Source organism: Streptomyces sp. H51, assembly GCF_035656535.1.
Classification (GTDB): Bacteria; Actinomycetota; Actinomycetes; order Streptomycetales; family Streptomycetaceae; genus Streptomyces.
Map to the genome: position 1 here is coordinate 56,665 of NZ_JAYMHD010000053.1, position 57,671 is coordinate 114,335.

A 57,671-nucleotide genomic window follows, 5' to 3' on the forward strand; every position below is an offset into this window, starting at 1 on the left:
CTTCGCCCAGTCCCACGGGTGGGGAAGGGCGCACACGTACCAGACCAGCGGCGGGTTCTCCGCCGGCAGGGTGACACTCTGTCGGGGCGCCCGCGAGTTGACCGGGTGGCGGTCGGAGGTGCCGAAGCATTCCAGACAGTGGCGGTCGAGGTTCACGTTGCGAATCCCGGCCAGCCACATGATCAGGTATGGCGCGGCGCTTTCGAGACCGACCCGAACGGGCGGTTGCGGAATTACTTGAATCCCCCCTCTTGGTGAACGCTAGGGACTTTCCCTTTCCTTCACCAATTTTACCAAATTTTCCACAAGTCGCTTATGGCGGCCGTGCCGGAATTCGTTCGGGTAAGGCATATTGAATTCCTCGTCCAGGGCTTTCTCGTAATCGAGGTCGGAAAGCCTGAGCGGGTTCCGGCACACGGCCCGGAGCGTGGCGTTGGACCGGCCGGCGACTTTCACCTCTCCGAAGTACGCCTCAAGCAGTTCCTGCAGCGTCTCGGGGGTGTGGTACCGGATGCGCATCCACTTGCCCTGCATGAACCGCATGTCCACGTTCTCCTTGTCGAGGAAGGACAGGCGGGTGGAGTCGTGCCGGCTGGTGGAGTGCTGCTTCTTCTCGAAGTTCAGCTCGGCGAGCAGGTTGCGGGTGCCGATGCACACCGTGCCGTCGGCGCGGCACAGCGCATTCACGGTGGTGAGCACCCAGTGCTGGTAATCCAGCGAGGTGGTGGCGTTGATGACGGAGTCGAGGACCACCATGTCGTACAGGCCGTGCTCGGCGACCCGCTTTTCGATGGTGCGGATCATGCTGACGACGCCCTGGATGTCGACGGCGTATTTGCCGGGCGTGGTGCGGTACGGCTCGTAGTCGTCGATCAGGAGGCCCTCGTCGGCGCGCAGCTTCTTGGCGTAGTCGCCGTGCCCGGCGCCGAAGTCGACCACCCGCAAGTGGGGTGCCTTGCGCAGGCGGGGCAGGGCCAGCTTCTCCCACGTCTCGCTCTTGTAGGCGAGCTTCCCCTGCTTCTTCAGCGAGCTGTACTGGCGCAGCCGCTTGGGCTGCACGATGTGCTGGTTGTAGACCGGGGCCTGGTCCTCGAGGCCGGACCAGTCGTAGACGCCGTACTCGCCGGTGAGGTCGGCGACGAGCTCGGCGGCGTCCAGGCTCGCGCAGGTCCAGGCGAGGACGTCAAAATGGTTCGCGGCCGCCACCACCGCGTACTCGGCGTTGAGGGCGATCTGCCCCTGGTCGTCGATGACGACGCTGCCCCACGCGCCGTGCCCGCCGGTCATGTAGGAGATGGCCTGCTGGAACGGCTTGTTGCGGGAGTTGGCGACGTTGATGGTCTCCCACGGGATCCAGCACCACTGCCCGATCGGGCCGGGCTGGGCGTACACGATGCTCGCCTCGGTCTCGACCCGGTTGTGCAGGAGGTTGAACTGGATCTCGTCGGTGAGGCGGACCTTCGTGCCCAGCATCACGGCCGGCGTGTGCGTGATGCCGAGCGCCTTCATCGCCTTGGTTCTCTGGTGGCCTGCGACCAGGGTGCCGTCCGCATTTAGGATGACCGGCTTGACGATGCCGTGGTGCCCGATGGACTTCTGCAGCCGCGCGAAAGCCTCGTCACTCAGCAGACGCGGGTTGTAGTCGGCGGGCTGCAGGTCGGCGAGCGGGTACGCCTCGTAGAACGTGGTCTTGGGAGCGATGGTCCTCATGCGTCCTCGTCCTCCGAGTCCTCGTTGTCCTCGTAGCCGTCGTCGTCGGCCTCGACCTCGTCGGCGTCGTCGCCGGCGACCGCGTCCGTGTCCGGCCCGGCCTTCACCTCGACGTCGGGGGCCTCGGCGGTCTCGGTGTGGGCCTCCTGCAGCAGGTGCCAGCCGAATCCGAGGTCACCGCGGTTCTCGGTGGTGTACCGCTCGTAGATCTGGTTGAGGGTTTCCACCTCGGCGGCAGTGATCTGCACGCGCATGTTGGACCACTGCAGGTAGCCCCACTGCAGGTACTCCAACTTGGCCATGGCGCCGGTGCCCTGCCCGTCCGAGGGCAGGTCGATCGTCGCCGGCAGCGCCCGGTGGTCGAGCAGCTTGTCCAGGGAGTCCTGGTCGTAGCCGGTGCCCTCCAGGTTGGGCAGCTCCTCCAGGATGTCGGCCAGCAGCTCGCTGTCGTAGCCAGCCAGGTCGGAGGTGCGGTTGTCGACGACAACGATGCGGGCCGCGTCCTCGTCGCCGACGTCGATGAACGTCGCGGCGATCTGCTCCCAGCCGAGCTGCTTGGCGGCGGCCCAGGTGTGGTTGCCGGCCAGGATCTCGTTGGGGCGGCCGGTGTGGGAACCGCGGTTGACGACGATGGCCTTGTACTGGCCGTTGACGCGCAGCGATTCGGCAATGGCCTCGACGTCGCCGCTGCGTGGGTTGCGGTAGTACTCGGTCAGGTCGTCGATCGGGACGGCCAGCGGCAGCAGCGACTCGGGAATGCGGGCGGGCGCAGCACTCACAGCAGGAGCCCTTCGTGTAGGAGCGTTCCCCCGCGCCCTACGCCCGCCCAGAGTAGAGGATCAGGCGCTCAGCAGCTCCAACTGCGCCTGCGGCTCGACGTCGGCGGCCGGCTTGCGGGCCGCGCGAAGCAGGTCTCGTGCCCGGGTCTCGCCCTTGCCGATGTCGACGGCCCACTGCGGTGCTGTCAGCTTGGGCCGGTCCCGAAGCGCGTCGCGGGTGAGGGTGATGCGCTCCTCCTCAGTGCTGCACGCCTCGTACAGCACCGGCCAGGCCCTGCTGGTGTCCGGCTGCAGCGGGGCCCGCTGGCGCTGCTGGCGCTGCGGCGCGCCGTTGCCACCCGACTTCTCCTGCTGCTCGTCGTCGCCGGACTGCTGCTCGTCGCCGTCAGGCTGCTGTTCGTCGTCGGCCCGGTGCTGTTCGGGCTCCGGTTGCTCCTGCTCGTCATCGTCGGCCTGCTGCTCGGTGCTGCCTTCCGCTGCCCTGGGTGCTGGTGCTGCCTGCGGCTGGGGTGATGGTGCTGCTTCGGGTGCTGGCGCTGCCTCCGTCTCGGGTGCTGGTGCCGGTTCGGCGTCGGCCTGCAGCAGCAGTGCCCGCAGCTCCTGCATGCCCATCTCCAGGGCGACCATCTGCGCGAGCGGCGCGACGGTGGCGACCGCCCACCCGCCGGCCGTACGGGGGGCGTTGGAGACGTTGAAGGCCCAGCTCACCAGGGTGAAGCCGACCGTGACGGCCCAGTACGGCCTGGTGGGGCGGTGGGCGGCCAAGGCGCGGACCACGCCGATGGAGCCCAGGACGATCCCGCCGTCGACCAGGACGGGGAACATCCACGCGCTGTTCTCGGGGACCGCGTTGTCGACCGCGACGCGGTGCAGGGCCTCGTACGACAGGCGGAAGCCCACGGATTCGAACGCGGCGACCGCGGCGAGGAAGACGGCGGTGACCAGCACTCTGGTCATCCTGGTGCGGCTGGGTGGTGCCAGCACGGTACGGTACGGGTCAGGCACGGGAGGCTCGCTCTCCTGCTGCTCAGGCCCCCGCTGGTGTGTCCTCACCGTCGGGGGCCGTCTCGTTGTCGGGTTGTGCTGCCTACCGTAGCGGTGCTGTTCGAGTGCTGCAGGAGCAACAGCGGTGCCATCGGCTGCTGTTGGTGATGGCGGCGGTGCTGCTGCTGGTCGCACGTCAGGTGCTAATGCCGTTGCCCATGCCCAGCACTGCTGTGTGGGTGCGGATGCGCAGGTACATCTGGGCGATGGTGTGCCCGTCCCAGCGCGCGCGGACATCGCCGGCGGGGACCCTCCGCACATGGTCGAACAGCGGCAGGTCGGCGGGCGGGATGGGCCAGGTGAACTGCCAGCCCCCAGCGCGCAGGAACAGCCGGTGCCAACCGTCGCCGGCGTCGGGTGCGGGGGCGAGGACACTGGGGTGGAGTGCCGCCAGCCACGCGGCGAGGTGATTGCGTTCGCGGCGCGCGGCGGTCAGGGCCTCGGCGGGCTCGTCGGCGAGACGCCGCGCCAACGGCGCTGCTGCGTGGAGGACTTCGCACGGGGTGTCGGCCCGTAGCTCGTCCAGCGGGAAGACGGTCATGGGGAGTTCCTGTCGGCGGCGGGCAGTGCGGCGCAGGCCAGGCGCAGGCTGTGCGGGGCGCTGGTGGGCTGGCCGTCTTGGAGGGCCAGGTCTGCCTGGCTGGCGATCAGGTGCTCGACGCCGGCGCGCAGCCGCATGGCCTCCTCGGGGGTGAGCTGGCGGCGTTCGGCGCGACCGATCAGGTTGCGTACCTGGTCGGCGGTCGGCCGTTCCTTGCCGGGACGGGCGGCGGTCACCGACCGCGCGTCCTGTCCGCTGCGGCCCAGCGGCGCATTAGGGTGCGGCGCTGATGGGGTGTGAGCTGGACGGCCCGGGTGTACACGGACACGACGCGGGCGGCGGGCACGCACCAGGTGGGCCAGGGGTCCTCGGCGGAGAGCTCCAACTCGCCGACCGGCTCGACGGTGTAGAGGTCGCCGTACCAGTAGCGGGAGGCGTAGAACCGCGCGTACTCGCGGTCGGTGGTGATGTAGACGCGGTCGGGGCGGCCGGTGGACGGGTCGACGGCCTGGCCGTCGCCCATCGTGGCGGTCTGGCCTTGGGCGCCGGCCCGGCAGACCGTGCAGCCGGCGACGACGTACGGGGGATGCGAGGTGAGGAGGTCCCCAGGCTTCAGCCCGGGGACACCACCGTGGAAGTAGCGCACGCCGCTTGCCTAGGCGTCGTTGCAGCCGCAGATGCCCTGGTCTGTGCACCAGCCGTCGCACGAGTAGCACCAGGTCATGCCCGGGGCGGGTGGGGTGCGCTTGCTGATGTCGGCCGGGATGGGGCGGACGCTCGGAGCGCCTACCGCCTCCGACAGATCGGCGAAGTGCCGTGCCGCGTCGGGATCAGGCTTGGGCGTGTAGATGGCCGGCATGGCGGGTCGTCTCCGGGGTGGGGGTGAGGGCGGGCACGGGCGCGTACGTTCGGCCAGGACCTTGGACAGCGGTCCGTACCGTTCCCTCATCAGCCGTTCGAACAGGGCGGGGTCTGCAGCGTGTTCGCTGCGATAGGTGTCGGTCATGTGGGTCCTCCTGAGCACGCGGGGACCCGCCTGGCTGGGTGGCCTGGGCGGGTCCGTTCGCGGCTGCGTGGTGCGGCGTCCCCTTGTGGCGCCGCATGGGCGGTGCCGGCGTCTGGCGGGTAGGGCGCGGGGGGGTTGCCACCCGCCAGACACCGTTGGGGGATGCCGCGTGCCACGGCAGTGCTGAGAGGCCGGTCCCGCGACTGCAGCCGTTCCCCTTCAGCGAGCAGAACATAACACGTTCGAGTGTTGTGGCACATCTAGCGGAGGCAGTTTCTGCAGGTGACTTGGCGGTCGCTGCGGCACTCCAGGCGGTCGGCCGCCGGGGCCGGATAGGCGGCGCAGGCCGTGATGAACGTGTGGCAGCCGGTGAAGCGGGCTGCGTGCACGGTGCCGTCGGGCTCGACCGCGCGGCGCGGGTAGTCGGTGAGCCGACCGGTGTCGGACTGGTCGCCGAACAGATGGGCGCCGAAGCCGAAGCCGTCGAGGGTGTCGGTACCGCAGGCGTCGGTCTCGCTGGTGAGGAACAGTGCGTCCTGGCTGGGCTTAACCGGGCGGCCGAACTCGGCGGGTGTCATGCGCTTCCAGTCGCGGCCGGTGGTGTCGCTCACGAGTGGTTCCTTTCGGTGGTGGGAACGGGGCCCGGTCCGCCCCGGGCGAGGCGGGCCGGTTCGGGTCAGGACTTGACGGAGGCGACGCGCTTGGCCGGTGCCTTCGGCTTGGGCGTGGCCGCCTTCGCCGGGGCCTTCGACCTGGGCACGGACGCGGCCTTCTTCGCCGGGGGCTGCGGCTTCGGGATGGTGGGCCGGGCCGCGGCGGTCTTGGCGGGCGGCTTGGGCTGGGCCTTCTTGGCCTTGTCGGCGAGGCTCTGGTGTTCGGCGTCGGGGTTCAGTCGGGCGATCTCGCGGGCGTCGGCGTGGGCCTTGGCCTGCCGCATGTTGAAGCGGGCCTTGGCGACGGCGTCGGCAACGCGGTCCATCTGCTCCAGCCGCTTGGTGACTTCCCCCTCGAGGGCCAGGGCCAGCTTCATCGGGTCGGCTTTGGCCAGCTCCTCCAGCAGGCCGAGCGTGCGCTCGATGCGGTCGATGTTGCTGCGGGTCTTGGTGCGCTCGCGCTGCCGCTCCTCGCGCTCCTCGGGGGACAGCTCCTCCACGATCATGGCGACGACCTGGTTCTGCTGCTGCTTGAGCGCGTACGCGAAGTGGACGAGCTCGTTGTCGCCGGCGAAGGCGCCGCCCGCCCACTTCTTGAGGACGGCGGCCTGGTTGCCGGGGGTGAGCGCGGCGATCTGGACGGCGGCCTGGGTGCCGATCGCCCCGGAGTTGACGTGCTGCTGCACTTCCTCGGTCAGGTTCAGCAGCGCCAGGCGGAGCATCACGTACTGTGCGGACTTGCCGAACTCCTTGGCCACGTCCTTGGCTTCGGCGCCTTCCTGCTCGTCGAGGATGCGGCGGAACGCCTTGGCCTCCTCGATCGGGGTCATGTCGGCGCGGTTGATGTTCTCGGCCACCGACCGCTTGAACCGCTCCATCTCGGTGAGGTCGTCGTCGGTGACGATGACCTTGATGTCGGACAGCTCGGCGAGCTGGTGTGCGCGCCAGCGGCGCTCGCCGGCGACGATCTCGTACTTGTCGCCGGCGCGGCGGACCTCGATCGGCTGCATGAGGCCGAACCTCTTAATGGAGTCGGCCAGCTCCTGCAGGGCGTTGGGCTCGAAGAACTCGCGCGGCTGGCGTTCGTTGCGATGGATCCGGTCGATGGGGAGGGTGGTGATCGTCATGGCTCGCTCCAAGAGGCCGTATCGGGGCGGTCCGGTTCCCGCCCGCTTCCTCTTATTCTAGCGGCAATGGTGATCTTGGGCTACATTTTTTGGGGCAATTTTCGCAGGTCAGGGCACGCGAAAGGGCGGGCATCTTAAAGATGCCCGCCCTCGCGGTTGGTGTCAGCTCGCCTGTAGCACCACAGGATCGCCAGACGGCTGCTCCTGCTCGACCACCACGGCCAGCGCGCGCAACGCCTGCTCAGCCTCATCGACGCTCAGCAAGCGCCGGCCAGACTGCTCGGCCTCTATCGCACGTTTCCGTATCCGGGCCGGATCGATCGCCACTGCACTATTCCTCCCGTTCGGCGGGATGTCCCGCCTTCGATCTCAGGCGCATCCACCAACCCCGCAGCTTCCCCCTCATGTACGGACCGGCCCCCACCGTCCGCGCACGAGCAACTACCAGGTGGTGTCGAGTGGCGTGATCGGGGCACCTCCGCCGTCAGCAATGCCGTCCTCGACGACCTGCCACGTGGTGTCTGCCGCCCTGACTTGTTGCGGCGCCGCGTGATGCGACTCCGAGCCGAGAACGACGGGGAAGCACGTCAGCCAAGGTGCGGCGAGGCGATTGTTCGCGCCAAGTGCCCGACAGGCACACTCTGTTAGGGGCGAGAAGCATATTCAAGCGGCATCTACACCACAGTTTCACCAGGCCTACAAATCAGGGGTTGGGAAAGTGCCACAAGTTCCGGACCTGCCGGATCTGTCCGACGACATGCTCATCACCTACCAGCGAGTGCTGGACGGAAAGCCACTCTCACCGGACACTCCGGGCCTGGCCCAACTGCTCGCCATGGGCCTGGTAGTGAGTAGCCCGCCCGCAGGCAGCGACACCTACACCCCGATAGAACCGAGACATCCCGCACTGGGGATGGTCGAGCGAGTTCACACCCAACTGCAGCTTCTGACCGCATACATGGGGGCGCTGCCGGCATTCCTGGCCACCCTCCAAGACCAGTTCCAGTCAGCCCGACTGACGATCGAGGCGATCCAGCACCTCAAGGGCCGCGATGTGGTCAACGAGTACATCGCCCGCGAGCACGCCAGCGCCCGCACCGAGATCATCTCCGCCCAACCCGGCCACCGCACACCGGAAGACCTGGCGTACTCCTACGAGCGCGACCTCGGCGCCCTCCAGCAGGGGCTGACCATGCGGACGCTGTACCACAGCTCGGTGCGCCGCGTCGCCACGGTCGGCGACTGGGCGAAGGCCATGACCGCCGCCGGCGCTGAGATCCGTACGCTCAACGGCCGCTTCCCGCGGTGCATCATCTTCGACCGCCGGGTGGCCTTCGTCCCCGTCTACAGTGACACGGGCGAACCACCCGCCGACGAGGCCATCATGATCTCCTACCCGCTCGTTGTGGCAAAGACTGCCCACACCTTCGGACTGTTCTGGGAGCGCGCCGAGCCCTGGTTCAGCGGGTACCGCGGCGAGGACGACGGCCTGTCGACCACGCCTCTGCAGCGGGCCATCCTGCGTGAGTTGTGCCTGGGCCGGACGCAGGTGCAGGCCTCGAAGAATCTCGGCGTCAGCCCGGCATGGATCAACGAGCAGCTCGGCCAACTCCGCAAGAGGGTCAGCGTGCAGACCCTGAACGAACTGATCTACTGGTGGGCCAAGTCACCCGACCACGACGTGCAGGACTAAGAGGCCTGCGAGGCAGATTCAGTGCGCCAGCGCAACGTGACCCGGTCGTCCACGACCCGAACCCCGCGTGCCCGCGCGGGGTGGATGACGACCTGCTCCACCAAGAGAACCACCAAACTTCGCCTGGAGCGGTGCGGAGCGTGCTCCCACCAGCGGGCCAGATCCTCAACCCCGCCGATGGGCACGTCCACGATCTGCTCCAGGAACCGCAGCCGGGCACGCTCCTTCTTCAGGCTGTCCCTGATGCGCCGGTCGGCAGCATCGAAGGCCGCCCGCGACAGTTGGCGCCCCTCGTATGGCTCCGCCAACTCCGCTCGGGACGCCTCCAGCTCGGTGATCCGGACTCGCACCTGTTCGGCCTCGGTGGTCAAACGTGCGCGGGCCTGCTCCAGCGCCTCTTGCGCTCCGGGCCGCGCTAGCTCACCAAGGACGTGCTCACCGACGTAATCCTCGAGCAACGACGCGGTGATGCGGACCTTTCCGCACCCACCCCGGCCCTCGAAGCTCGTGGGGCAGCGATAGGACGGCGTGCGCGCGCTGGTGCGGCCACCGGTCATCTGCTGTCCGCACTGGCCGCACACGCTCAGGCCGCCCGCCAGCAGGTACTCGTAGTCGTCCTCGCGGCGCTGACCGCTGCGGACGCTGCCTAGCCGACTGGGGCGGCTCTCCTGCAGCCACCGGAACTCCTCCGGGGTGATGAGTGCTTCCCGGCCCGTCTCACGCAGCTCACCAGTGTCGGGGTCCCGCTCCAAGCCGGCGATCGCCGGATTGTCGAGCAGCCGGCCGAGGGTCATGGAGGTCCACTCCCCGCCCAGCGTGCCGCGGTGCCCCTCGGAGTTCATCCAGGCAGCCACCTGCGCTTGCGGCTGCCCGGAGCGCAGACGGCCGACCGCCTCGCGTACGACTTGCCGTTCCTCGGCGCGGATACGGGTCAGCGCCTGGTTATCGAAGCCGTACAAGCGCGGCATGAACGTTCCCCATCACTACACAGCGTCCCGTGGTCAGTCGAGTCGCAGAGAGCCGACCCCAAGAGCCTCCCAGAGAGCCGCTGTCGGCACACGGACTGTCCCGCCCATCGCCAGCGTCCGCACCGGAAACGACCCAGTCTTGATCAACTCGTACGCCTTGTTGTGACCGATACCCAACGCGCGAGCCGCGGTCACAACATTGACGGTCGCGGGCAGAGCCAGGACCTCGCTGAGGCTCATTCCGCGATGTCCGCCGGGCTGAGTGTTGCTCTTCGTCATGCTCGGTGTCGCGATCTCCCCCGCGCCAACCTGCCGCTCACCATACACGGGCAAAGACAGGAAGGGGCTAGCAGTATCGGCAAGAATGAACATCAAGAGGGACACGAAAGCGTTGGGGGGGACCCAGTGTTTGAGGACAAGACGTACAAGAGGTGTGCGTGCAAGGGGCCGTTGATTCGGCCCGACGGCACACCCGTCCTCGACGGCAACGGCAAGCAGAAGATCGGCTCTCTGGACCGGTCCTGCCCCCGGCTCAAGGAGCGCGCCCACGGCTCCTGGTACTACTCGATCGAGCTGGAGCCGGACGGCAGCGGGAAGCGCAGGCGGGCCCGTGAGGGGGGATTCATCACCCAGGCCGAGGCGGCGGCGAAGGCCGAGGAGGTGTGGCGGGCCGCCAAAGCCGGGGTGAACGTCTTGTCGGACGAGACGGTCGCCGAGTTCCTGGCCCGCTGGCACAAGAAGAAGAAGACCGAGCTGAAGCGGACCACCGCCCACGAGTATCAGCGCGACATCGAGCTGTACCTGCTGCCGCACCTGGGCGCGCTGAAGATGCGGGACCTGCGCGCCCGCCACTGCCAGGGCCTGTTCGACTGGATCATCTCCGACAACGAACGCCGCGCAGAGCATCGCGCCAAGGTCGCCGAGCTGAAGGAGGCGGCCGACAAAGCCTCCGCCGCGTGGCGCGAGGCGCCGACCGGGACCCCGGAGGAGAAGAAGGAGCGGGCCCGCCGGCGAGCGGTGTGGACAGCGGCCCGTGAGGAGTACCTGACCGAGCGGAAGAAGCTGCAGCGCACCACCGGCCCGGCCACCATGGTCAGCATCAAGGCCACTCTGTCCTCCGCGCTGTCCGACGCGCTGAAGGAGGAGCTGATCGCCAAGAACTACGCCCAGCTCGTGACCCTCCCCAAGGTGACCAAGCCGCGCGCGCTCGCCTGGACCCCGCCGCGCGTCGCCCGCTGGAGACGCACCGGCGAGAAGCCGAGCCCGGTCATGGTCTGGACGCTGCAGCAGACCGCCGAGTTCCTGGATCACATCGTCGACGACCGCCACTTCCCCGCCTGGCACCTGGTGCTCTTCCACGGCCTGCGCCGCGGCGAGCTGGCCGCGCTCTCCTGGGACGAGGTGGACCTGGAGGAGGAGGTCATCCACATCAGCGAACAGTTGGTGTCCATCTCCTACGAGGTGCACGAGGACGACCCGAAGGCCGACAGCGTCCGGGACATCAAGCTCAACCGGGATTCGGTGATGCTGCTGCAGGCCTGGCGCGAGAAGCAGGCCGACGAGCGCGCGGAGTGGGCCTCGGCCGGCGTACCCGCGCCCGCCGAGGCGGCCAGACGGGTCTTCACGAAGGAGGACGGCTCGGCGTACCACCCGCAGTTCTTCACCGACCGCTGGGACCGGCTGGTGGAGCTGTCCGGGCTGCCGCCGATACGGCTCCACGACGGCCGCCACGAGGCCGCCAGCCTGGCGCTCGCGGCCGGCGTCGCCCCGAAGGCCGTACAGGCGATGCTCGGCCACGCCTCGCTCCGGATGACGAGCGACACCTACCAGACGGTCCTGCCCGAGATGCATGCCGCGACCGCCTCAGCGTCCCTGGACCTGATCACCGCCTACCGGAAGGCCGAGCAGGCGGCGAAGCTCGGGCACGCCCCGGTCGAGGCGACCGAGCAGTACGAGGTGCAGCCGGCCCGGCCCGTGAAGGCCGCGGCCGCGAAGAAGGCGTTGAAGAGGCAGCGTCGCAGGGTGGCCTGATGGGCGGCGGGCCCATCTGGGCCCACTCAGCCCCACGCCGGACCCATCTTGGACCCATCGGGACCGTTTTCCCGTCTCGAAGGGCGGTGGGCTAGACCACCTACCGATCAAGGAAACGACGAAGGCCCAGGTCAGAAGTAGTGACCTGGGCCTTTCCAATGGAGCCGCCTTCGGGATTCGAACCCGAGACCTACGCATTACGAGTGCGTTGCTCTGGCCATCTGAGCTAAGGCGGCGCGCTGTCGCACCATGGTGCGATCAGCAACGTCGGTAAGTCTACACAGTTTCCGGGGTGCTCCGTACCAGCCGCCGGAGCACCCGGGCCGGGCCGGCGATCAGGACCGCGAGCAGCGTTTTCCCGCCGGCGGGGGCGTCCCGTGGAGGAGGTAGGCGTCGATCGCGGAGTCGATGCAGGCGCTGCCCCGGCCGTAGGCGGTGTGGCCGTCGCTCTCGTAGGTGAGGAGGCGGGCCGAGGAGAGCTGGCGGGAGAGGGAGCGGGCCCAGCGGTAGGGGGTCGCCGGGTCGCGGGTGGTGCCGACGACGACGATCGGCGCCGCGCCCCGCGCCTCGATGCGGCGGGGCTCACCGGTGGGCCTGACCGGCCAGTACGCGCAGCCCAGGGACGCCCAGGCGAGGCCCTCGCCGAAGACCGGGGACGCCTTCTCGAAGGCGGGGAGGCCCTTGCGCACCTGGTCGGGGGTGGCGAAGGCGGCCGGGAGGTCCAGGCAGTTCACGGCGGCGTTGGCGGACATCAGGTTCGAGTAGCGGCCGCCGGCCTCGCGTTCGTAGTAGCTGTCGGACAGGGCGAGCAGGCCGGCGCCGTCGTGGGATTTCATCGCCGACGCCAGCGCCCCGCGCAGTTGTTCCCAGGCGCCCTGGTCGTACATCGCCGCGATCACGCCGGTGGTGGCGAGGGCTTCGCCGAGCTTGCGGCCGTCGATGTCGCCGGTGGGGATCGGGTGTGCGTCCAGCTTCCGGAAGAAGGCCTTGAGGTGCGGGCCGACCTCGGAGGCCTGCCTGCCGAGCGGGCAGTCCCGGTGCCGTACGCAGTCCTTCGCGAAGGATGTGAACGCCGTCTCGAAGCCGGCCGTCTGGTCGAGGTTCAGGCGCCGCGCGGGCAGCGCCGGGTCCATGGCGCCGTCCAGCACCAGCCGGCCCGCCCGCTGCGGGAACAGTCCGGCGTACGTCGCTCCCAGCAGCGTCCCGTACGACGCGCCCACGTACGTCAGTTTCGCGTCGCCCAGCGCCGCCCTCAGCAGGTCCATGTCGCGTGCCGCCTCGACGGTGGAGACGTGCCGCAGCAGCCGGGGCGAGTGGGCGCCGCAGCCTTCCGCGAACTTCCGGTACGCGGTGACGAGCGCACCGGTCTCCGCGCGGTCGTCGGGTGTGGTGTCGGTCTGCGCGTAGGCGTCCATCCGCCGCCCGTCGAGGCAGGTCACCGGCTCGCTGCGGGCGACGCCCCGCGGGTCCACCGCGACCATGTCGTAGCGGGCGCGGACCTCGGCGGGGTAGCCGACGGCGGCGTACTGCTGCAGGTAGCCGATCGCCGAGCCGCCCGGCCCGCCGGGGTTGACCAGCAGCGACCCGAGCGGCTTGCCCTTGCCGGTGGCCCGCTTGCGGGCCACCGCGAGCCTGACGTCCCCCTCGGCGGGCTCGGCGTAGTCCAGCGGCGCCTTCATCGTGGCGCACTGGAAGCCGGGGACGCCGCAGCCGCGCCAGTGCAGCTTCTGCCCGTAGTAGGGCGCGAGGGCGCGCGGAACGGACCGGGGCAGTGCCGCCAGCTCGGCCTCCGCCGGGCTGCCGACCGAGGTCGCCGGACCTTCGGGGGAGCAGGCGGGGACGAGCAGCAGGACCGCTGCGAGGAGGGCGCCGCCGATGCGGACCGGGGGCCTTGCGGACGAGGTGGCCGGGCGGGGGATTCGCCAGAGGTGCATCAGGCGAGCGTAACCGTGGGCTACCGGATGAATCCTCTCCGTAGGCGTTATGGCTCGTACGAGTTATGTGGTCAACCTCCTGTTGATCCTGGTCCGACTCCCGGTCCGACTCCGACTCCGCTCCGGGCCCGGGTCCGCGGGGCGTGCCCGGAGGTCAGCCCGCTCTGAGGGCCATCGTCATCGCCTCCACCGCGAGCAGCGGCGCCACGTTGCGGTCGAGGGCCTCGCGGCAGGCGGCGATCGCTTCTATGCGGCGCAGGGTCGACTCGGGGGAGGTGCCACGGGCGAGACGATCGAGGGCGTCCTCCGCGTCCGCGTTGGCGATCGCCACCCTGGAGCCGAGCTGCAGGGCGAGCACATCGCGGTAGAAGGCGGTGAGGTCGGTCAGGGCGACGTCGAGGCTGTCGCGCTGCGTCCGCGTCCGGCGCCGCTTCTGCTTGTCCTCCAGTTCCTTCATCACGCCCGCCGTGCCGCGCGGCATCCGGCCGCCCTGGGCCGCGCCCAGCGCCGCCTTCAGTTCCTCGGTCTCCTTGCCGTCCATCTCCTCGGCGAGCTGGCGGGCGTCCTCCGCGGCCGCGTCGACGAGCTCCTGGGCGGCCTTCAGGCAGGCGCCGACCTCGTCGAGGCGGAGCGGGAGCTTCAGTACGGCGGCGCGACGCTCGCGGGCGGCCGGGTCGACGGCGAGGCGACGGGCCCGGTCGACGTGGCCCTGCGTGGCGCGGGCCGCGGCGGCGGCGACGTCGGGCTCGATGCCCTCACGCCGTACGAGCATGTCGGCGACGGCGTCCACCGAGGGCGTGCGCAGATTCAGGTGACGGCAGCGGGAGCGGATGGTGGGCAGGACGTCCTCGATGGAGGGGGCGCACAGCAGCCAGACCGTACGGGGGGCGGGCTCCTCCACCGCCTTCAGGACGGCGTTGGCCGACTTCTCGTTCAGCCGCTCGGCGTCCTCGACGAGGATCACCTGCCAGCGGCCGTTCGCCGGGGAGGTGAACGACTTGCGGACGGTGTCCCGCATGTCGTCGGCGAGGATCTGCGTGCCGACCGCGGCGACCGTGGTGACGTCGGCGTGCGTGCCGACGAGGGCGGTGTGGCAGCCGTCGCAGAAGCCGCAGCCGGGGGAGCCGCCGAGCGCCCGGTCCGGGGACACGCACTGCAGGGCGGCGGCGAACGCCCGTGCCGCCTGGTTCCGCCCCGCGCCGGGCGGGCCCGTGAACAGCCAGGCGTGCGTCATCTTCGACGCCTCCGGCACCGGAGTGTCCGCGGCGACCGCGGTGACCAGCGCGTCGGCGTCCCGGGCAGCCGCGTCGAGCTGCTCGGCCACCTTCTCCTGGCCCACGAGGTCGTCCCAGACGGTCATCGCTCACCCCGCCCTTTCGTCATGGTCCGCGGTGCGGCTTCCATTGTGCGGGGCGCCACTGACAACGGCTGTGCGGTACGGCGCCCCGGGTGCCGCCGGCCGACGGCCGACGGCGAACACCGACCGCCGGGGCCGTCGGATCAGCGGCCCCGGCGCCGGCCGTGACCCGGGTCGTCGTCGTGGTCGTCGTCGTGGTCGTCGGCGTAGTCGTCGTCGCGCGGTCCGAGCAGTTCGTCCGCCAGCGTCGGCAGGTCGTCCAGCGGTGTCTCCTCGGCCCAGTCCGGCCGCGGTCGGCGCCGCGGAGTCCCCCGCTCGTCGACCTGCGGGAGCTCCCGCGTGCGGTCATCCGTCCCGTCCGGGCGCACCCCGGCGGACGGCTCGTCCCGGAAGAACCCCGGCGGAACGCGGTCCGCCGGGCCACCGTCACGCACCGGCGGCAGCACGGCCGTCTCGTCCACGGCGCCCGGCGGCACCGGCGGCAGCACCGCCGTCTCGTCCGCCGCGCCCGGCGGCACCGGCGGCTGCGGCAGCTTCGTCGTCACCTCGGCGTCGGACTCGCCGGCGGACCGCCCGCGGGAAGCCCCGGCGGCCGTGCCCCCGCGGTGCTCCTCCGGCACCGGCCGCAGCACCGCGGTCTCCTCCAGCGGGCCGCCCGAGGCGTTCGTCGGCGTCACGATCGGGGTCGGGACGGTCGAGGCGTCCGGCTGAGCGGCGGGCGGCGCCGACTGCCGGGGGCCCGCCTCCGCGGCGGCCGCGGCCTGCTCGGCGAGCCGGCGCGCCTCCTCGGCCCGCAACAGGGCCTCCTCCGCCTTCCGCTGCTTCTCCAGTCGCCGCGCCTCGGCCTCGGCGCGCAGCCGGGCCTCCTCCTCGGCCTGCCTGCGCCGCCGCTCCTCCTCGGCCTTGCGGCGGGCCTCCGCCTCGGCCCGGGCCTTCTCCTCGGCGAGCAGCCGCTGCCGCTCCTCCTCGGCCTTCCGGCGCGCCTCCTCGGCCCGCTGCCGGGCCTCCTCCGCCTGCCGCTCGGCCTCGCGCCGCTGCGCCTCCTCCAGCTCGCGCCGCTTGCGCTCCTCCTCCTCGGCGCGCAGCCGTTCGAGCTGCTCCTGGCGCTCGCGCTCCAGCCGCTCCTCCTCCGCCCTGCGGCGGGCCTCCTCCTCGGCCTTCCGGCGGGCCTCCTCGCGGGCCTGGATCTCCGCCTCGGACAGCGGCAGCATCTGGTCGAGCCGGTGCCGGACGACGGTCGTGACGGCTTCGGGGTCCTGGCCGGCGTCCACGACGAGGTAGCGCCCGGGGTCGGCCGCGGCGAGAGTCAGGAAGCCGGAGCGCACGCGCGCGTGGAACTCGGCCGGCTCCGACTCCAGCCGGTCCGGCGCCTCGGTGAACCGCTCGCGCGCGATCTCCGGCGCGACGTCCAGCAGCACGGTCAGATGGGGCACGAGGCCGTTCGTGGCCCAGCGGTTGATACGGGCGATCTCCGTCGGGGACAGGTCACGGCCCGCGCCCTGGTAGGCGACCGAGGAGTCGATGTAGCGGTCGGAGATGACCACCGCGCCGCGCTCCAGCGCGGGCCGGACCACCGTGTCGACGTGCTCGGCGCGGTCCGCCGCGTACAGCAGTGCCTCCGCGCGGTGCGAGAGGCCCGCGCTGGACACGTCCAGCAGGATCGACCGCAGCCGCTTGCCCACGGGCGTGGCGCCCGGCTCGCGGGTCAGCACGACCTCGTGTCCCTTGGCCCGGATCCACTCGGCGAGCGCCTCGGCCTGGGTGGACTTGCCGGCGCCGTCGCCGCCCTCCAGGGCGATGAAGAAGCCGCCGGGAGCGGGCACCGTCTCGGGGTCGTCGCCGCCGAGCAGCGCGTCGCGCAGGTCCTGCCGCAGGGGCACGCCGGAGCGGTCGTCGACCTTGGCGAGGACCAGCGCGGCCACCGGCAGCAGCAGCGCGCCGACCAGCATCAGGGTGAAGGCCGCGCCGCCGTGGGCGAACACGAACTTGCCGTTCTCCAGCCGGTGCGGGCCGATCCCCGCCGCGACCACGGGCGCGACGACCGCGCCGAGCGCCACGAAGACCCGTACGACCGCGTGCAGGTGCTCGGTGACGCGGGCGCGCCGTTGGTCCTCGGTCTCCTGGTCGAGCAGGGTGTGCCCGATGTTGGCGGCCATGCCCGCGCCGACGCCGGCCAGCGCGGCGATCAGCAGCACGGTGGTCACGTCCGGGACGAGACCGGCGGCCAGCAGCGCGACGCCGGTGAAGGCGATCACGAGGGCCAGCAGCCGGCGCCTCGACAGGGTGGGCAGCACGGCGGGGGCGGTGCGTATGCCGACGGCGACGCCGCCGGTCAGCGCGCCGACCAGCAGCCCGTACGTCACGGGGCCGCCGCCCAGGTCCTTGGCGTGCAGCACGCACACGGCGACGGCCGCGGAGATCGCGCCCGCGACGGCGGCGGAGGCGAGCACCAGCAGCGGCAGGACGCCCGTACGGCCCCGTTCGACGGCCGTGCCCGTCCTGGGCCGGCGCAGTCCCTCGAGCGGGGAACGCGCGCGCGGGGTGCGGGTGCCGGGGAGGACCAGGAAGGTCAGCACGGACAGGGAAGCGGCGAACAGCCCGGCCGCCACGTACGACGCGAGGGCGGCCTGGTGCTGGTCGAACCAGTCGATGCCGGAGCCCAGCAGGTTGTTCACCAGCCCGGCGGCGACGAGCACGACGGCCGCGAGCGGGATCGCGACGAAGTTCGTGCGCAGCGACAGGCGGCGCAGGGCGTCCATGTGGTCCGGCAGCGGCCGTATCGTCGCGCCCTCCAGGGGCGGGCCGGGCAGCAGCGCGGGAGAGGCGCTCTCCCGGCACACCGTCCAGAACCGCTCGGCGACCCCGGCGACGAACACGGTGACCAGGATGACGGCGAGCGCGTTGTCCGGCGTCCAGTCGATCCACAGGGGCGCCACGATGAGCAGCGCGACCCGCAGGCCGTCGGCGCCGACCATGGTCCAGCGCCGGTCGAGCGGGCCGTCCTGGGAGGTGAGCGAGGTGAGCGGCCCGAGGAGGACGGCTCCGAACAGCAGGGTCGACAGGATGCGCACCGCGAACACGCTCGCCACCGCGAACGCCACGCCCCGGTAGCCGCCGCCGAAGGAGCCCGCGCCGATGGCCGCCTGCAGGGCGAGGAGCACGAGCACCAGGAGGGCGAGGGTGTCGCCGACACCGCCCACGAGCTGCGCGCTCCACAGCCGCCGCAGCTGCGGTCGGCGCAGCAGGGAACGGACGGCGCGCTCGCGGGAGTCCGCGACCAGGGCATCGTCGGGGGCCGGCGGGTGGGCCGTTGGCTGCTCGGCTCGCGTCATGCGTTCAGCCTATCCGGACCGGCTGACAGCCAGCGGCGCCCGCCCGAACGCACGCACGCCCCGACACCAAACCGATGCCGGGGTGTGCGCCTTGCGAGGACGATGTGAACGAAGGGTGACGGGAGCCTAGTCCTCCGCGGAGTTCGCCGCCGTCGCCTTCTTCGCGGCCGTCTTCTTCGCCGCCGTCTTGGCGGTCGTCTTCTTCGCCGCCGTCGTGGTCTTCTTCGCCGCGGTCTTCTTGGCGGCCGTCGTCTTGGCGGCCGTCGTCTTCTTGGCGGGGGCGGCCTTCTTCGCCGCCGCCTTCTTCGCCGTCTTCTTGGCGGGTCCCTTGGCGCGCTTCTCGGCCAGCAGCTCGAAACCGCGCTCCGGGGTGATCGCCTCGACGCTGTCGCCGGAGCGCAGGGTCGCGTTGGTCTCCCCGTCGGTGACGTACGGGCCGAAGCGGCCGTCCTTCACCACGACCGGCTTGCCGCTGACCGGGTCCTCGCCCAGCTCCTTCAGCGGCGGCTTGGCGGCTGCCCGGCCACGCTGCTTGGGCTGGGCGTAGATCGCCTGCGCCTCCTCCAGCGTGATGGTGAAGATCTGGTCCTCGGACTGCAGCGAGCGCGAGTCCGTGCCCTTCTTCAGGTAGGGGCCGTAGCGGCCGTTCTGCGCGGTGATCTCCTGGCCGTCGGCGTCCGTGCCGACGACGCGCGGCAGGGACATCAGCCGCAGGGCGTCCTCGAGCGTCACGGTGTCCAGGGACATCGACTTCAGCAGCGAGGCCGTACGCGGCTTGACGGCGTTCTTGCCGGTCTTCGGGGTGCCCTCGGGGAGCACTTCGGTGACGTACGGGCCGTAGCGGCCGTCCTTGGCGACGATCTGGTGGCCGGTCGCCGGGTCGACGCCCAGCTCGAAGTCGCCGCTCGGCTTGGCGAGCAGTTCCTCGGCGAGTTCGACGGACAGCTCGTCGGGGGCCAGGTCCTCGGGCACGTCCGCCCGCTGGTGGTTCTCGGAGTCCTTCTCGCCGCGCTCGATGTACGGGCCGTAGCGCCCGACCCGCAGCACGATGCCGTTGCCCACCGGGAACGACGACACCTCACGCGCGTCGATGGCGCCCAGGTCGGTGACGAGCTCCTTGAGGCCGCCGAGGTGGTCCCCGTCGCCGTTGCCGGCCTCGGCCGCGCCGCCGTTGCCCGTGCCCTCGCCGAAGTAGAACCGCTTCAGCCACGGCACGGCCTGCGCCTCACCGCGGGCGATGCGGTCGAGGTCGTCCTCCATCTTGGCGGTGAAGTCGTAGTCGACGAGCCGCCCGAAGTGCTTCTCCAGGAGGTTGACCACCGCGAAGGACAGGAAGGACGGCACCAGTGCGGTGCCCTTCTTGAACACGTAGCCGCGGTCGAGGATCGTGCCGATGATCGACGCGTACGTCGACGGGCGGCCGATCTCGCGCTCCTCGAGCTCCTTGACCAGGCTGGCCTCGGTGTAGCGGGCCGGGGGCTTGGTGGCGTGCCCGTCGACCGTGATCTCCTCGGCGGTCAGCGCGTCGCCCTCGGCGACCTGCGGCAGCCGGCGCTCACGGTCGTCCAGCTCGGCGTTCGGGTCGTCGGCGCCCTCCACGTAGGCCTTGAGGAAGCCGTGGAAGGTGATCGTCTTGCCGGAGGCGCTGAACTCGACGTCCCGGCCGTCCGCCGAGGTGCCGCCGATCTTCACGGTCACGCTGTTGCCGGTCGCGTCCTTCATCTGCGAGGCGACGGTCCGCTTCCAGATCAGCTCGTAGAGCCGGAACTGGTCGCCGGTCAGGCCGGTCTCGGCGGGGGTGCGGAAACGATCACCCGAGGGCCGGATCGCCTCGTGCGCCTCCTGCGCGTTCTTGACCTTCCCGGCGTACGTGCGCGGGGCCGAGGGCAGGTAGTCGGCGCCGTACAGCTGCGTGACCTGGGCGCGGGCGGCGGCGATCGCCGTGTCGCTCAGCGTCGTGGAGTCCGTACGCATGTACGTGATGAAGCCGTTCTCGTACAGCTTCTGCGCGATCTGCATCGTGGCCTTGGCGCCGAAGCCGAGCTTGCGGCTGGCCTCCTGCTGCAGCGTCGTCGTACGGAACGGGGCGTACGGCGAGCGGCGGTACGGCTTGGACTCGACGGACCGGACGGAGAACCGGGTGTCGTCCAGGGCGGCGGCGAGAGCGCGGGCGTTCGCCTCGTCGAGGTGCAGGGTGTTCGCGCTCTTGAGCTGCCCCAGGGAGTCGAAGTCGCGGCCCTGCGCGACACGCCTGCCGTCGACCGTCTGCAGGCGGGCGACCAGCGCCGACGGGTCCGACGGGTCTCCCGCGCGGCCAGTGGAGAAGGTGCCCGTCAGGTCCCAGTACTCGGCGGAACGGAACGCGATGCGCTCGCGTTCCCGCTCCACGACGAGCCGGGTGGCGACGGACTGGACGCGGCCGGCCGACAGGCGCGGCATGACCTTCTTCCACAGCACCGGCGAGACCTCGTAGCCGTAGAGGCGGTCGAGGATGCGGCGGGTCTCCTGGGCGTCGACCATGCGCTGGTTGAGGTCGCGCGGGTTGGCGACGGCGGCGCGGATCGCGTCCTTGGTGATCTCGTGGAACACCATCCGCTTGACCGGGACCTTGGGCTTCAGCACCTCCAGGAGGTGCCATGCGATGGCCTCGCCCTCGCGGTCCTCATCGGTGGCCAGGAAGAGCTCGTCGGAGTCCTTCAGCAGGTCCTTGAGCTTCTTGACCTGGGCCTTCTTGTCGGCGTTGACGACATAGACGGGTTCGAAGTCGTGCTCGACGTCCACTCCGAGACGGCGGACCTCGCCGGTATACTTCTCCGGCACCTCCGCGGCGCCGTTGGGGAGGTCGCGGATGTGCCCGACGCTCGCTTCGACTACGTAGCCGGGGCCCAGGTAGCCCTTGATCGTCTTCGCCTTGGCAGGCGACTCGACGATGACGAGTCGGCGGCCGCCCTGTGCGGTCTCGCTGGTCGGGGACAACTTCGCTCTTCTCTCCGGTCGACGCTGGGGCCTCCCCAGGCCTACGTCCCGGGGTCGGGTACTGGTGACGCTGCGGAGTGTGACGGTACATCCCGCCCCCGTGTCAAACGGGAAAAGCCCGCAACGGCCACTCGAACGGTAACCCGACTTCCGCCATTCCTGCCGCCCGGCATGGTGACCCGCCTTTTCGAGCCTATCCGGAGGAGGACCTCCCAATTATCGGAGCCGCGGCTCCGCGGCCCCTTTCAGGATCGCATGAAACACCAGGTCCCGAGGGCGAGCGCGAGCACCGAGGCGACACCGGCGAGGGCCGCCGATGCGACGGGGTTCACACCGTGGGCGACCGGTTCGCGATGCCGCACCCGGGTCACGGTCCACATCAGCAGCGCGCCTCCGAACAGGGCGAACACCACTCCCGAGAAGATCGCCGGTCCGCTCTCCATGGCTCTGTGCGCCCCTTTTCTCCTGTCCGCGGGTCTCCAGCCCCGGGAGACTGACACGCGCGGACGGCGAGCGGGCGAACCCCGGGTGAACGTGGGGCCGACGGATTCGCGGGGCCTGCCCGGCCGCGCGGGCCGCCGCCTCGCGGGCCGCGGCGGCCGTGGCGGCCGTGGCGGTCGTGGCGCCGTGGCGGCCGTGGCAGGCGCTGCGGTCGCCGCGGTCGCCGCGGAAGGGGTTACGGGTGTCTTTCCGGCCGTCTTCCTAATGCCGTCCGGGGATCGGGCGAAGATCCGGCAGGCGATCGGGCGGAGATCCGACGGCGATCAGGCGGCGATCAGGCGGGCGATCTTGTAAAACCGGCGTCGGCGCCGTGCGGACCCCGCATCCGGCCGTTCGCGGAACGCCCGTAACAGCGCTCACAGGTCGACGGGAATTCGTCACCGTGCGGCCCGGTCGCGTTGTCGCCCTTCCCGCGGCGCATTTCCGCCGGCCCGGACAGCGGTGCGTTCCGGACCCGGCGGAAGGGGCGTTCCGGGCCCGGCGGAAGGGGTGTTCGCGTCCCCTTGTCAGGCCGGCTCGATGAATCCCTGCTCGACCAGCAGCCGGATCTGGGCCGGCGTGCGGTCGCGCAGCAACACCGGGTCCTCCCCGAGCAGTTGGGCGATCGCGTCCAGGATGCGGCCGGCGCTCAGCGACCCGTCGCAGACGCCCGCGAAGCCCGCGCCGACCGTGTCGACCTTGGTGGCCCGGCGCATGCCGCGGTTCTGCCGCAGCACCACGTGCTCGGGGTCCTCGGCGCCGGGCAGCCCGACCTGCTCCTGGACGACCTCGGTGACGAGCCGGAAGTGCCCTTCGAGCAGCGCCGCGTCGTCGTGCTCCCGGAGGTAGTCGAGCCGGTCGAAGTGCGCCCGGACCGTGTCGCCGAGCGGCTGTTCGATCGAATGCGGCCACTCCTCCACGGTGACCGAGGGCACGGCCGCCTCCGTCCTGCGCAGGGTGATCCAGCCGAAGCCCACTGCCTTCACCTTGCGCGCCTCGAACTCGTCCAGCCACGCGTCGTACCGGGCCTGGTACTCCTCCGGATCGGCGCGGTGGTCCCCCGCGTCCCGCAGCCACAGCTCGGCGTACTGCGTCACGTCCTGCACCTCGCGCTGCACGATCCAGGCGTCGCAGCCGCGCGGGACCCACGAGCGGAGCCGGTCCTGCCAGTCCTCCCCCTCGACGTGCTGCCAGTTGGCCAGGAACTGCGCGAACCCGCCCTCGTCGAGCCGGTCGCCCGCCTGCTGGACGAGGGTGCGGCACAGATCGTCCCCGCCCATCCCGCCGTCGCGGTACGTCAGGCGCGCCCCCGGCGAGATGACGAACGGCGGGTTCGACACGATCAGGTCGTACTTCTCGTCGTTCCGCAGGGGCTCGAACAGCGAGCCCTCGCGCAGGTCCGCGGCCGGGGCGCCGGAGAGCGCCAGCGTGAGCGCGGCGATGTGCAGGGCGCGCGGGTTGACGTCGGTCGCCGTCACGCGCGTGGCGTGCCGGGCGGCGTGCAGCGCCTGGATGCCGGAGCCGGTGCCGATGTCGAGGGCGGAGGAGACGGGCGTACGGACGGTGATGCCGGCGAGGGTGGTGGAGGCGCCGCCGACGCCCAGGACGACCCCTTCGCCGCGGTGGGCGATGCCGCCCGCGCCGCCGACCGCGCAGCCGAGGTCGGAGACGATGAACCAGTCCTCGCCGCCGGGCCCGCCGTACGGCCGCACGTCCACGGTGGCGGCGACCTCGTCCGCGCCCGCCGCCACCAGCCACCCGCTCTCCAGGCACTCGGCGACGGGCAGCACGGCCGCCACGCGCGCCTGCGGCACGGGCTGCTGCAGCAGGAACAGCCGTACGAGCACCTCCAGCGGCGTGTCGCCGCGGGTGGCCCGGAGGGCGGGCACGGTCTCGCTGCGGGCCAGTGCCGCGTACGCGGGGGCGCCGAGCAGGTCGAGCAGCCCGTCGGCGGTGAAGGACGCCCCGAGCAGGGCGTCCCGCAGCCGGGCTGCGACGTCGAGGCGGTCGGTGGAGGGCAGGTGCGCCAGGCTGGAGTTGCTCACGCCCCCATTGTGTCCGTTCGGACGGACGACGCACCCACGGCTGCCGGTGCGGACGGCGCCGGCCCGCGCGCACGCGCGCACCGGCCTACGGCGCCGTCACGCGCATGTACCGCCCGTCGCCCCGGGTCCCGGGCCGGCCCGGCCGGTCTCAGCCCGTCGTCGCCGCGGCCGACGCGGAGGCCGACTTGCAACTGGGCTGCTTGGCCATCGCCTGGCCGACCTCGCCCTCCTCCAGGGTCTTCAGCGCGTCGTTGCCGGACTTGCTCAGCTTGTCCAGCGAGGTCGCGATGTCCTTCAGACCGTCGGCGAACTTCGCCTGGTCCTTGGTGTCGAGCCCGTCGACCTGCTCCTTCAGGGAGGCGTACGACGCGGCGATGCCGTCGAGCTCCTTGACGGCGTCCTTCTGCTTCTTCTCACCGTTGTCGACGTTCGGCGCCCCGGCCTTCTCGACGGCGTCCCCGATCGCCTTGTAGGCCTCGGACATGTCCTGGAACGCCTGGGCGTCGGTCTTCTGGACCTGAGCCGGCGTGCTGTTGTCCGAGGTCTCCTTCTGGATCGCGGCGTTGGCGGCCTCGATCTTCTTCGCCTGCGGCTGTACGGCGTCGCAGACCTGCTTGGCCCAGGCATCCAGCTTCGCGTTGCCGTCGTCGCTGCTGCATCCCGACAGCGCCAGTACCAGTACCGCACCGCCGGACAGCGCGGCCGCGAGCTTCTTGTTCACCGGATCGGTCCCTTCCATGGCTTACGGCCCCGGAACATACACGCCGGACGGACGTCAACCGCAGGACGGGCATCCGCTATGACAGCGAATAGGGCCATTTGCACCAGGCGAGAGAAGGCTCACGGCAGGGCGGCGCACACGAACGGGGCGGGCGGGCGACGCGTCAACACGCGCCGTCCGCCCGCCCTTTGAACAGGCGCCCGGAAGGCCGCCTACGAAACCACCGCGGGATCCGCGGGCTTGGACACCTCCTCGGCGTCGCCCTCGTCCCCCACGGCGATGCCGCGCCGCTTGGAGACGTACACCGCTCCGACGATGACCAGCAGCGCGAGGACCGCGATCACGATCCGCATGCCGATGTTCTTGTCCGCGCCGTAGCTGAACTTGATGACCGCGGGCGCGATCAGCAGCGACACCAGGTTCATCACCTTCAGCAGCGGGTTGATCGCGGGACCGGCGGTGTCCTTGAAGGGGTCGCCGACCGTGTCGCCGATCACGGTGGCGGCGTGGGCCTCGCTGCCCTTGCCGCCGTGGTGCCCGTCCTCGACCAGCTTCTTGGCGTTGTCCCAGGCGCCGCCGGAGTTGGCGAGGAACACCGCCATCAGCGTGCCCGCGCCGATCGCACCCGCCAGGTACGCGCCGAGCGCGCCGACGCCGAGCGTGAACCCGACGAAGATCGGCGCCATGACGGCCAGCAGACCCGGTGTGGCCAGCTCCCGCAGCGCGTCCTTGGTGCAGATGTCGACGACCTTGCCGTACTCCGGCTGCTCCGTGAAGTCCATGATCCCGGGCTTCTCACGGAACTGCCGGCGCACCTCGAACACCACCGAACCCGCCGACCGCGACACCGCGTTGATCGCCAGCCCCGAGAAGAGGAAGACGACCGCCGCGCCCGCGATGAGGCCGACCAGGTTGTTGGGCTGCGAGATGTCCATCATCAGGCTCAGCGGCGCGCCGGATCCGGAGAGCTTCTCGCCGACGTCGTGCGCCCCGGTGGTGATCGCGTCGCGGTACGAGCCGAAGAGCGCCGACGCCGCGAGGACGGCGGTGGCGATGGCGATGCCCTTGGTGATGGCCTTGGTGGTGTTGCCGACGGCGTCCAGGTTGGTGAGCACCTGCGCGCCCGCGCCCTCGACGTCGCCGGACATCTCGGCGATGCCCTGCGCGTTGTCGGAGACCGGCCCGAAGGTGTCCATGGCGACGATCACGCCGACCGTGGTGAGCAGGCCGGTGCCGGCCAGCGCCACCGCGAACAGCGCCAGCATGATCGACGTGCCGCCGAGCAGGAAGGCCCCGTAGACGCCCAGGCCGATCAGCAGGGCGGTGTAGACGGCCGATTCGAGGCCGACCGAGATACCGGCGAGCACGACGGTGGCCGGGCCGGTGAGTGAGGTCTTGCCGATGTCCCGCACCGGACGACGGGTCGTCTCGGTGAAGTAGCCGGTCAGCTGCTGGATCACGGCGGCCAGCAGGATGCCGATCGCCACCGCGACGACCGCGAGGATCCGCGGGTCGCCGTCCTTGGCCTTGATCGCCGCGTCGGTGACGCCGTCGAGCTCGGAGTACTTGGACGGGAGATAGATGAAGACGGCCGCCGCCACCAGCACGAGCGAGATCATCGCGGAGATGAAGAAGCCGCGGTTGATCGCGGACATGCCGCTGCGGTCGGTGCGCCGCGGGGCGACCGCGAAGATGCCGATCATCGCGGTGAGCACGCCGATGGCGGGCACGATCAGCGGGAAGGCGAGCCCCGAGTCGCCGAAGGCCGCCTTGCCGAGGATCAGCGCGGCGACCAGGGTCACGGCATAGGACTCGAAGAGGTCGGCCGCCATGCCCGCGCAGTCGCCGACGTTGTCGCCCACGTTGTCGGCGATGGTCGCGGCATTGCGGGGGTCGTCCTCCGGAATGCCCTTCTCGACCTTGCCGACCAGGTCGGCGCCGACGTCGGCGGCCTTGGTGAAGATGCCGCCGCCGACACGCATGAACATGGCGATCAGGGCGGCGCCGAGGCCGAAGCCTTCGAGCACCTTCGGCGCGTCGGCCGCGTACACCAGCACCACGCAGGAGGCGCCCAGCAGACCGAGCCCCACCGTGAACATGCCGACGACGCCGCCCGTGCGAAAAGCGATCTTCATGGCTTTGTGCGAGACGGTGGTGAGATCCTTTTCCGGCTCGCCTTCCGCCGGAGTCGCTTCCCGTGCCGCCGCGGCCACGCGCACATTGCTGCGCACGGCGAGCCACATGCCGATATAACCGGTGGCGGCCGAGAACGCCGCACCGATCAAGAAGAACACCGATCGGCCGGCACGTTGATTCCAGTCGTCCGCGGGCAGCAGCATGAGCAGGAAGAACACGACGACGGCGAATACGCCGAGCGTGCGCAACTGCCGGGCCAGATAGGCGTTGGCGCCTTCCTGTACCGCCGCGGCGATCTTCTTCATGCTGTCGGTACCCTCGCCCGCTGCCAGCACCTGGCGCACCAGAATGCCCGCGACGGCGAGAGCGGCCAGCGCGACGGCCGCGACGACCGCGACGATGACACGGTTGTCGTCGGTCAGCACCGCGGCTGCGAAGGTAGTGGAGTGGTCCAACTGATGAGGGGTAGAAAGCCCCGCCATTCGTCCTCCTTGACGCTTGGGCTGAGCTCAAGATGTGGACGGATTCTAGGTACCCGGACCTGATCAAAACAGTGCGTGGTAAACGGAATCGGTCTTCACATGCTGTTCAGCAAATGATCGACGACAGATCACCGGACTCGAATGGAGTAATGCCTCAGAGGCATTGATGCCGACAGGACACGATCGATTTCTCGCGCGACGGATTCGTGAATTGCTTCACGAATCCGTCGCACAAGACCACTGTAGGCACAGAAAGCGCGCCCTGACATGCCGAAGGGCCCTAACGTGTAGGGCCCTTCGGGTGCAGCGACGCGCAGTGGGATTCAGGAAAGCAGGACGGCCGGCGGCGTGGTCGGCCAGGTCATGCGGATCAACCCGCCGTGCTCCCCCGCGCTCACCTCGACGTCGTCGACGAGCCCGCTGATGACCGCGAGACCCATCTGGTCCTCGTCGGTGTCCGCGTCCTCGCCGACGGCACCGGATCCGGCGTCCCCGGGCAGCGAGCGCGGCGCCTCGTCGCCGACCTCGATGGAGAACTGCTTCTCGTCCTCGGTCAGCATCACCGTCACGGGCGCGGCGATGCCGCCGTTGCGGTGAAGGCCGACGGCACGCGTGCACGCCTCGCCGACGGCGAGCCTGACCTCGTCGAGGACGGCCTCGTCCACTCCGGCCCTGCGCGCCACCGCTGCCGCCACCAGTCGGGCGGTCCTGACGTGCTCGGGCAGCGCGCTGAAGCGGAGTTCAACGGTGGCCATGCATCCCCCTCGGAACTGGGCGTGCCGTCCGGGGGCCCGGGCCACCGAAAGCCCGAACCCCCTCGGTTTCCTGCTGCCGCCCCGGCCAGGATCTCCGGGGAGCGGTGGTCAGTCGGTCGCCGCCACCGCTTCCTCGACCGAGGTGTGAATGGGGAACACCTTGGTGAGGCCGGTGATGCGGAAGATCTTCAGAATGCGCTCCTGGTTGCAGACCAGGCGCAGCGAGCCCTCATGGGCCCGCACCCGCTTCAGTCCGCCGACCAGGACGCCGAGACCGGTGGAGTCGAGGAAGTCCACGCCCTCCATGTCGACGACGAGGTGGAAACTCCCGTCGTTCACCAGCTCGACCAGCTGCTCGCGCAGCTTGGGCGCGGTATATACGTCGATTTCGCCACCGACCTCGACGACCGTACGATCGCCGACGGTACGGGTCGACAGGGACAGGTCCACGGATCCTCCAGCACCTTGCTATCGAGCGGTCGCCCCTCGGGACACCTCGGCGGAGCCCCCAGGACGGTTCGCCAGCCGCGATGGCATTCAATCACTTACCGGCAGGCGTGCACGACGCCTTGGTCCCATTGTCCGTCACGCCGGTGACACACTCGATGCCGATGGCCGAGAATCATCGATCCGATCGAATCCCCACGGCGCCCGCCTCCCGGCTCGCGCCGGGCACCGTCCTGGACCGGCTCGCGTCCGGACCGAACCGGGCTTCGCGCATCACTCATACGGAGCACTTGCCCCCGCGTGAGGGCCGCCATGCCGTCTGGCCCGACCGGATCCGTGCCGAGGTCATCGCGGTGCTGCGGGACTGCGGTATCGAGCACCCCTGGGCCCATCAGGCACAGGCCGCCGAGCACGCCCTGGACGGCGACTCGGTGGTCGTCGCCACCGGCACGGCGTCCGGCAAGTCCCTGGCGTACCTGGTCCCGGTGATGTCGGCCCTGCTGGACGGCTCCGAGGCGCCGAACGGCCGCGGCGCGACCGCGCTGTACCTGGCTCCGACGAAGGCGCTCGCGGCGGATCAGTGCCGGTCGGTGAAAAAACTTTCCCATTCACTGGGCAGCGCGGTGCGTCCCGCCGTGTACGACGGCGACACGCCGTTCGAGGAACGCGAGTGGGTCCGCCAGTACGCCAACTACGTGCTGACCAACCCCGACATGCTGCACCGGGGCGTCCTGCCCTCCCACGCCCGCTGGTCCTCCTTCCTGAAGGCGCTGAAGTACGTCGTCGTCGACGAGTGCCACACCTACCGCGGCGTCTTCGGCTCGCACGTCGCCCAGGTGCTGCGCCGGCTGCGCCGCCTGTGCGCGCGCTACGGCGCCTCGCCCGTGTTCCTGCTGGCCTCCGCCACCGCCGCGGAGCCCTCGGTGGCCGCCCGCCGCCTGACCGGGCTGCCGGTGGTCGAGGTCGCCGACGACGCCTCCCCACGCGGCGAACTGGTGTTCGCCCTCTGGGAGCCGCCGCTGACCGACCTGCGGGGCGAGAAGGGCGCCCCCGTCCGCCGCACCGCGACCGCCGAGACCGCGGACCTGCTCACCGACCTCACCGTGCAGGGCGTGCGATCGGTGGCCTTCGTCCGCTCCCGGCGCGGCGCCGAGCTGATCTCGGTGATCGCCCAGGAGCGGCTCGCCGAGGTCGACCGCTCACTCGCCCGGCGTGTGGCGGCGTACCGCGGCGGCTACCTCCCCGAGGAGCGGCGCGCCCTGGAACAGGCACTGCAGTCCGGCGAACTCCTCGGCCTCGCCGCCACGACCGCCCTGGAACTCGGCATCGACGTCTCGGGCCTGGACGCCGTACTGATCGCCGGGTATCCGGGCACGCGCGCCTCGCTGTGGCAGCAGGCGGGCCGGGCGGGGCGGGCCGGTCAGGGGGCGCTGGCCGTCCTGGTGGCCCGCGACGACCCGCTGGACACCTTCCTCGTCCACCACCCCGAGGCGCTGTTCGACCAGCCGGTGGAGTCCACGGTCCTCGACCCGGACAACCCGTACGTGCTCGCCCCGCACCTGTGCGCGGCCGCCGCGGAGGTTCCGCTGACGGACGAGGACCTGGAGCTGTTCGGCCCCTCCTGCGAGGAACTGCTCCCCCAGCTGGAGGCCGCGAAGCTGCTGCGCCGCCGGACTAAGGCCTGGCACTGGACGCGCCGGGAACGGGCCGCCGACCTCACCGACATCCGCGGCGGAGGCGGCCGCCCGGTCCAGGTCGTCGAGGCGGGGACGGGCCGGCTGCTCGGCACGGTCGACGCCGGCGCCGCGCACACCACGGTGCACGAGGGCGCGGTCCACCTCCACCAGGGCCGCACGTATCTCGTCCGCTCCCTCGACCTGGAGGACTCCGTCGCCCTGGTCGAGCAGGCGAGCCCGTCGTACGCGACGGTGGCCCGCGACACTACGTCCGTCTCCGTGCTGGAGACCGAGATCGAGGTCCCCTGGGGCGACGGGCGTCTGTGCTACGGCTCCGTCGAGGTCACCAATCAGGTCGTCTCCTTCCTGCGCAGACGTCTGATCACCGGTGAAGTGCTGGGTGAGACGAAGCTCGACCTCCCTCCTCGTACGCTGCGCACCCGCGCGGTGTGGTGGACGGTCACCGAGGACCAGTTGGACGCCGCCCGTGTCGGCCCGGAGATCCTCGGCGGCGCCCTGCACGCCGCCGAGCACGCGTCGATCGGCATGCTGCCGCTCTTCGCGACCTGCGACCGCTGGGACATCGGCGGCGTGTCGATCCCGCTGCACCCCGACACGCTCCTGCCCACGGTCTTCGTCTACGACGGCCACCCCGGCGGCGCGGGCTTCGCGGAGCGCGCCTTCCACACCGCCCGCGCCTGGCTCACCGCCACCCGCCAGGCCATCGCCTCCTGCGAGTGCGAGGCCGGCTGCCCGTCCTGCATCCAGTCCCCCAAGTGCGGCAACGGCAACGACCCGCTGCACAAGAGAGGGGCGGTGCGGCTGCTCACGGTGCTGCTGCGGGGTGCTCCGCGCGAGGCGGACGGGGAGGAGACCGGCGAAGACACGGGCGGGGAGACGGGCGAGGACACGGGCGGGGAGGCAGCACCGCGGCGGCCTGATCCCCCGGCGCGGGCCCAGGCGGTACCGGGCCCGCAGGCCCCGCCCGCGCCCTGACCTCCGCCTCGAACGGCCCCCGGCCCGCCGCCGCCGTCACGTCCGACGTCTCGCCGACGATCACGCACCGCACCAGCCGTGTCCCCTGGGCCCGGGCCACCAGGGAGGCCCGGGCGCAGGCCGCCGCGGTACCGCGGGACCAGTGGTCCGCCGCCGCGAGGGCCGACAGATCGGCGCCGCCGGCCGCACGGTGCCGGACCACGACGGCCTGCCCCAGCGCGAGCACGACGCCGAACACCACGCAGAGGACGCCGATCGCACCGACGCTCCAGACACTGGCGGACCCTCGGTCACCGCCCCGGAGCAGGGCCCGCCACGGCCCTCCTCGCCCACCGGTCACGGCTCCACCACCGTCTCCCCGGCCGTCTCCCCGACCGTCTCCGAGGACGTCTCCGCTTTCCCCCCGGCCGTATCCAGGGGCGCCTCCGCCGTCCCCCTGGCCGACCCGACGACCGTCCCCTCGGTCGTCCCCGTCATCGCCCCCTCTGTCGTCCCCGCCTCCGCCCCCTCGGTCATCCCCGCCGCCACTCCTGGGGGCGTCTCCGCCACCGCTCCCTCCGCCGTTCCCGCCTCCGTCCCCGGGCCCGACTCCTCCGCCAGCGCCACGGCTTCCTCTCGCAGCTCGAACGGCAGGCCGCGCAACGCCGGCGGCTTCGCCTCGACGACCACGCGGACCCTGCCGCCCTCCCTGCCGACGGTGATCTTCGCGCCGCGCGGCGCCGCCTCACGGGTCACGGCGGTGACCGCGTCGGGCGGATCCTGGCGGGCCGCCGCGCGGGCGCCCGTCCGGGCGGCGTCCACGCACCGGATCTGTGCGGCCACCACCATCAGGCCCCACACCAGCGCCGTCGTGAACAGCACCAGCACGGGCAGCACCATGGCCGACTCCGCCGTCACGAACCCCCGGTCGGTCTCCTCCTCACATCCGCGCATCGAGGGCCCGCTTCACGATGCCCTGCAGTTCCGCGCTGACGGCCCCGCTGGTCACCACCTTGTAGAGGACCACCGCGAACGCCACCGCCGCGACGATGCCCATCGCATACTCCGAGGTGACCATCCCCGCGTCCCCGCGCACCGCGCGGAGCCCGCACATCAGGGCACGCACTCGCGCCCGTACCGCCTTGTACGTCTTCTTGTGTGTTTTGTGCGTCTTGTACATCTCGACCCCCGTAGAGGATTCAGTAAGGATCAGTTCTGTCGGCCGTCCGTCGCTCGTCGCCGGTTCAGTCGTCCGTCATCGGCCGCCCCCTCCCAGCGCCCCGCCGGCGAGGCCGATCACCACGGGGACCACTCCGACCGCGATGAACGCCGGCAGGAAGCACAGGCCCACCGGCACGGTGACCATGACGGCCGCCCGCCGGGCCCGCGCCGTCGCGGCGCGCGTCCAGTCGGCGCGTGCCTCCTCGGCGAGCCGCGCGACCGGCCCGGCGGCGGGCAGTCCGGACACGTCGGCCCGTTCCAGCAGCCGGGCCAGAGAACCGGCGGCCGGCAGCGAACCCAGCCGCCGCCAGGCCTCGGCCGGCTCGCCCCCGAGCCGCGCCTCCGCGGCGCCCCTCGCAAGCGCCTCCCCCACCGGCCCGCCCAGGGCCTCACCGACAGCCTGCGCCGCTGCCACCGGCCCGGCGCCCGCCGCGCTGCAGGCGGCCAGCAGATCGGCGGCCAGCGGGAGTTGACGTGCGGCCTCAGCCAGGTCGCCCGCCTGCGTGGCGTCCGCGGTCGCGGCCTGCCGACGGCGCCACCACCACAGCCCGCCGCCGGCGAGCGACCCCACGACGACCCCGGCGACACCGCCCACCAGCACCCAGCCGACGCACGCCGCCCCCGTCACGGGAAGCCACCGCCGCGCGAGATCCCGGCCGTCCCAGCGCGCCGCGGCCGTCCTCACCCCGGCTCCGGCCATGAGCGCGGCCGACCGCCGCCGCACCCTCCGTTTCCGCCGCCCGCTCTCCAGCCACCGCACGAGCCACCCGAGGGCGAGCACCGCCCCCAGCGTCACCCCCAACCTGTGGACAACTTCCGGACCCACACCGACCCCTTTCCCGGCCAACCCCGCAACCCGCACCCGCGCTCGCACCCGCCGCCCCGGCCTCCGGCAGAAGCCCGCCCTTCCGGCTCCCGCTCACCCCGCCTCCGCTCCCCGCACGATCCGCATCGCCCACCACAGCCCCAGCCCCTCCAGCGACCCGCCGATGAGCAGGCACCCCAGCCCGGCGCCGGTGTGCAACAGCACGCGCAGCGGGTCGGCGTCGAGGACGGTGCCCAGCGCGAGGCCCAGGACCGGAAGCCCGGCGAGCATCACCGCCGTGGCCCGCGCACCGGCCAACTGCGCCCGCAGGTCCGCACGCTGGTCACGCTCGGCGCGCAGGGCGCCTTCCAGTCGGTCGAGTCCGGCGGCGAGGCCCGCACCCCGGTCCACCGCCACCCGCCAGCACGCGGCCAGACCCAGCAACCCCTCGGCCCCCGGCTGCCGTGCCGCCGCCGTGAGGGCACCCGGCACGTCCCCGCCGAACCGTGCCGCCGCCAGGACCGCCGCCTGCCCGTCCCCGAGCCCACCGGAGTCGCGCGCCGCGTGCAGCAACGCCTCCCCCGGTTGCCGTCCCGCCCGCACCTCACCGGCCAGCGCCCCGCACAGCGCGATCACCGCCTCCCCGCGGCGCTCCCGCACCCACCGGGCCCGCCGCGCCAGCCGCAGCCGCCGCAGCACCGGCACGGCGGCCGCCCCGGCGACGACCGGCAGCACCGAGGCCCCCAGCACGGCCGGCACCAGCCCGGCGACCGGCGCCCACCACTCGGTCCCCAGCCGCCTCCGGACCCGCCGCAGTTCCTCGGCCACCCGGCGCCAGGCGGGCGGCCCGGCCCCCACCACCCCACCGCCCGCCAGCAGCGCCCGCGCCCGCCGGGCCCCCGCGGGCCACCCGCCCGGCAGCAGCGCGGCGGCCCCGGCACAGACCACGGCGACTCCCGCCGCCACCTGACCCATCACGTCCCCCGTGAAGAACCGCATGACATCCCTCCTCCGCCGACCTCCGACAACTCACCGCCGAGCAGCCCCCGCAGCCGCGCCCACCCCGGCTCGCAGGCGAACACCTCCGCGCCCCACCGCAGCGCCGGCACCGTGCGCACCAGTCCGGACGGATCCCGTTCCAGCACGTGCACCTCGGCGATCCGCCGCTGTCCGGTCCGGTCGCGCACCAGGTGCAGGACGACCGACAGCGCGGCCGCCAACTGGCTGTGCAGCGCGGCCCGGTCGAGCCCGGCCGCCGTACCCAGCGCCTCCAGCCGGGCGGGCACGTCGGCGGCCGCGTTGGCGTGCACCGTCCCGCACCCGCCTTCGTGGCCGGTGTTCAGCGCGGCCAGCAGATGCACCACCTCGGGTCCGCGCACCTCGCCCACGACCAGCCGGTCCGGCCGCATGCGCAGCGCCTGCCGCACCAGGTCCTCGAGGGTGACGAGACCCGCGCCCTCCTGGTTCGCGGGTCTGGTCTCCAGCCGGACGACGTGCGGGTGATCCGGTCTCAGCTCGGCCGAGTCCTCGGCCAGCACGATCCGCTCACCGGCTCCGACCAGCCCCAGCAGCGCGCTGAGCAGCGTGGTCTTGCCGCTGCCCGTGCCGCCGCTGACGAGGAAGGACAGCCGGGCCGCCATCAGGGCCCGCAGCACGCGGTCCCCGCCCGGTGGCACGGTGCCCGCCGCGACGAGTTCGTCGAGCGTGAACGCGCGCGGTCGTACCACCCGCAGCGACAGACAGGTGCAGCCCACCGCCACCGGGGGCAGCACCGCGTGGAGCCGGGTCCCGTCGGGCAGCCGGGCGTCAACCCACGGCCGTGCGTCGTCGAGCCGGCGTCCGGCCACCGCGGCCAGCCGCTGCGCGAGGCGCCGTACGGCGGCCGCGTCCGGGAAGGAGATCCCGGTCAGCTCCAGTCCGCCACCGCGGTCGACCCACACCCGGTCCGGGGCCGACACCAGGACGTCGGTCACCGACCCGTCGGCGAGCAGCGGTTCCAGCGGCCCGCTGCCCACCAGCTCGGACCGCAGCCGCACCGCGGCGCCGAGGACTTCGGCGTCGCCCAGCACCCGCCCCTGCTCCCGCAGCGCCTGCGCAACCCGTGCGGGTGTGGGTTCCGCCCCGCTCTCGGCCAGCCACTGCCGCACCCCGTCCAGGAGCACGGCTGGCACGTCCCGCCCGGCCCCGCCGACGGCCGGGGAAGCTCCCGTCGGCGTGTACCCGCGGGCGCCCGGCATACCGGACCCGCCCGCGGCCGGCGATGCACCCGTCGGCGTGTACCCGCGGGCGCCCGGCGTGCCGGACCCGCCCGTGGCCGGGAAGGTGCCCCTTTCCAGACCGTGGTCGACGTTCATGCCGGTCCCGCCTCCAGCAGTGCCCGCTCCCAGAACCCCTTGCAGAAGCGCGCCAGCGGTCCCCGGCCGCCCGCGGCGGGCGGCGGCTGGCCCTCGCCCGGCCGCATCAGTCCCGGCTCGACGGGCACCTCGCCGGCCAGCGGCAACCCGAGCAGACGGGCCACCTCTCGGTCGTCGATCCCGGGGACGTACGGCCCTCGCACCGCGACACGCAGGTCGCGCAGGACCATGCCGACGGCGGAGGCCACCCGTCCGGCCGCGGCGAGGGCGCGCAGTTCGCCGGGGACCACCAGGAGCCCGAGATCGATCTGGGCGAGAGCCTCGGCGACCCCGTCGTCGACGCGGCGGGGCAGGTCGACGACGACCGTGCCGCCGCGGCGCCGGGCAGCGGCGAGCACCGCGCGCACGGCCTGCGGCGGGACGGCGACGCAGTCACCGCGGTCCCAGCTGAGCACCCGCAGCGAGTGCAGCCGCGGCAGCGACTCCTCCAGGGCGCCGCCGCCGACCCTGCCGCGCGAGGCGGCGAAGGCGGGCCAGCGCAGGCCCTCGGCGCTCTCACCGCCGAGCAGCACGTCGAGTCCGCCGCCCAGCGGATCGGCGTCCACGAGGAGTGTGCGCAGTCCCTCACGCGCGGAGGTGACGGCGAGGGCGCACGCGAGCGTGGACGCACCGGCCCCGCCGCGGCCGCCGATGACGCCCACGGTGAGGGCGGGCCTGCCGACGCCCTCGGCGACGTCGGCGATGCGGTCGACCAGCCACTGCTCGCCGTCGGGCAGCACCAGGACGTGGTCGGCCCCGATCTCGACCGCCCGGCGCCAGACCCCGGGGTCGTCCTGGTCCCGGCCGACCAGCACCACTCCGCGTCTGCGCACGGCCCCGCGCACGCGCCGCGCGGCGTCGTCGCCGACCAGGACGAGCGGAGCGGCCTCCCAACTGCCCGCGCGTTCCGGTACGGAGTGGTGGACCTCGGGCGTCGCCCCGGCCGCGGCGCACAGGCGCAGCAGGTCGTCGAGCAGGTCGACGTCCTCAGTGACGATCAGCGGTCCGGCCTGCCGCCCCGAGGCGGCGGACGGTGGTTGTCGTGTGACGGCTCCTGCCATGCTGTCGTCCCCCTTGGCTGTGTCTCGCGCGACCCGAGCGGCCACGCGGTTCCCGAACGTGCGGAGAACCGTCGGGCGCCTCCGCCGTGAACGGCCCCTGCGGACCGGTCGAACCCGCCCGACAAACCGGATCCGGTCACGAACTCGGCGCGATCGGGACGTGTGGGAATCACGGTGCAGCGATCCCGAAAACCTTGCGGATCTTGGTCGAAAACTGTGGACAACCCAGTGATTGTGAATATCGCCGTCACCCGTCGGTGCGGTCCGTACCAGCGCTTGCGCGACTTCCGCAGAGCACCCCGACGACTACGCAAAGTGACGAATCACGGGCATGCGAACGAGGCGGCCGCAGCCGCCTCGGAGCGCTCACCCGAGCGCGAGGAGAGAGGAAAAACCCGTCCGGACATGCGACGACCCCCGCCGGGGGGGAGAGCGGGGGTCGTCCCCACGGCCGACTCGGGGGGGGGAGGAGTCGGACCGGGTTAGCACGGTCGCGAACGATCCGTGACTTCCATGGTGTACCCGAGAGCCTTCTCAGGCAAACCCACGCGCCCCACCTTACGCCGAATGGGCTGCGCCTATGCTCAGGGTTGTGGAAAACCACTCCTTGCCCCGCACAGCGGCCTTCTTTGACCTGGACAAGACGGTCATTGCGAAGTCGAGCACGCTCACCTTCAGCAAGTCCTTCTATCAAGGCGGGCTGATCAACCGCAGGGCCGCCTTGCGTACCGCGTACGCCCAGTTCGTCTTCCTCGCCGGGGGCGCCGATCACGACCAGATGGAGCGCATGCGCGAGTACCTGTCCGCGCTGTGCCGTGGCTGGAACGTCCAGCAGGTCAAGGAGATCGTCGCCGAAACCCTGCACGACCTGATCGACCCGATCATCTACGACGAGGCCGCCTCCCTCATCGAGGAGCATCACACGGCCGGCCGCGATGTCGTGATCGTGTCCACCTCGGGCGCGGAGGTGGTGGAGCCGATCGGTGAACTGCTCGGCGCGGACCGCGTGGTGGCGACCCGCATGGTCGTGGGCGAGGACGGCTGCTTCACCGGCGAGGTGGAGTACTACGCGTACGGCCCGACGAAGGCCGAGGCCATCAAGGAGCTGGCCGAGTCCGAGGGATACGACCTGACCCGCTGCTACGCCTACAGCGATTCCGCGACCGACCTGCCGATGCTGCGGGCCGTCGGCCACCCGCACGCCGTGAACCCTGACCGGGCGCTGCGGCGGGAGGCACTGGCACAAGGGTGGCCGATTCTCGACTTCCATCGCCCGGTCCGGCTCAAGCAGCGCCTTCCCGGGCTGTCCGTCCCGCCCCGTCCGGCACTGGTCGCGGCGGCGGCCATAGGCGCCGCGGCGGCCACGGCGGGCCTCGTCTGGTACGCGAGCCGGCGCCGGGCGACACCGGCCTGAGATTCCGGTCTGCCCGAGGTGCCTGGTCCGCCTGGTCCGCCTGACCTGCCCGGTCTGCCTGAGCTGCCGACCGAATCGACCGGAAAGAACGGCGAACAGCGGGTTCCGCTTACCAGGGCGCTGGAGTACAAATGACTTATCGGCCCGCGAGACCAAGGTCATCCGAAAGGATCGTCTTCACGCATACGGCCCCACGGACCGAGCATGCTCACCGAGCACCCACGCGACGTCGACCCGTCGATTACGGGCCAGCCGCACCAGGTGACGGGCCAAGTCCCCGACCTGATGGGCGAGATATCGAGGACGCTTGGTAACTCGGTGCGCGTGCCAGCGGCGGTGCGAGAACTCGTACCGCCGCACCTCTGTACCGGCCCTCCCCGCGGAGGGCCCTTCTTCTCGTATGTTCCTCGCAACGCACCGCTCGTGCCCGTCGCGCCTTCTGGTGCCTTCTAGTACCTTCTCGCGCTTTCTCGTGGTGTCTCGCGCTGTCTCGCGCCTTCTCGTGCGGCGTTTACGCCGCGCCGCGCTGCAACGCCTCGCACACGGCCGTCGACTCGCGCGCGCCGAGCCCCACCGCCCTGCCGCAGTGGGCGATCCAGGCGGCCACGCCCTCCGGGGTGCCGGAAACGTACCCCTCGAGCGCCCGCAGATACGCCTCGCCGCCCAGTTCGGCGTGGCCGACCTCGGCGGGGCAGACGGATTTCGGGTCCAGGCCGCTGCCCACCAGGACGATGCGCTCGGCCGTGCGCGCGACGAGGCCGTTGTGGGAGACGAAGGGGCGCAGCGCGAGGAGTTCGCCGTGCACGACAGCGGCCGTGACCAGGGCCGGGGCGGAGCTTCCGGCGATGATCAGTTCGGACAGGCCTTCCAGCCGACCGTTCACCTCGGCGGCACTCGGCAGCGGCAGTTCGACGAGCGGCTCATGGACCGGCTCACCGTCCCGCCGCGGCCGTCCGACCTCGTCCCCGTGGCCGGCGGAGGCCACCAGGTGCAGCCGGGCCAGCACTCTGAGAGGTGACTGCCGCCAGATCGACAGCAGTTGGCCGGCCTCCGCGGTCAGCCGCAGGGCGGCCCCCATGACGCGCGCCTCGTCGTCGGTGCTGAAGTCGGTGCGGCGGCGCACCTCTTCGAGGGCCCAGTCGGCTCCGGACAGCGCCGCGGAACCGCGGGCGCCGCGCAGCGCCGCCTCGGAGGTGATCTCGTTGCTGCGGCGCCGCATGATCCGGTGCCCGTAGACCCGGTCCACTGCCTTGCGCACGGACTCCACGGAATCGGCCACTCCGGGCAACGAGCCCAGGGATGCGAGCGGGTCGGCGGTCGCGCCTGTCGTACTCATGGGTACGACCCTACGCACCCCGGTGGCGGACCCCACGATGGAGTGGTCTTCTTCACGTCCGTCCCGCACTTTGCGTCACTATTTGACTACGCTTCGTGAACATGAAAATTGCTTTCGTCGGAAAGGGCGGCAGCGGCAAGACGACCCTGTCCTCCCTCTTCATCCGCCACCTCGCGACGACCGGTGCGCCGGTCCTCGCCATCGACGCCGACATCAACCAGCACCTGGGCGCCGCGCTCGGTCTGGACGAGGCGGAGGCAGCGGCGCTGCCCGCGATGGGCGACCGGCTGCCGCTGATCAAGGACTACCTGCGCGGCTCCAACCCGCGCATCACCTCCACCGAGACGATGATCAAGACGACCCCGCCCGGCGAAGGCTCCCGGCTGCTGCGGGTGTGCGAGGACAACCCGGTGTACGACGCCTGCGCGCGGCCGGTGGAGCTGGACGACGGTGCCGTCCGCCTGATGGTCACGGGCCCCTTCACCGACGCCGACCTCGGAGTCGCCTGCTACCACTCCAAGACGGGGGCGGTGGAGCTGTGCCTGAACCACCTGGTGGACGGGCAGGGCGAGTACGTCGTGGTGGACATGACGGCGGGCTCGGACTCCTTCGCCTCCGGCATGTTCACCCGCTTCGACATCACGTTCCTCGTCGCCGAGCCGACCCGGAAGGGGGTGTCCGTCTACCGCCAGTACAAGGAGTACGCCCGCGACTTCGGCGTCGCGCTGAAGGTCGTCGGCAACAAGGTGCAGGGCCCGGACGACCTCGACTTCCTGCGCGCCGAGGCGGGGGACGACCTGCTGGTGACCGTCGGGCACTCGGACTGGGTGCGCGCCATGGAGAAGGGCCGCCCGCCCCGGTTCGAGTTCCTGGGGGACGCCGACCGGCAGGCCCTGCGCACGCTTCAGACCGCCGCCGACGCGACGTACGAGCTGCGCGACTGGGAGCGCTACACGCACCAGATGGTGCACTTCCACCTGAAGAACGCGTCGTCGTGGGGCAACGCGCGCACCGGGGCCGACCTGGCGGCGCAGGTCGACCCCGGGTTCGTGCTGGGTGAGGGGATCACCGCTTCCGTGTGACGGCGGCGCCGGCTACCGTCCGGCCGCCGACGCGCCGGGCACGCCCTTCGGCGCCGGCGCGCGGCGGCCCGGCGGGAAGGACGCCCAGCCCTGCGCAGGGGCCTGGCCCACTTGCAGGGAGCGCAGCGCCTCCAGGGTCCGCGGGTCCTGGGCGTCCAGCCAGTCGGCCAGCTGCCGGAAGGACACGCAGCGCACGTCGGGCTTGTTGCAGACGGTCTCGACGACCTGCTCGACGGCACGCATGTAGGTGCCGCCGTTCCAGGACTCGAAGTGGTTGCCGAGGATCAAGGGCGCCCGGTTGCCGCGGTAGGCCCGGTTGAAGCCCTTGAGCAGGCCGTCACGCATCTGGTCGCCCCAGAAGCGGTACTTGGCGGGGTTGCCCTGGGTCCGCGTGCCGGACTGGTTGACCATGAAGTTGTAGTCCATGGTGAGCTGCTCGTAGGAGTGTCCGGGGACGGGCACCAGCTGCATCGACAGGTCCCACAGACCTTCCTTCTTCTCCGGCCAGAGCTGTGTGTTGACGCCGCTGGTGTCGTAGCGGAAGCCCAGCTCGCGGGCGGCCTTCATGAAGTTCTGCTGACCTTCGAGGCAGGGGGTGCGGGCGCCGACGAGTTCCTTGTCGTAGTCGAAGGGCAGCGGGGCCGCGTTCTTCAGGCCGGCGTTGGTCTTCCAGGACTTCACGAACTGCTTGGCCTGCGCGATCTCACTCTTCCAGTCCTCCACCGACCACTCGCCGCCCCCGCCGTCCTTGCCGCAGAAGTGGCCGTTGAAGTGGGTGCCGATCTCGTTGCCCTCCAGCCACGCCAGGCGCAGCTGCTCGACGGTGTCGGCGATGCCCTTGGTGTCGTTGAAGCCGATGTCGGAGCGGCCCGGCGAGTGGTGCGGCGGCCGGTACAGGTCACGCTTGTCGTCGGGCAGCATGTAGACGCCGCTGAGGAAGTACGTCATCGTCGCGTGGTTCGCCTTGGCCACCGCGCGGAAGCGGGAGAACAGCTTCTGGCTGTCCTCGCCCGCCCCGTCCCAGGAGAAGACCACGAACTGCGGGGGCTTCTGACCGGGCTTGAGCCGCTCGGGCCGGGGCAGGTGCGGCTGCGTTCCGGTGTATGCGGTGGAGCCGTCGCCGATCAGACGGACGGCACTCCTGGGCGCGGGGGCCGGGGCGGGTCCGGTGTTCCGCGCGGCGGGCTTGGCGCTCTGCGCGGCGGGATCGGTGTTCTGCGCGGCGGGATCGGTGTTCTGAGCAGCGGGCTTGGCATTCTGCGGTCCGGGGGCGCCCGCCCTGGGAACGTGGGAGCCGGTCGCGCAACCGGCGAGCGATGCGGCACAGGCCGCGGCGATCACGGCGCCCGCGGCGATCCTCTGGGTGGCGGCCATGTTCCGCCCACCTTCTTCCTTCTCTCAGGCCAACGCCGATGGGGGCGATTTCCGGCGAGATGCCGGAAATGCCGACAGCGCCGCCAAGGTCGCACGAGGCGGAGAAGGAATTTGTAAGACAAGCCGATCGAATAACCGCTTCACTCATTCGAGTGACCATCTAGACCATTTGCCAGGAATGTCCGCATGCGTCCTTTACTCTGAATTACGATTCGTTTACCGAACGTTGAATCATCCCGCCGCTGTAAGCCGTGACCCACGGCCGCGACCCGACCCCCGCCATGGACCGGGGGCCCACCCCATCCGCGACCGCGCTGCCCCGGAGGAGACGGGAACATGTCAGCCTGCGCACCCGCCCGCGCCACCGACTCGACTCGGTCCGAGCGCCACCACCAGCCCCACAGCCCTCCATCGGGCCCGCACCGCCGCTTCCGCGTCGCGGGCGCCGATGTGTCCGCCTCGATCGCGGTCTTCCTGATCGCCCTCCCCCTGTCCCTGGGCATCGCCCTGGCCACCGGGGCCCCGCTCCAGGCCGGCCTCGTCGCCGCCGCGGTCGGCGGCATCGTCGTCGGACGGCTCGGCGGCTCCCCGCTCCAGGTCAGCGGGCCCGCCGCCGGACTCACCGTGGTCACCGCCGACCTCATCCACCGCTACGGCTGGCGGACGACCTGCGCCGTCACGGTCCTGGCCGGACTCGCCCAGCTCGGCCTGGCCTGCCTGCGCGTGGCGCGCACCGCCCTCGCCGTCAGCCCCGCCATCGTGCACGGCATGCTGGCCGGCATCGGCGTCACCATCGCAGTCGCCCAGTTGCACATCGTCCTCGGCGGCACCCCGCAGAGCTCCGTCCCCGACAACCTCGCCGCCCTGCCCGCCCAGCTGGCCCGGCTGGATCCCGCGGCCATGGCGGTGAGCGCGCTGACCCTGGCTCTGCTGCTGCTCTGGCCACGCATCCCCGGCCGGGCGGGACGCCTGCTGCGCACGGTCCCGGCCGCCCTCGTCGCCGTCGCCTGCGCCACCGCGACCGCCTCGCTCTGCGGGCTCGCCCTGCCCAGAGTCGACCTGCCGTCCTGGGGCAGCCATGCCCTGGCCGGGATGCCCGAGGGCCCGGTGCCCGGGCTGGTCGCCGCGGTCCTGACGATCACGCTGGTGTGCAGCGTGCAGTCGCTGCTCGGTGCGGTCGCCGTCGACAAACTCGTCGCCTCCCGCCCCGGCCTGGCCGGCCGCGTCGGCCGCTCCGACCTGGACCGCGAACTGCTCGGCCAGGGCGCCGCCAACATGGTCTCCGGCGCGCTCGGCGGACTGCCGGTAGCGGGCGTGGCCGTGCGCAGCACGGCGAACGTCAACGCGGGCGCCGTCAGCCGGAACTCCACGACGCTGCACGGCGTTCTCGTAGTGGCCGCCGCGTTGCTGATGGTCCCGGTCCTCGAGTTCATCCCGCTCGCCTCGCTCGCCGCCCTGGTGATGGCCGTCGGCATCCAGATGGTGTCCCTGCACCACATCCGCGCGGTGACCCGCCACCGCGAGGTGCTGGTGTACGTCGTCACCACACTCGGCGTGGTCTTCCTCAACGTCCTGCAGGGCGTGGCGCTGGGGATCGCCGTGGCCGTCGCCGTCGCCCTGCACCGTCTCGCCCGCACCCGCATCACCCACGAGGAGAAGGAGGGAGCCCACCACGTACGCGTCAGGGGAGCGCTGACGTTCCTCGCCGTGCCACGCCTCAGCCGGGCGCTGCACCTCGTGCCCGCCGGCGCCCGCGCCGTCGTGGAACTGGACGGTTCGTTCATGGACCACGCGGCCTACGAGTCACTGCAGGACTGGCGGAACACCCACACCGCGCAGGGTGGCACCGTCGAGCTGACCGGCCGCCGGGCCGGGGTCACGATCGCCGAGCCGGGGATTCCCTCCCGGTTGTCCGGCGACCCGGGCGCCACGATGGTCACCGGGCCGCTCGACGGCCCCGTCGGTCCCGTCGACTCTCCCGATTCCCCCGGCTCGCCCGACTCCCCCGGCTGCCGCTGCCGTCCCTGGACGCCCTGGCGCAACCACCAGTGCCACCGTCCACCGACCCCACCGACCCCACCGCCCACCGGAGAACCCGGGACGCCCGGCGGCGGGACCGGAGGGGCACCCGCCGAAGACCCCGGAACGCCGGTCGAGCACCCCGCCACCTCCGCAGAACCAGCCCCCTCCAGAGAGCCGGCCGCCTACGGGCAACCCGCCGCTTCCCGGGAACCCGGAGGCCCCGGGGAGTCCGGCAGATCCGACGACCTCCCCGGATCCGGCGACCCCGACGATGTCGCCGGGCCTGGGGGTCGCCTCAACGGCCCCAGCCGACGCCAGTTGGCGCGCGGCATCAGCGCCTTCCAGGCGAACACCGCGCCACTCGTCCGAGGCGAGCTGGCCCGGCTGGCCCGGGAAGGGCAGCGGCCGTCCCAGCTCTTCCTCACGTGCGCCGACTCACGACTGGTCACGTCCATGATCACCTCCAGTGGTCCGGGCGACCTGTTCGTCGTACGCAATGTGGGCAACCTCGTCCCCCTGCCCGGCGAGGAGAGCGGTGACGACTCGGTGGCGGCCGCCATCGAGTACGCGGTGGACGTGCTGAAGGTGCGGTCCGTCACGGTGTGCGGGCACTCGGGGTGCGGGGCCATGCAGGCCCTGCTCGGCTCCGAACCCGGGGGTGCCCCGACGCCGCTCAAGCGGTGGCTGCGGCACGGGCGGCCGAGCATCGAGCGCATGGCCGAGGACAGCCGGTCCTGGCCCCGGCTCGCCGACCGGGCGCCGGCCGACGCGGTCGAGCAGCTCTGCCTGACCAACGTCGTCCAGCAACTGCGGCACCTGCGGGCCCACGAGTCCGTGGCCCGTGCCCTGCGAGCAGGTGCGCTGGAGCTGCACGGCATGTACTTCCATGTGGGCGAGGCGCAGGCGTACCTGCTCACGGCGGCGGACGAGAGAAGCGCGGTGTTCGGCCGCGTGGGGACGGCGGAGGTGTCCGCCTGAGCCGACGCCGAGTCCCCGCGGGTGTGCGGTCCGGGCTACCCGTGCCGCACACCCGCGGCGTGCCGCACAGCCGTGGTGTGGCCGCACAGCCGTGGTGTCGTGCCGCCCGCTCGCCACGGCGCCAGGGCGGCACGGCACCCCACGGCATGGCACGCCACGCCCACGGCGCGCCACACCACGCCACGCCACGCCACGACGGGCGAAGGCCGCCGGAGGTGTCTGCGCGCCGTCGGCGGACCACGATGTGAGAGCCGCGGCACACGGCTGAACTCGGCCCGGTCGGCGTCCGTGGGTACGGATGACCCGACGGCCGGAAATGCCCAGCAAAGGTCTACACCAATTTCCGGTCGGCCCTTGTCATCGGCCCCCGGCTCTGATGAGCTGTGGCCTGGGACACAACGGACACCCTGGGAAAGGGAGATGTCGTGAGCAACGAAAGCCTGGCCAACCTCTTGAAGGAGGAGCGACGCTTCGCGCCGCCCGCTGACCTGGCCGCGAACGCCAACGTCACGGCAGAGGCGTACGAACAGGCCAAGGCTGACAGGCTCGGCTTCTGGGCCGCGCAGGCCCGTCGGCTGAGCTGGGCCAAGGAGCCGACCGAGACGCTGGACTGGTCGAACCCGCCGTTCGCCAAGTGGTTCAAGGACGGCGAGCTGAACGTCGCGTACAACTGCGTCGACCGCCATGTGGAGGCCGGGCACGGCGACCGGGTCGCGATCCACTTCGAGGGCGAGCCCGGCGACAGCCGCGCGATCACCTACGCCGAGCTGAAGGACGAGGTCTCCCGGGCCGCGAACGCCCTGCTGGAGCTGGGCGTACGCAAGGGCGACCGGGTCGCCGTCTACATGCCGATGATCCCGGAGACCGCGATCGCGATGCTGGCCTGCGCCCGCATCGGCGCCGCGCACTCGGTCGTCTTCGGCGGCTTCTCCGCCGACGCGCTCGCCACCCGCATCCAGGACGCAGACGCCCGCGTGGTCATCACCTCCGACGGCGGCTGGCGCCGGGGCAAGCCGTCCGCGCTCAAGCCCGCCGTCGACGAGGCGGTCTCGCGCGTGGACAACGTCGAGCACGTGCTGGTCGTCCGCCGCACCGGTCAGGAGGTCGCCTGGACCGAAGGCCGGGACGTGTGGTGGCACGAGGTGGTCGACCGGCAGCCGGCCGAGCACACGCCGGAGGCGTTCGAGGCGGAGCACCCGCTGTTCATCCTGTACACGTCCGGTACGACGGGGAAGCCGAAGGGCATCCTGCACACCTCCGGCGGCTACCTCACGCAGACCGCGTACACCCACTGGGCCGTCTTCGACCTGAAGCCGGAGACGGACGTGTACTGGTGCACCGCCGACGTCGGCTGGGTCACCGGCCACTCCTACATCGTCTACGGACCGCTGGCCAACGGCGCGACCCAGGTCATGTACGAGGGCACGCCGGACACCCCGCACCAGGGGCGCTTCTGGGAGATCGTGCAGAAGTACGGCGTGACGATCCTGTACACGGCGCCCACCGCGATCCGCACGTTCATGAAGTGGGGCGACGACATCCCCGCGAAGTTCGACCTGTCGTCGCTGCGCGTGCTCGGCTCCGTGGGCGAGCCGATCAACCCCGAGGCGTGGATCTGGTACCGCAAGAACATCGGCGCCGACCGCACCCCGGTCGTGGACACCTGGTGGCAGACCGAGACCGGCGCGATGATGATCTCGCCGCTGCCGGGTGTGACCCCGGCCAAGCCGGGTTCCGCGCAGACCCCGCTGCCGGGCATCTCCGCCACCGTCGTGGACGACGAGGCGAACGAGGTGCCGAACGGCGGTGGCGGCTACCTGGTGCTGACCGAGCCGTGGCCATCGATGCTGCGCACCATCTGGGGCGACGACCAGCGGTTCATCGACACGTACTGGTCGCGCTTCCAGGGCAAGTACTTCGCCGGCGACGGAGCGAAGAAGGACGACGACGGGGACATCTGGCTCCTGGGGCGCGTGGACGACGTGATGCTCGTGTCCGGGCACAACATCTCCACCACCGAGGTCGAGTCGGCGCTGGTGTCGCACCCGTCCGTCGCCGAGGCGGCCGTCGTCGGCGCGACCGACGAGACCACCGGGCAGGCGATCGTCGCCTTCGTGATCCTGCGCGGCACGGCGGCGGAGACGGAGGACCTGGTCACCGAACTGCGCAACCACGTCGGCGCCACGCTCGGCCCGATCGCCAAGCCGAAGCGCATCCTGCCCGTGGCGGAGCTGCCCAAGACCCGCTCCGGCAAGATCATGCGCCGCCTGCTGCGTGACGTCGCCGAGAACCGCCAGCTCGGAGACGTCACCACGCTCACCGACTCGACGGTGATGGACCTCATCCAGGCCAAGCTGCCGGCGTCCCCGAGCGAGGACTGAGCAAGGACTGAGCAAGGACTGCGCGAGGACTGAGCGAGGACTGAGCGAGGACCGAGCGGTCATCCGCAGACAAGAGGATCGATTGCGGACGTAGAGCACCGTTCGCGCAGGAGGGGCATCCGGCACCGGCGTGCCGGATGCCCTTTTCGCGCCTACCGTGGGACGTGCCGGGCCCCCCTCCGGCAGATTAGGTAAACTAAGCAAAACACGCGTGATCCCTCAGGTGCGCCGGGAAGTCTGGTCGGCAAGCGGTCCCGTCCTGCCCACCGCCCCGGAGGTTCCCCCGTGACCCCGCCCCGCCCCTCTCGCACCCGCAAGGCGTTCGGGCGCCTGTCCCTGCCCGAGCGGAACTTCGTCGCGGAAGCCCTGCGCACCGAGACGGTCGGCGGTGTTCTGCTGCTCCTCGCCGCGATAGCGGCCCTGCTCTGGGCGAACATCCCCGCGCTGCACGACAGCTACCAGAGCGTCGGCCACTTCCACCTCGGCCCCGGATCCCTCGGCCTGAACCTGTCGGTCCAGCACTGGGCGGCCGACGGACTCCTGGCGATCTTCTTCTTCGTCGCCGGCATCGAGCTCAAACGCGAACTCGTCGCGGGTGACCTGCGGGACCCCAAGGCCGCCGCGCTGCCCGTCGTGGCGGCCCTCTGCGGCATGGCCGCACCCGCGCTCGTCTACACGCTCACCAGCCTCACCGGCGGCGGCTCGCTCGCGGGCTGGGCGGTGCCCACGGCCACGGACATCGCCTTCGCGCTGGCCGTGCTCGCCGTCATCGGCACCTCGCTGCCGAGCGCACTGCGCGCCTTCCTGCTCACGCTCGCCGTCGTCGACGACCTCTTCGCCATCCTGATCATCGCGGTCTTCTTCACCGACAGGATCGACTTCGCCGCGCTGGGCGGGGCGGCCGCCGGTCTCGCCCTGTTCTGGTTGCTGCTGCGCAAGGGCGTGCGCGGCTGGTACGTGTACGTACCGCTCGCGGTCGCCATCTGGGCGCTGATGTACAACAGCGGCGTCCACGCCACCATCGCCGGCGTCGCGATGGGCCTGATGCTGCGCTGTCATCGCCGCGAGGGCGAGGAGCACGCCCCCGGCGAGCGCATCGAGCACCTCGTACGGCCCCTGTCGGCGGGTCTGGCCGTGCCGCTGTTCGCGCTGTTCAGCGCCGGTGTCACCATCTCCCACCAGGCGCTCGGTGACGTGTTCACCCGGCCGGAGACGCTGGGCGTCGTGCTCGGCCTGGTCGTCGGCAAGACGCTCGGCATCTTCGGCGGCACATGGCTGACGGCCCGGTTCACCAGGGCCTCGCTCAGCGAGGACCTGGCCTGGGCGGACGTGTTCGCGGTGGCGACCCTGGCCGGGATCGGCTTCACCGTGTCGCTGCTCATCGGCGAGCTCGCCTTCGAGGGCGACGCGGCCATGACGGACGAGGTCAAGGCCGCCGTCCTGACGGGCTCCCTGGTCGCGGCCGCGCTGGCGACGGTGCTGCTGAAGATACGCAACGCCAAGTACCGCAGGCTGTGCGAGGCGGAGGAGCGCGACGAGGACCGCGACGGCATCCCGGACGTCTACGAGGAGGACGAGCCGGAGTACCACCTGCGGATGGCCGAGATCCATGAGCGCAAGGCCACCGAGCACCGCCGCCTCGCCGAAGTGAAGGCCGCCGAGCGACGCGCGCTTGCCGAAGTGCCGGGCGGGGCAGGCGAGGACGGCGACCGTCCGGCATGATCTGACGGGACGGTACAAAAAGACCGTGGGAATACAGTCAGACAAGTCAGGTAAGTCAGACACGTCGGACGAGTCAGGCAGACGAGTCAGGCAGATGAGGGAGACCGCGATGAGCGCACCCGACGGCAGCCCGGTCGGCGCCGAACGCAGCATCGGTGAGCTGTTCGCCTCGGCGACGGCCGAGATGTCGGCGCTGGTGCACGACGAGATCGCGCTGGCCAAGGCGCAGCTCAGGCAGGACGTCAAGCGCGGCGCGGTGAGCGGGGGCGCCTTCTCGGTGGCCGGCGCGGTGCTGCTGTTCTCCCTGCCGATGCTGAACTTCGCCCTGGCCTACGGCATCCGTACCTGGAGCGGCTGGAACCTCGCGGTCTGCTTCCTGCTGTCCTTCGCGGCGAACGTCCTGATCGCCGGCGTCCTGGCGCTGGTCGGCGTGTCCTTCGCGAAGAAGGCCCAGAAGGGCAAGGGCCCGCAGAAGGTCGCCGCCTCCGTGAAGGAGACGGCGGGCGTCCTGCAGAAGGCCAAGCCGCACCCGCGTCCCGAGGCACCCGCTCTCGAGGACCGGTCCGCGAAGGCCATCGAGGCTGTGGCACGCTCATCCTCATGACGGGCTCCTCGACCCCTGCGGGGCAATCACACTCGGCGCAACCCGCATCGGTCGTACGACCGGACGGCCCCTGGACGCACCGGGAGGTCGCCGCGAACGGCGCGCGCTTCCACATCGCCGAGGTGGGCGACGGGCCGCTGGTGCTGCTGCTGCACGGCTTTCCCCAGTTCTGGTGGACGTGGCGGCATCAGCTGACCGCGCTCGCCGACGCCGGATTCCGGGCCGTCGCCATGGATCTGCGCGGCGTCGGCGGCAGCGACCGCACCCCCCGTGGCTACGACCCCGCGAACCTCGCCCTCGACATCACCGGCGTCATCCGCTCCCTCGGCGAACCGGACGCCGCGCTGGTGGGCCACGACCTGGGCGGCTACCTGGCGTGGACGGCGGCCGTGATGCGTCCCAAGCTCGTCCGGCGGCTCGCGGTCACGTCGATGCCGCACCCGCGGCGCTGGCGCTCGGCGATGCTCACCGACGTGCGGCAGACCCGCGCGGGCTCCTACATCTGGGGGTTCCAGCGCCCCTGGATCCCGGAACGGCAGCTGACCGCGGACGACGGCGCGCTCGTCGCCGAGCTGATCCGCGAGTGGTCCGGGCCGAACCCGCCGGACGACAAGGTCCTGCGGACGTACCGCAGCGCGATGTGCATCCCGTCGACGGCGCACTGCTCGATCGAGCCGTACCGGTGGATGGTGCGGTCGATGGCCCGTCCGGACGGCCTCCAGTTCAACCGCCGCATGAAGCGCCCGCTGCGCGTGCCGACGCTGCATCTGCACGGCTCGCTCGACCCCGTGATGCGCATCCGCAGCGCGGCCGGTTCCGGGGAGTACGTCGAAGCACCGTACCGCTGGCGGCTGTTCGACGGTCTCGGGCACTTCCCGCACGAGGAGGACCCGGCCGCCTTCTCCACGGAACTGATCAACTGGCTGAAGGATCCCGAACCCGATCGGTGACCGTCCCTGCGCGCCCGGTATCCGAACCTGAACGCCTGTTCCCCAAAAGGCCACTTGCCCGGCGCATAGGCCAATTGGGGGCGCGTGGGGCGGTTATCGACCATGGGGCAGGGGCAGACGTCCCGGTATGGGCTGGACGCACGACTACAGTGACGTAGCACGCAACCGCCGCTCGGCCGGCGGTCTGAGCTCCCACCAGCGAGGCGGCTCCCCGCAGATGCCGGGTGCGGACCTCCGGGTGGGCATTCCGCGCATCCTGCGCCGCCGGGCCCGCTGGGTATCGATGCGCCTGCGTCACCCGAGGGGTTGACGACCCCCCGGCGACCCATGCCGACCGCCCCCCGGCGACCCCATGCCGACCGGCCCCCGGCGGCCCCGTGCTGACGGGCCCCCAAGGTTCCCCTGGCGACCCCCGAGCCGCCCCTTTCGAGCGGTCCCCGGGGGCTGACGGCCCCAGGGCGCCGGACGTCTACAGCGCGCAGCTGTCGCTGTCCACCTGCTGGTTCGCGGTCCGCCCCTTCGAGATGTCCTCCTGAATCTCGTCCGCGGTGAGCGCGTACCCGGTCTCGGCGTCGTCGAGCGACTTCGCGAACACCACGCCGTAGACCTCGCCCCGCGGCGTGAGCAGCGGGCCGCCGGAGTTGCCCTGACGGACGGTCGCGTACAGCGAGTACACGTCGCGGCGGACGGTCCCGCGGTGGTAGATGTCCGGGCCGTTGGCCGGGATGCGGCCACGCACGCGCGCGGCGCGCACATCGTAGGCACCGTTCTCCGGGTAGCCCGCGATGATGGCGCTGTCGCCGCTCGCCGCGTCCCCGGTGGCGAACTTCAGCGCGGGCGCCTTCAGATGGGGGACGTCGAGCACGGCGATGTCGCGCCGCCAGTCGTACAGGACCACCGTCGCGTCGTACTTCCTGCCCTCGCCGCCTATTTGGACGGTGGGCTCGTCGACGCCGCCGACGACGTGCGCGTTGGTCATGACGCGGCGGTGGCCGAAGACGAAGCCGCTGCCCTCCAGGACCTTGCCGCAACTCTGGGCGGTGCCCATGACCTTGACGACGGACCGCTTGGCGCTGGTGGCGACGGAGCTGTTCGCGAGGGCCGGGTCGGGCGGCTGGACGTCGGTGATCGGCTCGTTGGAGAACGGGCTGAAGACCTGAGGGAAACCGTTCTGCGCGAGGACCGAGGAGAAGTCCGCGAACCAGGTGTCGGCCGCGTCGGGCAGCGCCCGTGACACGCCGAGCAGCACCTTGGAGTTGCGGACCTCCCTGCCGAGCGTGGGCAGCGTGGTGCCCGCGAGGGCCGAGCCGATCAGCCACGCCACCAGCAGCATCGCGACCACGTTGACCAGGGCGCCGCCGGTGGCGTCCAGGGCGCGGGCCGGGGACCAGGTGATGTACCGGCGCAGCTTGTTGCCGAGGTGGGTGGTCAGCGCCTGGCCGACGGAGGCGAAGACGATGACGATGACGACCGCGACGACGGCGGCGGTCGTGCTGACCTCGGCGTTGTCGGTCAGCGCGTCCCAGACGACGGGCAGGGTGTAGACGGCCACGAGACCGCCGCCCAGGAAGCCGGTCACCGACAGGATGCCGACGACGAAGCCCTGGCGGTAGCCCACGACCGCGAACCACACGGCCGCGACCAGCAACAGGATGTCCAGCACATTCACGGAGATCACCCTGTCATGACCGCCAGTCGAGCGGGACCCGCTTCTCCCGGTCCCAGGGGCGCTCCCACCCCGCGAAGTGGAACAGCCGGTCGATGATCCCGGCGGTAAAACCCCAGACCAGGGCGGATTCGACCAGGAATGCCGGACCTCGGAAGCCGCTGGGATGGACCACCGTGGCCCGGTTCGCCGGATCCGTGAGATCCGCCACGGGGACCTTGAAGACCCGCGCCGTCTCGTTCGGGTCGACCACGCCGACCGGGCTCGGCTCCCGCCACCAGCCCAGCACGGGCGTCACGACGAAGCCACTGACGGGGATGTACAGCTTGGGCAGGGCGCCGAACAGCTGGACCCCGGACGGGTCCAGACCGGTCTCCTCCTCGGCCTCGCGCAGCGCGGCCCGCAGCGGCCCGTCGGCCGTGGGGTCGCCGTCCTCGGGGTCGAGGGCGCCGCCGGGGAAGGACGGCTGCCCGGCATGGGACCTGAGCGAGCTGGCCCGCTCCATGAGCAGCAGCTCGGGGCCGCGCTCGCCCTCTCCGAACAGGACGAGCACGGCCGACTGGCGGCCCCGGCCGTCCTCCGGGGGCAGGAAGCGGCTCAGCTGCAGCGGCTCGACCGTCTCCATGGCCCGCACCACCGGGTCCAGCCAGGCCGGCAGCCCCTCCTTGCTCAGTGTCACCGGACCGCCCCGCGTCTCGCTCGCTCGCGTCATCGCCACCCCCGTCGTCCTGCCTGGTCCAACGCCCGACCGCCCGTTGATCGTTCCTGGGGCGAACCGGCCGTCATCCGGCCCCCAGCAGCGGCGCCGCCTTGCCGCCCGCGTCCAGGTACGCCTGCGGCGGCTTCAGGCGCTGGCCCGGAAAACCGCCCTTCTCGTACTTCAGCAGCTTCTTCGCCTTCTCCGGGTCGGTCTCGCCCTCGCCGTACGCCGGGCAGAGCGGGGCGATGGGGCAGGCGCCGCAGGCGGGCTTGCGGGCGTGGCAGATGCGGCGGCCGTGCCAGATCACGTGGTGCGAGAGGTCCGTCCAGTCGCTCTTGGGGAACAGCGCGGCGACCGCGGCCTCGATCTTGTCCGGATCCGTCTCCTCGGTCCACTTCCAGCGCCGCACCAGCCGCTGGAAGTGCGTGTCGACGGTGATGCCGGGCCGCCCGAAGGCGTTGCCGAGCACCACGAAGGCGGTCTTGCGGCCCACGCCGGGCAGCTTGACGAGGTCCTCCAGCCTGCCCGGGACCTCGCCGCCGAACTGCTCCGCCAGCGCCTTGGACAGCCCTATGACGGACCTGGTCTTGGCCCGGAAGAAGCCGCACGGGCGCAGGATCTCCTCGACCCGCTCCGGATCGGCGGCGGCCAGGTCCTCGGGGGTGGGGTACGCCGCGAAGAGGGCCGGCGTCGTCTGGTTGACCCGCAGGTCGGTGGTCTGGGCGGACAGGACCGTGGCGACCAGGAGCTGGAAGGGGTTGTCGAAGTCCAGCTCGGGGTGGGCGTACGGGTACACCTCGGCGAGCTCGCGGTTGATGCGGCGGGCGCGGCGGACCAGGGCGGTGCGCGACTCGCCCTTCGGGGTCTTCCCCGTGACGGTCTTGGCGGGCGGGACCCCTTCGACGGCGGCCGTGGCCTTCTTCGGCGCGGCGGTGGCTTTCCGCGCGGGCTTCCCGCCGACCTTCACCGCGGCTTTCCCGGCGGCTTTCCCGGGGACCTTCTCGGGACCCTTTCCAGAGGCCTTCTCGGGGGCCTTCTCGGGGGCCTTCTTGACGGTCTTCCCCGTGGCCTTCCGGGCAGCCTTCCGGGTGCCCTTCACGGTGGGCTTTTCCACCGGCGCCCTTTTTGTCACCTTTGCCGCTTTCTTCGCATTGCCGGGGTCCTGTTCGCCCACAGCGGAATCACGAGATACGACCATCCGCCCAGCCCCCTTGGCCTGTGCTCTACCGGCGATTTGGACACCCGGTCAGCCTAGAGCCCGGCGACGACATCCGCCCCGGACCCGGAAGATCAGCCCCCGATCGGACCCCTGCCGTCCACCCCGGCACCCGCGTGCGGCATCCTTGTGACAGATCACACTGTTTGGACCGTCCGGCAAAATGGGCACCACGGTCCCCTGGTACCAAGGGGGAACAAGATCCCCTGAGCAGGTCGACAAGGAGAGAACTCGTGGACGACGTTCTGCGGCGGAACCCGCTCTTCGCGGCGCTCGACGACGAGCAGGCCGCGGAGCTCCGCGCCTCCATGAGTGAGGTGACCCTGGCACGGGGGGACTCACTCTTCCACGAGGGCGACCCCGGTGACCGGCTCTACGTGGTCACCGAGGGCAAGGTCAAGCTGCACCGCACCTCCCCCGACGGCCGCGAGAACATGCTCGCGGTGGTCGGCCCCGGCGAACTGATCGGCGAGCTGTCCCTGTTCGACCCGGGCCCCCGTACGGCCACGGCGACGGCGCTGACCGAGGTCAAGCTGCTCGGTCTCGGCCACGGGGACCTCCAGCCGTGGCTGAACGCCCGCCCCGAGGTGGCCGCCGCGCTGCTGCGCGCCGTCGCCCGGCGCCTGCGAAAGACCAACGACGCCATGTCCGACCTGGTGTTCTCGGACGTTCCGGGCCGTGTCGCGCGCGCCCTGCTCGACCTCTCCCGCCGCTTCGGCGTGCAGTCGGAGGAGGGCATCCACGTCGTGCACGACCTGACGCAGGAGGAGCTGGCGCAGCTGGTCGGCGCCTCCCGCGAGACGGTCAACAAGGCACTGGCCGACTTCGCGCAGCGCGGGTGGCTCCGCCTGGAGGCGCGGGCCGTGATCCTGCTGGACGTCGAGCGGCTGGCCAAGCGCTCCCGCTGACGCCGACTGTCGGCCGCACGCTGCGAAGGGGCCCGTCTCGGGAGAGACGGGCCCCTTCGCGTGCAGCCCGCTGTGCGGGTCAGGCGGGCTGGATCAGCCCGTGCTCCTCCAGGTAGTCCAGCTGCGCCCGGACCGACAGCTCCGCCGCCGGCCACAGGGAGCGGTCCACGTCGGCGTACACGTGGGCGACCACCTCGGACGGGGCGCGGTGGCCGTTCTCGACGGCCGTCTCGATCTGGGCCAGTCGGTGGGCGCGGTGCGCGAGGTAGTACTCCACCGCGCCCTGGGCGTCCTCCAGGACCGGACCGTGGCCCGGCAGGACCGTGTGCACGCCGTCGTCGACCGTGAGGGACCGCAGGCGGCGCAGCGAGTCCAGGTAGTCGCCCAGGCGGCCGTCGGGGTGCGCCACGACCGTCGTGCCGCGGCCCAGGACCGTGTCACCGGTCAGGACCGCCCGGTCGGCCGGGAGGTGGAAGCACAGGGAGTCGGAGGTGTGCCCGGGCGTGGGGACGACCCGCAGTTCCAGGCCGCCCACGACGATCACCTGCCCGGCCGCCAGCCCCTCCTCGCCCAGCCGCAGCGCCGGGTCGAGGGCCCGCACCTTCGTGCCGGTCAGCTCGGCGAAGCGCGCGGCGCCCTCGGCGTGGTCCGGGTGGCCGTGGGTCAGCAGGGTGAGCGCGACACGCCGGCCGGCCCTCTCGGCGGTCTCGACGACGTTGCGCAGGTGACCGTCGTCCAGCGGGCCCGGGTCGATCACCACCGCCAGGTCGGAGTCCGGCTCGGCGAGGATCCAGGTGTTCGTGCCGTCGAGGGTCATCGCCGAGGCGTTGGGCGCCAGGACGTTGACGGCCCGCGCGGTGGCGGGACCCGTGAGGACCTCGCCCCGCGGCTGGCCGGGAAGGGCGCTTGCGTCCGTCATGCGGAGGCTCCACCGGTGGTGTGGTCGGCCGGAAGGCCGCTCGGGATGTGCTTGGTGAACTCGTCGTGGCCCGGCCAGGACAGTTCGATCCCGCCGTCCAGCAGCCTGGCCCGCGCCAGCACGGGCGTCAGGTCCCGGCCGGGCGCGGCGGCGAGCGCCTCGGCGGCCGTGGCGTACGGCGCCAGCTGGCGCAGCGTCGCGATGGTGGGCGGCATCATCAGCAGCTCCCCCCGGTCGTAGGAGGAGGCGGCCTGCTCGGGCCGGATCCACACGGTGCGGTCGGCCTCCGTGGAGGCGTTGCGGGTGCGCTGGCCGTGCGGCAGGGCGGCGACGAAGAAGAAGGTGTCGTAGCGGCGGGGCTCGAACTCGGGAGTGATCCAGCGGGTCCAGGCCCCGAGCAGGTCCGAGCGCAGCACCAGGCCGCGGCGGTCCAGGAACTCCGCGAAGGACAGCTCACGGGCGACCAGCGCCGCCCGGTCGGCCTCCCAGTCGGGGCCGGTGGTGTCGCCGACCACCGAGTCGGCGGTCTCACCGGCGAGCAGGACGCCGGCCTCCTCGTACGTCTCCCGGACGGCCGCGCAGACGATCGCCTGCGCCGCGGCCCCGTCCACGCCGAGCCGGTCGGCCCACCACGCGCGCGTGGGGCCCGCCCAGCGGACGTGCCGCTCGTCGTCGCGCGGGTCGACACCGCCGCCCGGGTACGCGTACGCGCCCCCGGCGAAGGCCATGGAGGCGCGTCTGCGCAGCATGTGCACGGCGGGACCGGCGTCGGTGTCCTTGAGGAGCATGACGGTGGCCGCGCGCTTGGGGGCGGCGGGCGTGAGGGTGCCCTCCGCGAGCGCGCGGATGCGCTCCGGCCAGTCCTGCGGAAACCACTGCCCATTCGCCATGGCCGGAGGCTATCCCGTGACGCGCGATTGTTCGAGAGGTCCCCGAGGTCAGAGCGCCGGCCGGCGCCGTGACCTCGCGGGTACCGGGCTACGGCACCGCCCCCACCGATCACGCCCCGCCCCCACCGATCACGCACCGGCCCCGGCGGACCGCACCGGCCCCATCGGCCACCGCACCCGCCCCATCGGCCACGCCGGACCCCGTCGGCCACCGCACCGGCTCCGCCGGCCACGGCACCTCCGTAGGCGTCCGGACCGGCCCACCGGCAACGGCATCCCGGCCCCGTCCGCACCGGCTCCGCCGGCTACGGCACCAGCTCGACCAGGATCTCGACCTCGACCGGGGCGTCCAGCGGCAGCACCGCCACGCCCACCGCGCTGCGCGCGTGCACGCCCTTGTCGCCGAGGACCTCGCCGAGCAGCTCGCTCGCGCCGTTGATCACGCCGGGCTGGCCGGTGAAGTCGGCGGCCGAGGCGACGAAGCCGACCACCTTCACCACGCGCGCGATGCGGTCCAGGTCACCGGTGACGGACTTCACGGCGGCCAGGGCGTTCAGCGCGCAGGTGCGGGCCAGCCCCTTGGCCTCCTCCGGGGTGACCTCGGCGCCGACCTTGCCGGTCACGGGCAGCTTGCCCTCCACCATCGGCAGCTGGCCGGAGGTGTAGACGTACCCGCCGGACTGCACGGCCGGCTGGTAGGCGGCGAGCGGCGGGACGACCTCCGGCAGGGTGAGACCGAGCTCGGCCAGCCTCGCCTCGACGGCGCCCATCACTGCTTCTCCCGCTTCAGGTAGGCCACGAGCTGCTCGGGGTTGTTCGGGCCGGGCACGACCTGGACGAGTTCCCAGCCGTCCTCGCCCCAGGTGTCCAGGATCTGCTTCGTGGCGTGGACGAGCAGTGGCACCGTTGCGTATTCCCACTTGGTCATGTGGGCGACTCTAGCCGTACGCGGGCGGGGGCAGACCCCCGGCCACGGCCGCGTTGTCCACAGGCCGCCGCGTAGTCCGCGCACAGAATGGTTACGCTCGAATACGTGAGCAGGCTCCAGGTCGTCAGCGGTAAGGGCGGGACCGGAAAGACGACGGTCGCCGCCGCCCTCGCGCTGGCCCTCGCGACCGAGGGGAAGCGGACGCTTCTCGTCGAGGTCGAGGGCCGGCAGGG

General features: G+C 71.7%; 49 protein-coding genes, 1 tRNA gene and 2 pseudogenes (2 of these 52 only partly in view). 13 read left to right on the plus strand and 39 right to left on the minus strand.

All coding sequences use genetic code 11. The annotated features are described in order from the left end of the window. The 11 genes from VKA29_RS19015 to VKA29_RS19065 all read right to left on the minus strand — a co-directional run. Window positions 1–156: the 5' portion of a hypothetical protein gene (locus tag VKA29_RS19015; protein ID WP_324787062.1), read on the minus strand. The gene continues 285 nt to the left of window position 1, outside the view; 156 of the gene's 441 nt are visible here — the first part of the coding sequence; its start codon is at window positions 154–156; the stop codon falls past the left edge of the window. Between the two features lie 105 nt (window positions 157–261). Then, a complete protein-coding gene (locus VKA29_RS19020; protein ID WP_324787063.1) occupies window positions 262–1,710 on the minus strand; it encodes a ParB N-terminal domain-containing protein in 1,449 nt (482 codons plus the stop codon). After that, window positions 1,707–2,489: a ParB/RepB/Spo0J family partition protein gene (locus VKA29_RS19025; protein ID WP_324787064.1), complete on the minus strand. Its 783-nt coding sequence runs from the start codon at window positions 2,487–2,489 to the stop codon at window positions 1,707–1,709. Before VKA29_RS19025 ends, VKA29_RS19020 begins: the two co-directional genes overlap by 4 nt. 60 nt (window positions 2,490–2,549) lie before the next feature. Next, window positions 2,550–3,494: a DUF2637 domain-containing protein gene (locus tag VKA29_RS19030; RefSeq protein ID WP_324787065.1), complete on the minus strand. Its 945-nt coding sequence runs from the start codon at window positions 3,492–3,494 to the stop codon at window positions 2,550–2,552. 175 nt (window positions 3,495–3,669) lie between these two features. Beyond that, on the minus strand, window positions 3,670–4,074 hold the full coding sequence (locus VKA29_RS19035; protein ID WP_324787066.1) for a hypothetical protein: 405 nt from the start codon (window positions 4,072–4,074) through the stop codon (window positions 3,670–3,672). Next, window positions 4,071–4,310 carry a hypothetical protein gene (locus VKA29_RS19040; protein WP_324787067.1) on the minus strand — a complete coding sequence of 80 codons (240 nt, stop codon included), beginning with the start codon at window positions 4,308–4,310 and terminating at the stop codon, window positions 4,071–4,073. The genes VKA29_RS19035 and VKA29_RS19040 overlap by 4 nt, the downstream gene beginning before the upstream one ends. Next, entirely contained in the window at window positions 4,307–4,720 is a 414-nt protein-coding gene (locus VKA29_RS19045) for a hypothetical protein (protein ID WP_324787068.1), read from the minus strand. Before VKA29_RS19045 ends, VKA29_RS19040 begins: the two co-directional genes overlap by 4 nt. 9 nt (window positions 4,721–4,729) lie before the next feature. Next, window positions 4,730–5,080, minus strand: coding sequence for a hypothetical protein (locus tag VKA29_RS19050; protein ID WP_324787069.1), 351 nt, complete (start codon window positions 5,078–5,080; stop codon window positions 4,730–4,732). Window positions 5,081–5,340: 260 nt separating this feature from the next. Continuing rightward, on the minus strand, window positions 5,341–5,691 hold the full coding sequence (locus tag VKA29_RS19055; RefSeq protein ID WP_324787070.1) for a hypothetical protein: 351 nt from the start codon (window positions 5,689–5,691) through the stop codon (window positions 5,341–5,343). Between the two features lie 65 nt (window positions 5,692–5,756). Continuing rightward, window positions 5,757–6,860 (minus strand): ParB/RepB/Spo0J family partition protein, encoded by a 1,104-nt coding sequence (locus tag VKA29_RS19060; protein WP_324787071.1) that lies wholly within the window; start codon window positions 6,858–6,860, stop codon window positions 5,757–5,759. Window positions 6,861–7,022: 162 nt separating this feature from the next. Continuing rightward, the gene (locus VKA29_RS19065) at window positions 7,023–7,187 is read right to left on the minus strand and encodes a hypothetical protein (RefSeq protein ID WP_324787072.1); all 165 of its coding nucleotides are present in this window, start codon (window positions 7,185–7,187) and stop codon (window positions 7,023–7,025) included. Between the two features lie 391 nt (window positions 7,188–7,578). Between VKA29_RS19065 and VKA29_RS19070 the strand changes: the two genes are divergently transcribed. Beyond that, the gene (locus VKA29_RS19070; RefSeq protein ID WP_324787073.1) at window positions 7,579–8,553 is read left to right on the plus strand and encodes a hypothetical protein; all 975 of its coding nucleotides are present in this window, start codon (window positions 7,579–7,581) and stop codon (window positions 8,551–8,553) included. On the opposite strand, the gene VKA29_RS19075 is transcribed toward VKA29_RS19070, so the two are convergent. Continuing rightward, window positions 8,550–9,521 carry a recombinase zinc beta ribbon domain-containing protein gene (locus VKA29_RS19075; RefSeq protein ID WP_324787074.1) on the minus strand — a complete coding sequence of 324 codons (972 nt, stop codon included), beginning with the start codon at window positions 9,519–9,521 and terminating at the stop codon, window positions 8,550–8,552. The genes VKA29_RS19070 and VKA29_RS19075 overlap by 4 nt on opposite strands. 450 nt (window positions 9,522–9,971) lie before the next feature. On the opposite strand from VKA29_RS19075, the gene VKA29_RS19080 reads away from it, so the two are divergent. Beyond that, window positions 9,972–11,552: a site-specific integrase gene (locus tag VKA29_RS19080; protein WP_324787075.1), complete on the plus strand. Its 1,581-nt coding sequence runs from the start codon at window positions 9,972–9,974 to the stop codon at window positions 11,550–11,552. A 159-nt stretch (window positions 11,553–11,711) separates the two neighbouring features. Here VKA29_RS19080 and VKA29_RS19085 read toward each other — a convergent pair. From VKA29_RS19085 to bldG, 11 genes are all read right to left on the minus strand, one after another. After that, a tRNA-Thr gene (locus tag VKA29_RS19085) sits at window positions 11,712–11,788 on the minus strand. 99 nt (window positions 11,789–11,887) lie between these two features. Then, window positions 11,888–13,486, minus strand: a complete 1,599-nt coding sequence (locus tag VKA29_RS19090) for an alpha/beta hydrolase (RefSeq protein WP_324787076.1) — start codon at window positions 13,484–13,486, stop codon at window positions 11,888–11,890. Window positions 13,487–13,640: 154 nt separating this feature from the next. Beyond that, the gene (locus VKA29_RS19095; RefSeq protein WP_324787077.1) at window positions 13,641–14,846 is read right to left on the minus strand and encodes a DNA polymerase III subunit delta'; all 1,206 of its coding nucleotides are present in this window, start codon (window positions 14,844–14,846) and stop codon (window positions 13,641–13,643) included. A gap of 140 nt (window positions 14,847–14,986) precedes the next feature. Then, complete coding sequence (gene tmk, locus VKA29_RS19100; protein WP_324787078.1) at window positions 14,987–18,175, minus strand: dTMP kinase; 3,189 nt, start codon at window positions 18,173–18,175, stop codon at window positions 14,987–14,989. Between the two features lie 126 nt (window positions 18,176–18,301). After that, entirely contained in the window at window positions 18,302–21,151 is a 2,850-nt protein-coding gene (topA, locus tag VKA29_RS19105) for a type I DNA topoisomerase (protein WP_324787079.1), read from the minus strand. A 245-nt stretch (window positions 21,152–21,396) separates the two neighbouring features. Continuing rightward, window positions 21,397–21,594, minus strand: coding sequence for a hypothetical protein (locus VKA29_RS19110; RefSeq protein WP_324787080.1), 198 nt, complete (start codon window positions 21,592–21,594; stop codon window positions 21,397–21,399). Between the two features lie 564 nt (window positions 21,595–22,158). After that, window positions 22,159–23,676, minus strand: coding sequence for a class I SAM-dependent methyltransferase (locus VKA29_RS19115; protein WP_324787081.1), 1,518 nt, complete (start codon window positions 23,674–23,676; stop codon window positions 22,159–22,161). Window positions 23,677–23,824: 148 nt separating this feature from the next. Continuing rightward, window positions 23,825–24,415: a small secreted protein gene (locus VKA29_RS19120; RefSeq protein ID WP_324787082.1), complete on the minus strand. Its 591-nt coding sequence runs from the start codon at window positions 24,413–24,415 to the stop codon at window positions 23,825–23,827. Window positions 24,416–24,609: 194 nt separating this feature from the next. Then, complete coding sequence (locus VKA29_RS19125) at window positions 24,610–27,015, minus strand: sodium-translocating pyrophosphatase (protein ID WP_324787083.1); 2,406 nt, start codon at window positions 27,013–27,015, stop codon at window positions 24,610–24,612. A gap of 323 nt (window positions 27,016–27,338) precedes the next feature. Then, entirely contained in the window at window positions 27,339–27,770 is a 432-nt protein-coding gene (locus tag VKA29_RS19130) for an ATP-binding protein (RefSeq protein WP_324787084.1), read from the minus strand. 108 nt (window positions 27,771–27,878) lie between these two features. Then, window positions 27,879–28,220, minus strand: coding sequence for an anti-sigma factor antagonist BldG (gene bldG, locus VKA29_RS19135; protein WP_003975386.1), 342 nt, complete (start codon window positions 28,218–28,220; stop codon window positions 27,879–27,881). Window positions 28,221–28,300: 80 nt separating this feature from the next. Between bldG and VKA29_RS19140 the strand changes: the two genes are divergently transcribed. Next, on the plus strand, window positions 28,301–30,889 hold the full coding sequence (locus VKA29_RS19140) for a DEAD/DEAH box helicase (protein ID WP_324787085.1): 2,589 nt from the start codon (window positions 28,301–28,303) through the stop codon (window positions 30,887–30,889). Here the strand turns inward: VKA29_RS19140 and VKA29_RS19145 are convergent. The 7 genes and pseudogenes from VKA29_RS19145 to ssd form a co-directional block, all read right to left on the minus strand. Further along, window positions 30,813–31,229 (minus strand): annotated as a pseudogene (locus VKA29_RS19145) (Rv3654c family TadE-like protein); the annotation flags it as partial. The gene VKA29_RS19140 and the pseudogene VKA29_RS19145 sit on opposite strands and share 77 nt — an antisense overlap. A 233-nt stretch (window positions 31,230–31,462) precedes the next feature. Further along, window positions 31,463–31,822: pseudogene (locus tag VKA29_RS19150) on the minus strand (TadE family type IV pilus minor pilin); the annotation flags it as partial. After that, window positions 31,809–32,048, minus strand: coding sequence for a DUF4244 domain-containing protein (locus VKA29_RS19155; protein WP_324787086.1), 240 nt, complete (start codon window positions 32,046–32,048; stop codon window positions 31,809–31,811). The gene VKA29_RS19155 and the pseudogene VKA29_RS19150, both read right to left, overlap by 14 nt. 75 nt (window positions 32,049–32,123) lie before the next feature. Continuing rightward, window positions 32,124–32,915, minus strand: a complete 792-nt coding sequence (locus VKA29_RS19160; protein ID WP_324787087.1) for a type II secretion system F family protein — start codon at window positions 32,913–32,915, stop codon at window positions 32,124–32,126. A gap of 93 nt (window positions 32,916–33,008) precedes the next feature. Beyond that, window positions 33,009–33,893 carry a type II secretion system F family protein gene (locus VKA29_RS19165; RefSeq protein WP_324787088.1) on the minus strand — a complete coding sequence of 295 codons (885 nt, stop codon included), beginning with the start codon at window positions 33,891–33,893 and terminating at the stop codon, window positions 33,009–33,011. Beyond that, on the minus strand, window positions 33,869–35,131 hold the full coding sequence (locus tag VKA29_RS19170) for a TadA family conjugal transfer-associated ATPase (protein ID WP_324787119.1): 1,263 nt from the start codon (window positions 35,129–35,131) through the stop codon (window positions 33,869–33,871). Before VKA29_RS19170 ends, VKA29_RS19165 begins: the two co-directional genes overlap by 25 nt. Window positions 35,132–35,244: 113 nt before the next feature. Beyond that, window positions 35,245–36,348, minus strand: a complete 1,104-nt coding sequence (gene ssd / locus VKA29_RS19175; protein WP_324787089.1) for a septum site-determining protein Ssd — start codon at window positions 36,346–36,348, stop codon at window positions 35,245–35,247. Between the two features lie 580 nt (window positions 36,349–36,928). Between ssd and VKA29_RS19180 the strand changes: the two genes are divergently transcribed. Beyond that, entirely contained in the window at window positions 36,929–37,762 is an 834-nt protein-coding gene (locus tag VKA29_RS19180) for an HAD family hydrolase (protein ID WP_324787090.1), read from the plus strand. A gap of 511 nt (window positions 37,763–38,273) precedes the next feature. Here VKA29_RS19180 and VKA29_RS19185 read toward each other — a convergent pair. Beyond that, window positions 38,274–39,098, minus strand: a complete 825-nt coding sequence (locus tag VKA29_RS19185; RefSeq protein ID WP_324787091.1) for an oxidoreductase — start codon at window positions 39,096–39,098, stop codon at window positions 38,274–38,276. 101 nt (window positions 39,099–39,199) lie between these two features. Here VKA29_RS19185 and VKA29_RS19190 point away from each other — a divergent pair, with 101 nt between their 5' ends. Next, window positions 39,200–40,180 carry an ATP-binding protein gene (locus VKA29_RS19190; RefSeq protein WP_324787092.1) on the plus strand — a complete coding sequence of 327 codons (981 nt, stop codon included), beginning with the start codon at window positions 39,200–39,202 and terminating at the stop codon, window positions 40,178–40,180. A 12-nt stretch (window positions 40,181–40,192) separates the two neighbouring features. On the opposite strand, the gene VKA29_RS19195 is transcribed toward VKA29_RS19190, so the two are convergent. Continuing rightward, window positions 40,193–41,554 carry a hypothetical protein gene (locus tag VKA29_RS19195; protein ID WP_324787093.1) on the minus strand — a complete coding sequence of 454 codons (1,362 nt, stop codon included), beginning with the start codon at window positions 41,552–41,554 and terminating at the stop codon, window positions 40,193–40,195. Window positions 41,555–41,890: 336 nt separating this feature from the next. Here VKA29_RS19195 and VKA29_RS19200 point away from each other — a divergent pair, with 336 nt between their 5' ends. The 6 genes from VKA29_RS19200 (at window position 41,891) to VKA29_RS19225 (ending at window position 50,521) form a co-directional block, all read left to right on the plus strand. Further along, window positions 41,891–44,554, plus strand: coding sequence for a SulP family inorganic anion transporter (locus tag VKA29_RS19200; protein WP_324787094.1), 2,664 nt, complete (start codon window positions 41,891–41,893; stop codon window positions 44,552–44,554). 425 nt (window positions 44,555–44,979) lie between these two features. Further along, entirely contained in the window at window positions 44,980–46,935 is a 1,956-nt protein-coding gene (gene acs / locus VKA29_RS19205; protein WP_324787095.1) for an acetate--CoA ligase, read from the plus strand. 285 nt (window positions 46,936–47,220) lie between these two features. Next, complete coding sequence (gene nhaA, locus VKA29_RS19210) at window positions 47,221–48,657, plus strand: Na+/H+ antiporter NhaA (RefSeq protein ID WP_324787096.1); 1,437 nt, start codon at window positions 47,221–47,223, stop codon at window positions 48,655–48,657. Between the two features lie 109 nt (window positions 48,658–48,766). Next, on the plus strand, window positions 48,767–49,261 hold the full coding sequence (locus VKA29_RS19215; RefSeq protein WP_324787097.1) for a phage holin family protein: 495 nt from the start codon (window positions 48,767–48,769) through the stop codon (window positions 49,259–49,261). Continuing rightward, on the plus strand, window positions 49,258–50,211 hold the full coding sequence (locus VKA29_RS19220; protein ID WP_324787098.1) for an alpha/beta hydrolase: 954 nt from the start codon (window positions 49,258–49,260) through the stop codon (window positions 50,209–50,211). The genes VKA29_RS19215 and VKA29_RS19220 overlap by 4 nt, the downstream gene beginning before the upstream one ends. Window positions 50,212–50,338: 127 nt before the next feature. Beyond that, window positions 50,339–50,521: a hypothetical protein gene (locus VKA29_RS19225; protein ID WP_324787099.1), complete on the plus strand. Its 183-nt coding sequence runs from the start codon at window positions 50,339–50,341 to the stop codon at window positions 50,519–50,521. A 159-nt stretch (window positions 50,522–50,680) separates the two neighbouring features. On the opposite strand, the gene VKA29_RS19230 is transcribed toward VKA29_RS19225, so the two are convergent. The 3 genes from VKA29_RS19230 to nth all read right to left on the minus strand — a co-directional run bounded on the left by VKA29_RS19230 (window position 50,681) and on the right by nth (window position 53,691). Beyond that, on the minus strand, window positions 50,681–51,880 hold the full coding sequence (locus VKA29_RS19230) for a MarP family serine protease (RefSeq protein WP_324787100.1): 1,200 nt from the start codon (window positions 51,878–51,880) through the stop codon (window positions 50,681–50,683). 13 nt (window positions 51,881–51,893) lie between these two features. Beyond that, entirely contained in the window at window positions 51,894–52,589 is a 696-nt protein-coding gene (locus VKA29_RS19235; RefSeq protein WP_324787101.1) for an NUDIX hydrolase, read from the minus strand. A 70-nt stretch (window positions 52,590–52,659) separates the two neighbouring features. Next, complete coding sequence (nth, locus tag VKA29_RS19240; protein ID WP_420718525.1) at window positions 52,660–53,691, minus strand: endonuclease III; 1,032 nt, start codon at window positions 53,689–53,691, stop codon at window positions 52,660–52,662. Window positions 53,692–54,026: 335 nt separating this feature from the next. On the opposite strand from nth, the gene VKA29_RS19245 reads away from it, so the two are divergent. Then, entirely contained in the window at window positions 54,027–54,701 is a 675-nt protein-coding gene (locus tag VKA29_RS19245; RefSeq protein ID WP_029382547.1) for a Crp/Fnr family transcriptional regulator, read from the plus strand. Window positions 54,702–54,780: 79 nt separating this feature from the next. Here VKA29_RS19245 and VKA29_RS19250 read toward each other — a convergent pair whose 3' ends face one another. The 4 genes from VKA29_RS19250 to VKA29_RS19265 all read right to left on the minus strand — a co-directional run bounded on the left by VKA29_RS19250 (window position 54,781) and on the right by VKA29_RS19265 (window position 57,438). Next, window positions 54,781–55,620, minus strand: a complete 840-nt coding sequence (locus VKA29_RS19250) for an MBL fold metallo-hydrolase (protein ID WP_324787103.1) — start codon at window positions 55,618–55,620, stop codon at window positions 54,781–54,783. After that, window positions 55,617–56,510 (minus strand): NUDIX hydrolase, encoded by an 894-nt coding sequence (locus tag VKA29_RS19255; protein ID WP_324787104.1) that lies wholly within the window; start codon window positions 56,508–56,510, stop codon window positions 55,617–55,619. The genes VKA29_RS19250 and VKA29_RS19255 overlap by 4 nt, the downstream gene beginning before the upstream one ends. 305 nt (window positions 56,511–56,815) lie before the next feature. Further along, a complete protein-coding gene (locus tag VKA29_RS19260) occupies window positions 56,816–57,280 on the minus strand; it encodes a RidA family protein (RefSeq protein ID WP_324787105.1) in 465 nt (154 codons plus the stop codon). Continuing rightward, the gene (locus VKA29_RS19265; RefSeq protein WP_003991873.1) at window positions 57,280–57,438 is read right to left on the minus strand and encodes a DUF4177 domain-containing protein; all 159 of its coding nucleotides are present in this window, start codon (window positions 57,436–57,438) and stop codon (window positions 57,280–57,282) included. Before VKA29_RS19265 ends, VKA29_RS19260 begins: the two co-directional genes overlap by 1 nt. 105 nt (window positions 57,439–57,543) lie before the next feature. Between VKA29_RS19265 and VKA29_RS19270 the strand changes: the two genes are divergently transcribed. Further along, window positions 57,544–57,671, plus strand: the 5' end (the start) of a protein-coding gene (locus tag VKA29_RS19270) for an ArsA family ATPase (protein ID WP_324787106.1). The gene runs 850 nt beyond the window's last position; 128 of the gene's 978 nt are visible here — the first part of the coding sequence; the start codon lies at window positions 57,544–57,546; its stop codon lies off the right edge, out of view.

Coding starts and splice junctions, on each gene's coding strand:
- VKA29_RS19020 (WP_324787063.1), bottom strand. CDS start 1,710: ATGAGGACCATCGCTCCCAAGACCACGTTCTACGAGGCGTACCCGCTC.
- VKA29_RS19035 (WP_324787066.1), bottom strand. CDS start 4,074: ATGACCGTCTTCCCGCTGGACGAGCTACGGGCCGACACCCCGTGCGAA.
- VKA29_RS19050 (WP_324787069.1), bottom strand. CDS start 5,080: ATGACCGACACCTATCGCAGCGAACACGCTGCAGACCCCGCCCTGTTC.
- VKA29_RS19060 (WP_324787071.1), bottom strand. CDS start 6,860: ATGACGATCACCACCCTCCCCATCGACCGGATCCATCGCAACGAACGC.
- VKA29_RS19075 (WP_324787074.1), bottom strand. CDS start 9,521: ATGCCGCGCTTGTACGGCTTCGATAACCAGGCGCTGACCCGTATCCGC.
- VKA29_RS19090 (WP_324787076.1), bottom strand. CDS start 13,486: ATGCACCTCTGGCGAATCCCCCGCCCGGCCACCTCGTCCGCAAGGCCC.
- VKA29_RS19095 (WP_324787077.1), bottom strand. CDS start 14,846: ATGACCGTCTGGGACGACCTCGTGGGCCAGGAGAAGGTGGCCGAGCAG.
- tmk (WP_324787078.1), bottom strand. CDS start 18,175: ATGACGCGAGCCGAGCAGCCAACGGCCCACCCGCCGGCCCCCGACGAT.
- VKA29_RS19110 (WP_324787080.1), bottom strand. CDS start 21,594: ATGGAGAGCGGACCGGCGATCTTCTCGGGAGTGGTGTTCGCCCTGTTC.
- VKA29_RS19120 (WP_324787082.1), bottom strand. CDS start 24,415: ATGGAAGGGACCGATCCGGTGAACAAGAAGCTCGCGGCCGCGCTGTCC.
- VKA29_RS19125 (WP_324787083.1), bottom strand. CDS start 27,015: ATGGCGGGGCTTTCTACCCCTCATCAGTTGGACCACTCCACTACCTTC.
- VKA29_RS19130 (WP_324787084.1), bottom strand. CDS start 27,770: ATGGCCACCGTTGAACTCCGCTTCAGCGCGCTGCCCGAGCACGTCAGG.
- VKA29_RS19140 (WP_324787085.1), top strand. CDS start 28,301: ATGGCATTCAATCACTTACCGGCAGGCGTGCACGACGCCTTGGTCCCA.
- VKA29_RS19155 (WP_324787086.1), bottom strand. CDS start 32,048: ATGTACAAGACGCACAAAACACACAAGAAGACGTACAAGGCGGTACGG.
- VKA29_RS19165 (WP_324787088.1), bottom strand. CDS start 33,893: ATGCGGTTCTTCACGGGGGACGTGATGGGTCAGGTGGCGGCGGGAGTC.
- VKA29_RS19170 (WP_324787119.1), bottom strand. CDS start 35,131: ATGCCGGGCGCCCGCGGGTACACGCCGACGGGAGCTTCCCCGGCCGTC.
- ssd (WP_324787089.1), bottom strand. CDS start 36,348: ATGGCAGGAGCCGTCACACGACAACCACCGTCCGCCGCCTCGGGGCGG.
- VKA29_RS19180 (WP_324787090.1), top strand. CDS start 36,929: ATGCTCAGGGTTGTGGAAAACCACTCCTTGCCCCGCACAGCGGCCTTC.
- VKA29_RS19185 (WP_324787091.1), bottom strand. CDS start 39,098: ATGAGTACGACAGGCGCGACCGCCGACCCGCTCGCATCCCTGGGCTCG.
- VKA29_RS19190 (WP_324787092.1), top strand. CDS start 39,200: ATGAAAATTGCTTTCGTCGGAAAGGGCGGCAGCGGCAAGACGACCCTG.
- VKA29_RS19195 (WP_324787093.1), bottom strand. CDS start 41,554: ATGGCCGCCACCCAGAGGATCGCCGCGGGCGCCGTGATCGCCGCGGCC.
- VKA29_RS19200 (WP_324787094.1), top strand. CDS start 41,891: ATGTCAGCCTGCGCACCCGCCCGCGCCACCGACTCGACTCGGTCCGAG.
- VKA29_RS19215 (WP_324787097.1), top strand. CDS start 48,767: ATGAGCGCACCCGACGGCAGCCCGGTCGGCGCCGAACGCAGCATCGGT.
- VKA29_RS19220 (WP_324787098.1), top strand. CDS start 49,258: ATGACGGGCTCCTCGACCCCTGCGGGGCAATCACACTCGGCGCAACCC.
- VKA29_RS19225 (WP_324787099.1), top strand. CDS start 50,339: ATGGGCTGGACGCACGACTACAGTGACGTAGCACGCAACCGCCGCTCG.
- VKA29_RS19235 (WP_324787101.1), bottom strand. CDS start 52,589: ATGACGCGAGCGAGCGAGACGCGGGGCGGTCCGGTGACACTGAGCAAG.
- VKA29_RS19250 (WP_324787103.1), bottom strand. CDS start 55,620: ATGACGGACGCAAGCGCCCTTCCCGGCCAGCCGCGGGGCGAGGTCCTC.
- VKA29_RS19255 (WP_324787104.1), bottom strand. CDS start 56,510: ATGGCGAATGGGCAGTGGTTTCCGCAGGACTGGCCGGAGCGCATCCGC.
- VKA29_RS19260 (WP_324787105.1), bottom strand. CDS start 57,280: ATGGGCGCCGTCGAGGCGAGGCTGGCCGAGCTCGGTCTCACCCTGCCG.
- VKA29_RS19265 (WP_003991873.1), bottom strand. CDS start 57,438: ATGACCAAGTGGGAATACGCAACGGTGCCACTGCTCGTCCACGCCACG.